The organism is Pseudoflavonifractor sp. HNCC25GI2 (assembly GCF_058136395.1).
In genome coordinates this window covers 1-57,147 of record NZ_JBYUOW010000008.1, presented here as the reverse complement: position 1 = coordinate 57,147, position 57,147 = coordinate 1, and the positions used below count along the sequence as shown (strand labels likewise).

The following is a 57,147-nucleotide window of genomic DNA, read 5'->3' as shown; positions in this document are numbered from 1 at the left end:
GCAGATCGCCCATGGCAAACCAGGAGCCCGACTTCTGGATGATGTCCAGCTTGACGGCCAGATCCACCAGCTCGCCCCACTTGGAGATGCCCTCGCCGTAGAGGATCTCAAACTCCGCCTCACGGAAGGGGGGCGCCACCTTGTTTTTCACAATCTTGGCCCGGGTGCGGTTACCCACCACCTCGCCGCCGACCTTGATGGCCTCAATGCGGCGCACGTCAATGCGCACGGAGGCGTAGAACTTCAGGGCCCGGCCGCCGGTGGTCACCTCGGGGTTGCCGTACATGACGCCCACCTTTTCACGCAGCTGGTTGATGAAGATAACGATACAGTTGGTCTTGGCGATGGAGCCGGCCAGCTTGCGCAGGGCCTGGCTCATCAGCCGGGCCAGCAGGCCCACGTGGCTGTCGCCCATGTCGCCCTCGATCTCCGCCCGGGGCGTCAGCGCGGCCACCGAGTCCACAACCACCACGTCGATGGCGCCGGAGCGCACCAGAGCCTCGCAGATTTCCAGACCCTGCTCACCGGTGTCCGGCTGGGAGATGAGCATGGAGTCGATGTCCACGCCCAGGGCCCGGGCGTAGCTGGGATCCAGAGCGTGCTCGGCGTCAATGAAGGCCACCTCGCCCCCCCGCTTCTGGGCCTCAGCCACAATGTGCAGGGCCAGCGTGGTCTTACCAGAAGACTCAGGGCCGTAGATTTCAATGATACGTCCCTTGGGCACGCCGCCGATACCCAGTGCAATGTCCAGGGACAGGGAGCCGGTGGGGATGGACTCCACCACAATACCGGTGTTCTCTCCCAGGCGCATGATGGATCCCTTGCCGTAGGCCCGCTCAATCTGAGCCATACAGGTCTCCAGTGCTTTCTTCTTATCGGACGCGGGGGCCGCGGCCTCCACAGCAGGCTTCTTGGTTGCCATGTAAACTTCATCCTTTCCTGCCGGGCGCGCCCGGCCTTGCTCTCTATGCTCTGGATTGTAGCAGAAATAAAGTCCGTTAATACGGACTTTTAATTGTTCAGCACGCCCTCCACCACACGCCAGATTCCCTGGGTGTCCTGGGCCGTCTGGATGTTCTCGTAGCCGTTCTGGGCCAGAATATCCTCCACCTGGGGAGCCTGGCCAATGCCCACCTCAAAGAGCAGGGAGCCGCCCAGGCGCAGGGCGGGCTTCCACTTGGCGGCGATGGCCCGGTAGAAGTCCAGGCCGTCCTCGCCGCCGTCCAGGGCCATATGGGGCTCGTAGTCCCGCACCGAGCCGTCCAGACCGGCGATGTCCCCGGAGGGTATGTAGGGGGGATTGCTCACAATGACGTCAAAGTCCCACAGTGAGGATGCGGGGGGCTCCATGGCGTCCACGGACAGGCAGGTCACCCGGGCGTTCAGGGCATTGCGCCGCACATTCTGCTTGCAGATGCGCAGGGCGCCCTCGGACAGCTCGCCCAGCACCACCCGGCAGGCGGGCACATTGGCGGCGATGGCCAGTCCCACGCAGCCGCTTCCGGCGCACAGGTCCAGCACCCGGGCGCCCTCTCCGGCCTCCCGGGTCCGCTGGATGCCCCGCTCCGCCAGCAGCTCCGTATCGCTTCTGGGGATGAGCACGTCCCGCGAAATGTCCAGGGGCAGGCCATAAAACTCCCACTCCCCGATGATGTAGGCCACCGGCTCTCCGTCCAGACGGCGCTGCACCAGCTCGTCCACCCGCTTTTCCAGCTGGGCCGACACGTACAGGGACATATCCCGGTACAGCTGCTCCCGGCTCTTGTCCGCCGCGTAGCACACCAGTTCCCGAGCCTCCAGCTGTGCGGCCTCTACCCCCGCCTTCCGCAGCCTGGCCCGGGTGTCCAGATACAGATTGTTGTAGGTAGTTGCCATATTCTCACCCTCAGCTTGTCAGATTTCTCGGGCCGGCCCTCTCACCACGCGTCCTCGCCCTTCTTTTCGGGCAGCACCAGTTCCAGAGCCTTGATGCCCACTTCAATCATGGAGTCATCCGGCTCAAAGGTGGTAAAGTTCTGCAGCCACAGGCCGGGCGCCACCAGAATTTTGGTGATGGGGCCGTCATGCCGCCCCGCCCAGCGGTTAAATTCATAGCTTACGCCCACAATGATGGGCAGCATGGCCAGATGGGCCAGAAAACGCAAAAACACATTGCTCACCGGCCAGATGGCAAAGACCACCGTGGACACCAGGATGGAGATGGCAATGACCATGAACAAAAAGCTGGTGCCGCAGCGGGGATGGTGGCGAGGCTGCTTGCGGACATTTTCAACCGTGAGGGGCAGGCCCGCCTCGTAGCAGAAAATGGTCTTGTGCTCCGCCCCGTGGTAGGAGAAGACCCGCTTCATTTCCCCCAGCTGGGAGCACAGGGCCAGATAGCCCACAAAAATACAGAGTTTCAAAATACTTTCGGCCAGATTTCGGGCCAGCATGGAGGAGGTGACCAGCGTCACCGCGGTCCCCAGCAGAGTGGGCAGCAGGAAGAAGAGGCCGATGGACATGGCTATGCCCAGCACCACCGCGATGGTGGTGATCACCGAGGCCGCCTTGTCGCTGCCCAGCCGCTTCTCCAGCCACTGGTCAAATTTGGAGGGCTCCTCCGTCTCCTCGTCCTCCGGGAAAAACTCCGCGGAAAACATCAGGGCCGTTACCCCGTTATACATGGCGTCACAGAAGTTGACTACTCCCCGAATGAGGGGCCAGCCCAGGATGGGATAGCGGTCCTTGATAAATTTCAGTTCCTTCTCCTGAATCTCCAGTTCCCCATCGGGCTTACGCACCACCACGGCCTGCTTTTTGGGGCCGCGCATCATAATGCCTTCAATCAGGGCCTGGCCGCCGCACATGGTTTTAAAGCCCTTGGGGCAGCCCTGGGCGGAGGAGCAGGTCTGAGTTTGTTCTTGTCGTTGCGTCGTCAAAGCTTGGTTCTCCTTTGTCTTGGGACAAATCCATGGCTATTCTACCAGAAGGCCGGAAAAATAGCAAGGGCAATCGAACTTATGTTTTAATCGGAATACGGATGGTCACCAGGCAGCCGCCCCCTTCGGCGTTGCCGATGTCCAGGGTACCCTCGTGGCGGGTGGTAATCTCTTCGCACACGGCAAGGCCGATGCCGGAGCCCCGGGCCTTGGAGCTGCCCTTATAGAATTTGTTCTTGATAAAGGGTAGCTCCTCCTCGGGAATACCGGGGCCGTAGTCCCGGATCTGGATGACCGCGTCCAGAATATCCTGGTGGATGGACACGTCGATGCGCCCGCCGGAGCCGCCGTGCTTGGCGGCGTTGTCCAGCAGGTTGCAGAACACCTGCCGCAGCCGCTCCGGGTCGCCGGAGATGGGCAGGCTCTCCTCCGGGCAGTCCTGGTAGGTGAGCTCGATGCCCTCCCGGCGGAAGAACTCCCGGTAGGTATACACCGCGTCCTCCAGCTCCGCCTTCAGATCCAACGGCTCCACCGCCAGGGTAAAGCGCCCCTCGGAGATGCGGGAGAACTCCAGCAGCTCCTCCACCATGTTGGTCAGACGCCGGGCCTCGGAGACGATGATGTCCATGCCCTTGCGCACATCCTGGGGATTTTGCAGCTCGCCGCTCTGGAGGGTCTCCGCCCAGCCGTTGATGGCGGTGAGGGGGGTACGCAGCTCGTGGGAGACGGAGGAGATAAACTCCGACTGTGTCTTCTCCGACTGCTTGATTTTCAGAGACATGTCATTGATGGTGTCCGTGAGCTCTCCAATCTCATCATCGTACTTCTTTTCAATCTGCACCCCGTAGCTGCCGTCGGCAATGAGGCGGGCGGTCTCCGTGATGCTGGCCAGAGGCTCCACAATGGACCGGACAAAGTAGAGGTTGGAGAAATAGACCATGGCAAAGATGATCAGCGCAATGGTAACAATGACTCCCATGGAGAAGGCAAACTGGCGGTCGATGGCGCTGAGGGAGGTAACATACCGGATGACCCCCACCGTCACGCCCTGGTAAACCACCGGGCTGGAGGCCGCCACAATCCGCTCTCCGGTGGTGGGGTCCTTGCCCCGCCAGGCCCGGGTAATCTGGTTTTCCAGGGCATCCTTGATGTCCTGGGTGCCCGGCGTGCTGCCGGCGGTCAGGGCGTTGGCCGAGTAGACCACTGCGCCCGTTTCATCCAGAAACTGCAGCTCCAGCTGGCTTTTCTCTTCGTAGTTGTTTACCGTCTGCTGGGCTGCCGCGCTGTACTCCGCCTGGGTATAGTTCTTGAAGCTGGAGGCGGTGGAGCTGGCCTTCCGGGAGAGGTCGTCCTCCGTGCTGGTGTAGTAGTAATTCCAAAGGGTGGTGGCAAATGCACCCACTGCCAGAATCAGGATCAGCAGTACGACGCCCACGCTGTTGAGCAGCCAGCGCTTGCGGATACCCCGGATTTTCATTTTATCGCCGCGTTCCAACCGCTTGGACATGTGCCGGTCCTCCTTTCATGGGATAGGCAGGTTCTCTGTTATCCCCGCCACTTGTAGCCATAGCCCCACACGGTGTTGATATACACCGGCTTCTGGGCGTTGGATTCCCATGGGCCGCAGGCCCATGGGGACCCTTCTTATTTCAATCCTCGGCGGAAGTGAATTCCGCCTCTGGAAATCCCCGCCCCTCCGGGTCGGGAATTTACGGCCTGCCGGCCGCCCCCGCCGTGCGGGGGTTGGACAACGCCTGGGCAGGTCGATTCATCCCCGCCACTTATAGCCGTAGCCCCACACCGTGTTGATATACACCGGCTTCTGGGCGTTGTCCTCAATCTTGATCCGCAGGCGGCGGATATTTACGTCCACAATCTTCAGCTCGCCGAAGTAGTCCTTCCCCCACACCGCGTCCAGGATCTCCTCCCGGGCCAGTGCCTTTCCGGGGTTCTCCATAAAGAGCTTGACGATGGAGTACTCCACCTGGGTCAGCTTCACACGCTGGCCGTTTTTCTCCAGGGTGCGGTTGCGCACATTGAGGAGGAAGGGCGGATCGTTGATCTCGTCAGCGGAGTTGGCGTCCAGGTCCCCTCCGGTACGGCGGAACAGGGCATCCACCCGGGCCGTCAGCTCCGCGGGAGAGAAGGGCTTTGTCACATAGTCATCCGCACCGGTCATCAGGCCGGTGACCTTGTCCATCTCCTGGGTGCGGGCGGTGAGCATGATGATGCCGATTTTATTGTCCATGGCCCGGATACGGCGGCACACCTCAAAGCCATCAATGCCCGGAAGCATGATGTCCAGCAGGGCCACCTTCACGTCCGGGTTCTCCTTCAGGGCCACCAGGGCGTCCTCGCCGGTGGCTGCTTCAATGGTCTGATAGCCCGCCCGCTTGAGATTGATGACCACAAAGCTGCGGATGTTCTCCTCATCCTCCAGCACCAGAATCTTTTTCATCGGCTCATTCCTCCTTTGCCCAGCCGCAAGGCCCGTTCTTTATTCGTTATACCAGCTGGCCTGGATGGTGTTGAAGTGCTCCATCAGGCTGGTCTGGTCCAGGCCGCAGTCCCAATCGCAGTCGTAGAAGGCGGCGGCGTAAATCACATTTTCTTCCTCCCGCAGGATAAACCGCCCCTCATAGGCGGCCCGTGCCGTGCGGTTGTTTCCGGTGAGCTTATAGATACTCAGGAAGGGCACCGGGTCCTCCCCCACGCCCTGCCACAGGGAGAAGATGACCTCCCGCTGTCCGCTGAGGGCGTCGTTGCGGGAAATGGTAATCATATCCTTCCAGCTGTCGGGGATGATGAGATACCAGGAGTCAGCCACATTGTGATAGGTGGTCAGGACCTGGTTGCAGTTGCCCTTCTCGTTGTACTGGCTCCAGTCGATGAGCCAGAAGTTGGAGGTCACCGCCTCGCTGATGGAGGGCAGGCGCCGGGGAGACGGCAGCTCCAGCACGTAGTCCCCGTTGATGTCCGTGAGGCTGACCTCGGTATAGCCCCGCAGCACATTGCGGCTGACGCCGGTATCCTCCTCCAGGGCCAGGTTCACCAGCTTCTCCTGCTGATAGGCCAGCACATCAATGTTCCGGCTTCCGTCGGACATGGCGCAGGTGACATACAGGGCCGGCCGGTAGTACTCTCCGGACAGGTAGTTGGCCTGGACCCGCACCAGGGAAACCACTCCGGCGGACAGCCCCGCGCTGCTCAGGCTGACAAAGGCGCCGTCCCGCCAGCCGTACACCTCCACCTGGCTGCCCACACCCGCCGAGTCGATGCGGGTAACGGCAATTTCCATGCGGGTGTCCTGGTCAATGTCCATCAGCTCATAGCCGCTGGACCCATCTGAGGCACCGCTGCAGCTGGTAAGCAGCAGCTCCGTGGCCAACAGGTTGGAATAGTCCTTTGTCTGCACCGTGGCGGCAGGGGCCGACTCCTCCTCCGTTTGGATGGGCACCCCCAGCTCGTCCAGGGTGTAGGCGCCCAGCTGATAGACGCCAGCGGAGATCTGCCAGCTGACCACCAGCTCCTTCTCCCCCTCGCCGTTTAAGTCCACATAGTCCACCGAGTAGATGGCGGCGCCGTCGCCCTCCACCACACCGGTGACTCTGTATTCTTCCCCAAACTGGCGGAAAATGTAAATTTTGATGGCCTTTTCAATGCCCGGCACCCGGACAAAGGTGAGGGCGCTCTCCCGCTCCCCGTCACCGTCCAGATCCTGCAGCTGAATGGAGGCGGTGTTCTCGCCCCCCACAATCACCGCCAGCTCACAGCTTGTCCCGTACTTCATCTCCAGGTCGGAGCGCACCGTACGGATGGCGCTGTTGAGCTGCTCATAGCCCGGGGACTTCTCCGGCAGCTTGTAGAGGTCGTCCGGGGGACGAAACAGACAGCCGGTCAGCAGCAGCATCGCCGCCGCGGGCAGCAGCAGCTTTTTCCACTTTCTTCTCATGCCGTCCACTTCCTTTCCGTCCCAGGCACTGCCGGGCCCATCCCATAGAAATCCTGTTTATCATCATACCACAATTCCCGCAAAAAGCCAGATGCTTTTTGCAAAAAACCTTGACAGGCAGCTTCACCCGTGCTATGGTTAATTACACAAGTAATGAACCAACAAACATTCGGCCATATTCGGAGGTGATTGTGTGCATGGAACGCTGAATGATCAGTCCCTGATTTATCTGCAGATTGCCCGCATGCTGGAGGACGATATTCTCCGAGGGGTCTACCGGGAGGAGGAACAGGTTCCCTCCACCAACGAGCTGGCCCGGGGCTACAACATCAACCCGGCCACCGCCGCCAAGGGCATCAACCTGCTGGTGGCCGACGGCATTCTGTATAAGAAGAGAGGAATCGGTATGTTTGTCTCCCCGGGCGCGGAGGAAGCCGTGCGAAACAAGCGGAAGGCCGCCTTTTACGACGGCTTTGTCAAGCCCCTGGTAAAGGAGGGGGCCTCCCTGGCCCTGAGCGGGGAGGAGCTGATGGCCATGGTGAGCCGGGCCATTGAGGAAGGAGATGCAAAATGAGCGCTGAGGCATTGAAGGCCCAGGGGCTGTGCAAGTCCTACGGAGCCAATCAGGTATTATTCAATCTGGACCTGGACATTGAGCCGGGCAAAATTTACGGCCTTATCGGCCGCAACGGGGCGGGCAAGACCACCCTGCTGGGCATTCTCACCGGGCAGAACACCAAGGACAGCGGCACGGTGACCTACGGGGATCAGCCCGTGTGGGAAAATCAGGCGGTATTGGACCAGCTCTGCTTCTCCCGGGAGCTGCAGCCCACCCTGTTCTCCGGCCCCAACAATCTGAAAATCAGTCACTACCTCCGTTCGGCAGCCATCTACTACCCCGGCTGGGACAAGGAATACGCCCAGAAGCTGCTGGAGGAGTTCGGTCTCAACCCCAAGAAGAAAATTTCCCAGCTCTCCAAGGGCCAGATGTCCATGGTGACCATCCTCATCGCCCTGGCCAGCCGCGCACCGGTGACCATTCTGGATGAGCCGGCGGCGGGACTGGACGTGGTGATGCGGGAGCGGTTTTACCAGCTGCTGCTGGAGGACTTCGCCCGGACCGGGCGCACCTTCATCGTCTCCACCCACATCATTGAGGAGGCGTCCTCCGTCTTTGAGAATGTCATCATCCTGGACCACGGCCGTATTCTGGAAAACTGCCCCACCGAGGAGCTCGTTGACCAGTTCCGGTACATCTCCGGCCGGGATGACGTGGTGGACCAGGTGTGCCAGGGGCTGGAGGTGCTGTCCACTCACCAGATGGGCCGGCACAAGACGGTGGCCGTCCGGGGCGGGGGCGTGAAGCTTCAGAACGCCCTCCAGTCTGACGTGGACGTCTCCCCCATGAACCTGCAGAACGTGTTCGTGGCCCTGTGCGGGCACGGAGACGGACAGTGAGGAGGGCGCCGCTATGGTGAAATCCTTCCGTTTTCTCCTCCAGTTCGCCTGGATTAATCTGGGGGCACTGCTGATTTTCGCCCTCGTAGTTACGGTGGGCTCCCTGCTCACCGGTGTATCCGGCGGAGCAGACAACCTGTTTTCCACCTACTTTTCCGCCTTCCCTCTGATGGTGCTGATGATCCTCTATATTTACGCCTTTGCCCTGTGCACCAGCAACCTCAACCTGGCCCTGTCCTTCGGCGCCACCCGGCGCGGGTTTTTCTGGGCCGTCCAGGGCATCCTGCTGCTGTATATCCTGGTGAGCTGGCTGCTCCAGGGAGTGCTGGCCGCCCTCCCCACCCTGCTCAACTGGGCCTTTCCGGAGCGCTTCCCCATACTTCGGATGTGCGGCTTTACCTCCTGGTTCTTCCCCCTGCTGTGTCTGGTGATTCTGTGCCTGGGCTGCCTGGCAGGCATCATTTTCGTCAAGAGTAAGGCAGCGGGCATTGTGGTCATCACCCTCTCCGGCGTGCTGGGCATCGCCGGCATGGTGGCCCTGTTCATCACCTCCAGCGCCGTCCGGGACTTCGGACCCGGCCTGTTCGTCTCCCTGCCCCTGTGGCTCACCGCCGGCGCCGTGGCCATTGTGGGGGTAAGCGAGGGTTTTTTATGGCACACCGTCCGGAATTTTATCGTGAAATGAGGTGAATCCCGTGCTGAAAAAACTCATTCGTCTCAATCTGGACGATATGTGGATTGCTCTTGGGGTGGTGGGCGGCCTGTTCCTGCTCCTCCACCTGGGCACCGCCGTTGTCCTGCACTTCTTCTTTGCCAGCGAGCACAGCAGCCTGCTCCTCTCCGGCGCGGTTCTGCCCATCACCTCCGCCATTGTCATTGTGATCCTCTCCCTGGGGCACTCCCTGCTGAACTTCACCACGGCGGTGAAGTTCAGTCAGAACCGGCGGCGGGCCCTGGGGCTCACCCTGGGGCTGGTGGGCTTTGAGGCCGCCTGCTCCATGGGCTTTGCCGCCCTCCTGACCCTGCTGGAGCGGGCGGCGGCTCCCCGGTTCTGGATGTGGCTCACCGGGGCAGACGGTCTGAGCATAGGTCGGGGCGGGCACAGCTTCCAGCTCACCGCTGGAAACAATCCCCTGCTGGTGGAGGACTTCGCTCTGGACTGGTGGTGGTTTCCCCTGCTGGCTGCAGCTGCTGTTCTGCTGGGGGTTGTCATGGGGGCGCTCATCCTCCGCTTCGGCCAGAGGGGAAGCTCGATCCTGTTGGTGATCTGGATGGCCATCTGCTTTTCTCCCCAGCTGCTCCCCTGGGACGCGTCCTGGTTCACCTTCCCCTGGCAGTACATGGCGGCTGTGGGCGGAGTTGTCGGCCTGGCCTGCCTTGGCTGGTCGGTGCGGTACCTGCTTCGCGCTCCCATCAAAAATTAAGCCATTCAGGAGGAATCCGTTATGAGCGAGAACAAGCGGTTTGAAAAGATTTATTCCCAGGGTGTGGCCAACGTCAACGAGATTTGGGTGGATCTGGAGACTGGGGTTAACTACCTCTACCACGCCTCGGGCTACTCCGGCGGTCTTACCGTACTGCTGGACCGGGATGGCCGGCCGGTGATCTCCCCGGTAGTCCATCAGGATTAAACGAAAAAAGAAGCGCCCCGCCTTTTGGAAGGCGGGGCGCTTTTCCGTTTCTGTTGTCAGTCTCCCAGCAGGTGCTGGTAGGCGGACCTGGCCGTCTCATTGAAGCAGACGAAGATGACCTCCGGCCCCTCCGGGTGCTCCTTCTGGAACTGCTCCACCGTACGGACCGCGATTTCCGCGGCCTGCTCCGGGGGATAGCGGTACACTCCGGTGCTGATGGCGGGAAAGGCCACCGTCCGGCAGCCCAGCTCCAGGGCCAGCGCCAGGGAGTTGCGGTAGCAGTCGGCCAGCAGTTGGGGCTCTCCCCGGCCGCCGCCGTGCCACACCGGTCCCACGGTGTGGATGACGTACCGGGCGGGCAGGCGGTAGCCCTTGGTGGCCTTGGCCTGTCCTGTGGGACAGCCGTTCAGGGTGCGGCACTCGGCCAGCAGCTCCGGCCCGGCGGCCCGGTGGATGGCTCCGTCCACGCCTCCGCCCCCCAGCAGAGAGGAGTTGGCGGCGTTGACGATGGCGTCCACCTTCAGCCTGGTAATATCTCCTACATAAAGTCTGCACTTCATATCCGGCGCTCCTCCCTGCCGCCTGGCGGCACTCAGTTGGTCCGCTGGGTCACTTCCATATAGCTGCCGGACACATAGCCGGTGGCAGCTTGTCCGCTCTTGTTGGAGTACAGCACATGGCACCAGCCGTCCGTTACCTCCAGCACCACCACCTGGGCACCGTTGGTCAGGCCGCCGATGACATCATAGCTGGTTCCGGGCCCGGAGCGGACGTTCAGGCCCGCCTCGGCGTTCACCACCTTGCCCACCTTGGCAGCGGGGGCACAGGAGACGGTGCAGCTGGCGCTCAGGCCGTTCCAGGATGCGGTGATGGTCACGTTGGCCGTGCCCTCCCCCGCGTACAGGTTGGTTACGGTACCCTGGTTGTTCACCGCGGCCACGGCGGGGTCGCTGCTGCTCCAGGTAATGGTGGCTCCTTCCACCGCCGGGTCCAGCGTCGCCTTCAGGGCCGTGCTCTGGCCCGAGGTCAGGGAGAGCTCACTCTGATCCAGCGTCAGGGTGTTGGCCGGGGGATCCACCGGATCCGTGGGCACATCAGTGATGGGGGTGTAGGTGAGGATCTTCACCAGCATCACCGCCATCTGAGCCCGGGTCAGGGCTCCCTTGGGGTCAATGCCGTTGTCTCCGCCGGCCACGATGCCCTGGGCCACCAGAGTGGCCGTGTAGCCCTTGGCGTAATCGGCGATCTCGTCCTTATCGGGGAAGGGATCCAGCACCGACAGGCTGGCGTCGGGGCACTCCTTGCCCACGAGAGGCATGAGCTGGCGCAGGATGGTAAAGGCCTGCTCCCGGCTTACCGGCTCATGGGGAGTATAGAGTCCATTGCCCGTACCGGCGGCCAGGCCCACGCTCTGGCCCCAGGAGATGGCATTATAGTAGTAGTCGGTGGGATACACATCGGTAAAGGTGCAGGGGGAAGTCACCGCGGGCTGGCCCACTGCATTATAGAGCATCAGCATAAAGTCGGCCCGCTGAATCTGGTAGTCGGCGCCGAACTCGGTGGAGGAGATGCCGCTGGTAATACCGTGGGCGTAGCAGTACTCCACCGCGTCATAGGCCCAGTGGCCCTTGGGCACGTCGTTGTGGACGCTGTTGAAGCCCACCTGAATGGTCTGGGACAGTCCGCCCGCCGTGGCGGTGATGGTGCCGCTTCCGCCGTTGGGGGAGGCAGTAAACAGGCCGTTCTCATCCACCGTTCCCACATCGCCCGTCACCGTCCAGGTGACGCCGCTCCAGTCCCGCAGGGCGGTGCGGCCCCAATAGCTGCCAGTGACGGACAGCTGCACCGTCTCACCGGGCTTGACGGTGAGGGAGGTGAGGGCGCTGGAGCTGCCCTGTTTGGATATGGTCAGGGAGGTCAGGCTGTTCACCACGTGGATCTGGGCCGTGCCCTCCACATCCAGGCTCTGGGACTGCAGCTTCAGGGTATCCGTCCCGGACTGGCTTCCGGCGGTGTAGACGCCGTTTTCAATGGTACCAAGCCCCTGGGAGGTAATGGTCACATCGTCGGCGGTCTTGGAGAGGATATTGAGTCCGCTGTCCAGCACCACCGTCTGGGGCAGCGTCACCGAGGTGCCGGACAGAACCGTCAGGCCGTCCTCTGCCAAAGCCAGGCGGCTGGCGGTTCCGTCTCCCTTGTCATCGGTGACCAGGAGGAGATAGGTGGCGCAGCTGCGGGGCTTACCGTCGGAGGGAAGATTATGTACCGTGGGGCCGCTCTGTCCGGGCATCCACACGGAGATGGCGGTGGAGCCGCCTCCGTCCAGGTTCACGGCCCACACACAGCCCTGCTTGAGCATCTCATCGGCCAAATCCTTCTGGCTCAGGCCAACGGAGTAGCCGGACTGCCGTCCGTCCACCGCGTAGACCACCAGCGTGCCGTCCGCCTTAACGCCCAGAGCGGTACGGGGCTGGCGTCCGTCCCCGGTGTAGGTCCAGGAGGAGCTGTCGGTCATCTTCCCGTCCTTGACCATGACATCGCCCACGCCGCTGGCCCACTGGGCCTTGGACAGGGCCTCGTCGGTGCAGGAGGTGGTGAGGGTAACCTTGTCGCCCACCTGGAAGGAATCATACACAAAGCCGTAGCCGCTGTCATCATGGGCGGTGAGAATGTACTCATCCTCCCCGATGGTAATGGCCTGATCGGAACGAAGCAGCTCGGTGACCTCCAGGGTCAGGGTGGAGTTCACCGTCAGCTTCTGATCTCCGCTGCTCCCCCAGATGCCCAGGGGATCGTCGGAGTTGCCCTCCACCAGCTTCATGCGCACATACCAGCCATTTCCGGAGGTGCGGGTGGAGACCGTGGAGAAGTCCTCGTTGAGCAGATAGAGCCCGCCGGTGGAGCTGCGCCACTTATTGAGGTGCTGAGGATTCACCGTGGAGCCGGTGCGCTGGTTATTGAGGGCCATGGTCACCTTGGGGTTCTCACACAGGGCAACCTGTCCGTCGGTAATCAGGATGGCATCCTCTTGTTCCGCGCTGGACTTATACACTCCATCCTCAATGACAATGCCGATGGGCACGCCGGAGGAGGTGGAAAAGAAGTCGGTGTTGATGGCGCCCAGCACGTGGTAGCCCAAGGACTGGGCGTAGCTGACTGCCTTATTGATGGTGGCCGCGCCATAGACGGTGCCCGAGGCCTGGAGGAAAATGGGATAGGCATCGCTGTCCTGGCTGAGCTCCATGGAGAAGCTCTCCACCCGGCTGGAGTTGTTGACGGTAACCGTGTTGCGGTAGGTCAGTCCCTCCGTCAGGTCGGCGGAGGTCTGAAGCTTTTTCTCCCCGGCGTCGGCATAGACCGTGGGAAGAGCCAGGATTGCCGCCAGGGTAAAGGCGGCCGCCCGGCGCAGGAAATGTTTTGCGGTGTGTTTCATGGGTGCTCCTTTTTTCCGTATGGTAGCCAATGGGACAAAGCCGGGCCTGTCCGATGTGCCCGGCCGATTGGTTTTCATTATAACAGGTCCCCCCAGGGGATTCAACGCCAAAAAGGGAGAATCCGCGGGGCGGAAGCGCGGAAAATTTTCTCAGGGGACAAGTGTAAACAAGCTGTAAACCTCCGGCTTAAGAGGTTGAAAAAAGGGTATTCTTGGTGTAGAATAAGTCGATTGTCAACCTGCAGCAAGGAGGGAACGCCGTGGACGACGCCCGCAATCAAGCCACAAAAACCATCAGCACGGTCATGCTGATCACCCTCCTGGGGAAGATACTGGGTCTGTACCGGGACCGGCTTCTGGCGGTTCATTACAGCGTGGGAATGGAGGCCAACGCCTTCTTCACGGCCAGCCGCATCCCCAGGGTCTTTTTTGACGCGGTGTTTGCCTCGGCCATCGCCGCCTGCTTCATCCCGGTGTTCAGCGAGTACCTGGAAAAGAAGGGAAAAAAGGATGCCTTCCGCTTTGCCGGCTCCTTCATCACCATCATCTCCCTGCTCACCGCCGTGCTCACCGTGCTGGGGATGCTCTTCCCCCAGCCTCTGGTGGCCCTGTTCGCCGACTATTCCGACCCCCAGACCACCGCGCTGGCCGTCTCCCTCACCCGGGTGATGTTCCCCACGGTGTTCTTCTCCGGCGTGGCCTTCTCCCTGGTGGGCGTGCTTCAGGCCCAGGACCACTTTACCGCCCCCGCCCTCATGTCCACCCTGTCCAACCTGGTCATCATCGTCTACTTCCTCTTCGGCGACCAGAAGTTTGGGATTTACGGTCTGGCCGGGGCCTATCTGGTGGGCTGGTTCCTCCAGGGGGTCATTCAGATCCCGCCCCTGCGGCGTCTGGGCTACCGCTACCGGCCCAGCTTTGAGTTTAACTCCCCGGGAATGAAAAAGGTCTTTGCCCTGATGGCGCCGGTGATGGTGTCCACCTGGGTGCAGCCCATCACCCTGGCCATCAACTCCCGCTTTGGCTCCCAGCTTTACAACGGAGCCGGGGTGTCCGCCATGGAGTACTCCTCCAACCTCTATCTGGTCATCACGGGCACCTTCATTCTCTCCATCACCAACGTCATCTTCCCAAAGCTCTCCCGGCTCACCGCCGGCGGGCAGGAGGGCGCCTTCCGGGACACCCTGCGTCAGACGGTACACAGCAGCCTCTTCTTTGTGCTGCCTATGTCCGCCGGCCTCATGGCGGTGGCCCGCCCCCTCATCTCCTTCATTTACGGCGGCGGGGCCTTTGACGACTTCGCCGTGGACATCACCTCCACCGCCCTCATCTGGATGTCCCTGGGCATGGCGGGCTACGCGGTGCAGAACATCCTCAGCCGGGCCTACTTCGCCCGGCAGGAGGGCCGCGGACCTCTGGTGGCCGGGGCCGTATCCATCGGCGTCAACATTCTGCTGTGCGCCCTGTTGGCTGAGCCCCTGTCCGTCACCGGTCTGGCCATTGCCTCGGCGGTGTCCTCCACGGTGTACGCCCTCATGCTGCTCATCCCCATGGAGCGCCGGGGCGAAGGAGTGCTGGACGCCCCCTTTGTCCGGGATCTTGGCAAGATGCTTCTGGCCGCCGTTGCCACCGGCCTGGCCGCTGTGGGAGCACAGGCCCTGCTCACCAGCTTCCTCCCGGCAGGCAAGGTGGGCGAGCTCCTCTGCCTGGGCGGCTGCGCTCTGGTGGGCGTGGTGGTGTACGCCCTGCTCACTCTGGCTATGGGGCTGGAAGAGGCCCGGCTGGGTCTTGTCTTTGTGAAACGTCTGGGAAAGCGAGGTTAAGCTATGCAGCAAGCAAAACAGATTTTAAACGCCAGCGTGCTGTGGCGGGCCCTTATGGCCATGTGCCTGTGGTTCGGCCGCCAGTGGCAGCGCAGCGGCGTAGTTCAGTGGTTCCTCCACCCGCCCCTCTGGGAGGAGGCGTCATCCAGGAGCAGCATTTTCTTCCGTCTGTGGTCCTGGTTCCGGGGCATTTTGTGCCGGATCTACTATTTTCTTCATTTGGACCGCCTGTTTGCCGGCAGTGTCTTTTTAAAGGTATGGGTGTGGTGTGCTCTGCCCGTGGTTCTGGCCCCTGTGCTGCCCACCATGGCGGTGCTGGCTCTGGCGGCCATCGGATACGCCTCCCTGCTTCTGAACCTGGTGCATGATCCCAGCAGGCCTCTGGTCTACTCCCCCATCAACCGCTATGTCATCCTGTACGCCGCCGTCTATCTGGCCGGCACCCTCTTCTCGGTGAACCGCGCGGCCAGCCTGAAGCCCGGCCTTCTGTCCGTGGCCTTCATTCTCTTCGCCGTGGTGCTCTACAACTCGGTCACCGGCCGGCGGCAGCTGGACACCCTCATCGTCCTGGTGGTGCTGGCGGGTACGGTGGTCTCCTTCTACGGAATCCTCCAGTACATTTTCCGCTGGGGCTACCAGTCCGCCGCCTGGGTGGACAGCGACATGTTCTCCGGAATCGACTTCCGGGTCCCCTCCACCCTGGACAACCCCAACATGCTGGGCCAGTACCTTCTGCTGACCATCCCCCTGGGCGGGGCCTGTCTGCTGGGAGCCAAGACCTGGGGCAAGCGGGTGTTCTACCTGTGCTGCTGCGCCATCATGGCCCTGTGCATGATTCTCACCTTCTCCCGTGGCGCCTGGCTGGCCCTGCTCTTTGCCGGAGCTATCTTCGTCCTTTTCCTCAATCCCAGGCTCATCCTGCTGGCTCCCTTCGCCCTTATCGTGATGTACTTTGTCCTTCCGGACACGGTCATCACCCGCTTTACCAGCATCGGTGATCTCACCGACAACTCCACCTCTTACCGGGTGTATATCTGGATGGGCGTGCTGGCCATGCTCAAGGACTACTGGCTGTGCGGCATCGGCCCCGGCGACGCGGCCTTCAACATGGTCTACCCCGCGTACAGCTACAATTCCATCGACGCCCCCCACTCCCACAATCTGTTTCTCCAGATGGTGTGCGACGCGGGCATCTGCGCTCTGGTGGTCTTTTTCCTGCTGCTTTTCCACTACTTCCGGATGCTGTGCACCGCCGTCAGCCGGGAGAAGGACTGGCAGAGCCGCCTGTTCCAAATTGCCTTTGGTTCCGGCGTCTGCGGCTTTCTGGTCCAGGCCATGACGGACTATTCCTTCTATAACTACCGGGTGATGTTCCTCTTCTGGGCCTATCTGGCTCTGGGAGCCCTGGCCGCCCGGCGCAGTCAGTTACCCGAGGGGAGGCTCTTGGTATGATGCGGGTACTGAATATCATCAGTGACACCAACATCGGCGGCGCAGGCCGGGTCATTCTCAACTACCTGCGCTACGCCGACCGGACAAAGTTTGAAACTCTGGTGGCCATTCCCCGGGGCTCTCTGTTAAAGGAACCTTTGGAGAACGAACATGTGCAGGTCTATGAGGTGGACGGCATGGCCGACCGCTCCTACAACAAGGAGGATGTAAAGCTCCTCCAGGACCTCATCCGCCAGGTCAAGCCCGACCTGGTCCACACCCACGGCGCGCTCTCCGGCCGTATTGCCGCCAAGCGCTGCCACGTGCCAGTGGTATATAGCCGCCACTCCGCATTCCCGGTGCCGGCCAAGCTGAAATATCCCCCCGGCCGCTGGGTGAACAAGCTTATCAACGAGCACTACGCCGACCACATCATCGCCGTCAGCCCCGCCACCCGGGACAATCTGGTGGAAAGCGGCATTTCTCCCAAGAAGATCACCGTGGTCATGAACGGCATCGCTCCGGTGCCTGAAACCAGTCCGGAGGAGCGTGCCGCCCTGCGGGAGTCTCTGGGGCTGGAGAAAAACACCTTCGTCTTCGGCATTCTGGCCCGGATGGAGGACTATAAGGGCCACCTCTATCTGGTCCACGCGGCCAAGCTGCTGAAGGACCAGGGGCGCACCAATTTCCGGGTGCTCATGGCGGGCACCGGCTCTTTTGAGGAGGAGGTAGCCCGGGCCGTGGTGGAGATGGGCGTGGAGGATGTGGTCCAGATGCTGGGCTTCCGCTCCGATGTGGACCAGCTTCTGAACATTCTGGACGTGCAGCTCAACGCCTCCTACGGCACTGAGGCCACCAGCCTGGCCCTGCTGGAGGGCATGAGCCTGGGCCTGCCCTCCATCGTCAGCGATTACGGCGGCAACCCCTTCCTTGTGGAGCACGGCGTCAACGGTCTGGTCTTCCCCAGCCAGGACAGCCTGGCGCTCAGCAAGTGCATGACCCGGCTGATGGACCACCCCAACGAGGTCAAAGCCATGGGCCAGCGGGCCAAGGAGCGCTTCAACGCCCAGTTCACCGGTCCGGTGTTTGCCCAAAATATCGAGCGTATCTATCTGGATGTACGGAAAGGAGATCCCCATGGAACAAAATAACGGGAAATTTCGTCTGAGGCTGAATCTGTTTGACGGCATTGTGCTCATTGTGGCCCTGGCCGTGGGCGCCTTCCTGCTGTGGAACGCCTTCAAGCCCGCCCCCTCCACCGCGGGGGAGACGACCACCACAACGTCTTCAACAGTTCGCTATACCATCCGCTTCCAGCGGCTCATGGAGGGCACCGGCTCTCTCATTCAGCCCGGCGACGCCCTGGTGGACACCATCAAAAACTACAAGCTGGGCAACGTGGTCTCGGTGGAGGTTGTCCCCTCCCAATATCAGATTCTGGACCAGGAAGACCGGGAATATGTCCTGACCACCATTTCCGGCTATGAGGACGCTCTGGTCACCGTGGAGGCCCCCTGTACCAACAGCAATGACACCATTCTGCTGGACGGCGGCTACACCCTCCGGGTGGGCGCCACCGCCTACATCCGGGGCGAGGGCTACATGGGCAGCGGCCCTATCATCTCCATTGAACGGGAGGAGCAGGCATGAAAATCATTGATCGCAACGGCCGACTCTTCGGCAAAATCAGCATCATCGACCTGGTGGTCGTGGCCGTGGTCATTGTGATGGCCTTTGCCCTGTATGTGAAGACCAACCACAACGAAATCACCTCCACCTCTACCCCGGACAGCACCATCACCTATCAGATGCTGGTGCGGGGCGTGCGCACCTATGTGGCCGACGCCGTTCAGGTGGGCGACCACGTGTATGACCAGGACCGCAACAGCGGCGGCGGCTCCCTGGGCGTCATCACCGACATCGAGATTCAGCCCGGCGGAAAGCTGGGCGAGTTCGCGGACGGCACCATTGAAACCGTCCCCGTGGAGGATGGCGTGGATATGCTGCTGACCATCCAGGGCTCCGGCCTCATCAGCGACGGCCGGTATATGCTCAACCGGGTGTACGACCTGGGCGTGAACTCCTCCCGTAACTTCTGCACCATGTATGCCCAGTTCACCGGCAGCATCTACTCTATCCTGAGCTGACACAACACTGGAACAAAGGAGCCTGTGCCATGAAAATCCTGATGGCCACCATGGGACTGGACATCGGCGGAGCGGAGACCCACATTGTGGAGCTGGCCAAGGAACTGCGCCACCAGGGGCATGAGGTGGTGGTGGTGTCCAACGGAGGCGTCTACGTCCCCGAAATCACCGCCGCCGGCATCCGTCACTACAACGCCCCCATGCACCGGCGCAGCCTGGGCGATATGCTCCGCTCCCGGGCCATTCTCCGGGATGTCATCTCCCAGGAAAAGCCCGATGTGGTCCATGCCCATGCCCGTATCCCCGCTTTCCTGTGCGGCACGCTCCAGCGCCGCATGGGCTTTCCCTTCGTCACCACCGCCCACTGGGTCTTTGACACCAGCGGCATGCTGCGCTACCTCACCAACTGGGGGCAGCGCACCATCGCGGTGTCCGAGGACATCAAGTCCTACCTTATTCGAGAGTACCACCTCCCTGCCGAGCACATCTCCGTCACCATCAACGGCATTGATACGGAGAAATTCTCCCCGGACATCTCCGGGGAGCGGGTCATGGCCGAGTTCGGCCTGGACCCCAGCAAGCCCATTGTTTCCTACGTCAGCCGGATGGATGAAGACCGGGCTCTGGTGGCCCGGCAGCTCATTGAGATTGCCCCCCAGCTGGACCAGGCGGTTCCCGGCATTCAGCTGCTCATTGCGGGCGGCGGCAACGTCTTCCAGGAGCTGCTGGCCAAGGCCAAGGAGGTCAACGCCGCCCTGGGCCGCTCCTGCGTCACCATGGCCGGTCCCCGCACGGACATCAACGAGATTGTGGCCGCAGGCGACATCTTTGTGGGCGTATCCCGGGCCGCCCTGGAGGCCATGTCCGCCGCCAAGCCCGTCATTGTGGCGGGCAACGAGGGCTACCACGGCCTCTTTGGCCCGGAGAAGCTGGCGGAGGCCCAGGCGGGCAACTTCTGCTGCCGCGGCCTGCCCCTCTCCCAGCCCCAGATCCTGCTGAAGGACGTGACGGCCGCCCTGGCTCTCTCTCCTGAGGAGAAGGCACAGGCGGGTGCCTACGGCCGCCAGGTCATCTTTGACTACTACTCCGTGCGCCGCATGGCAAACGACTGTCTGGCCATGTACGAGCAGGTACGCCGGCGGAAGTATCAGGTGGTCATGAGCGGCTATTACGGCTTTGCCAACGCGGGTGACGACGCCATTCTGGAGGCCATTCAGCAGGCCATCCATGAGGCCAGCGACGACATCGGCGTCACCGTTCTCTCCAACGACCCGGAACTCACCCGGAAGCAGTACGGCATGGAGGCCATCCCTCGCTTCCGCATGTGGAAGGTGTTTTCCGCCCTGCGGCGCAGCGACGCGCTGCTTTCCGGCGGCGGAAGCCTGCTCCAGGACACCACCTCCACCCGCTCCCTCTTCTATTATCTGTCCGTCATCCGCTGCGCCCAGCTGTTGGGCAAACCGGTGATGCTGTACGCCAACGGCATTGGCCCGGTGCGCCGCCCGGGCAACCGCCGGCGGGTCAAGCGGGTAGTGGAACGGGCCACGCTGGTCACCCTGCGGGACCACAGCTCCGCCCGGGAGCTGGCTGACATGGGTGTCACCCGCTCCGATCTGCACGTCACCGCCGACCCGGTGTTCCATCTCTCCCCCGCCTCCCCGGAGCGCGGGCTGGAGCTGTGCCGGACGGCCGGTCTGCCGGAGGGCAAGCCCTTTGTGGCGGTATCGGTCCGGGAGTGGCCGGACACCGGCCGTTTCCCCAAGGAGCTGGCCACTCTGTGCGACCACCTGCGCCGCACCTACGGTCTGGAGGTGCTGTTCCTCCTGATGCAGCCCACCCGGGACCGGGCCACCGCCCAGCTGGTGCGGCAGGCCATGTCCGAGCCCTCCTACATTCTGGACGCCGCCTGCACCCCCCGGGAGCTGATGGCCGTTTTGGGACAGGCCCGGCTGTGTCTGGCCATGCGTCTGCACACTCTGATTTTTGCCGGCCGCATGGCTGTGCCCTCCATGGGTCTTGTCTATGACCCCAAAGTGGAGAGCTACCTCCAGGAGCTGGAGCTGCCTGCTGCTGGCTACGTGGACCGCTTTGACTCGGAGGAGGCTATCATCTGCGCGGATGCCCTCATGGCCGACTACGACCATGTGCTGGAGCGCCTCCGCCTGAAGTCCGCCCAGCTGGCTCAGGCGGCCCGGGAAAATGAAGCGCTGCTGCTGAACATGCTGGAGCAGCAGCGGTAAGCCAATTTACCACGTAAAGATGGTCTGAGCGGGCCGGGAGAGTAGTCTCCCGGCCCGCTCTTTTCCCCCCATTCTGTGAACTGGATCCCCCGCAGATTTTTTTGCTGTTTTTTTCAGAATGGGCTTGACTACCGGCGAAAAAATGGTATAATACATGTTGCTGTCGCGCTGAATCTATTTCTGTGCTCAGCAGACAATTTGATATGGAGTAGTATCGAAGTGGTCATAACGAGCACGACTGGAAATCGTGTGGCCGTCAAAAGCGGCCCGAGGGTTCGAATCCCTCCTACTCCGCCAAAAAGAAAGACACGCCAATGGCGTGTCTTTCTTTTTTATTCTGACATTTTGAATCCGTTCAGACAGGAAAAACTTACGACTGCTTCTCCGCCTTCAGGTACACAGAGGGGCAGGTTCGATAGGTGGCCAGGCTCACCACCACCAGGGCAATGCCGCAAGCCAGAGTGCCGGGGACTGCCGAGCCAAGACCAAAGGGCTCTCCGGCAAGCTTCCAGCCCACGCAGACCACAAAGCCCGAGACCATGGCCGCAATAATGCCAGGATTGGTGGCCTTTCTCCAGAAGAGCGCAGCAAAGGCGGGAATGCCTGCGGCAGCTGCGTAAAAGCTCCAGGCGAACATCAGGATGTTATAGGCATTTTTGATATACAGCGCAATGACCAGTGCTCCGATGGGAAGGACAATGGAAAAGGCGCGTGACAGCAAGATCTCCGTCCGCTCTTTCATTTTGGGGTAAATGGTCTTTCCAATGTCGTGGACGCAGGTCTGGACCGACACCAGAAGATAGCTGTCTGCCGTGGACATAATCACGGAAATCATACCCGCCAGAGCCAGTCCGGTCAGTCCCACGGGAAGAATCTTGATGGCAAGGGCAGGAACCACAGCGTCGGTGGAGCCGTACTGAGCCAACACATCATCCCCAACGATCTGCCGGCCGACCACGCCCATGAAATAGACCAGGACAATGGTCACACCATAGACCGCCGTGCCCAGGAACATGCCCCGTTTGGCCGCCCGCCGGTCCCGGGCCGCAAAGGCCCGCTGCCACATCTCGGCGCCCGCCATGGTGAACACCAGATAGGTAACAATGTCGCCCAGAATACTGCCGTCCACATAGGGCGTGGCCAGAGCAGGGTCCAGGTTGTCCAAGAAGTTGGAAATTCCCCCGACATTCATAAGGGCCGCCACGGGAATCAGGATATAGACAAAAATGATCAGCATGTAAAACTGCAGCACGTCTGTATAGACCACGCCGAACAGTCCGGAGGTGGCCGTATAGACCATGAAGACCACGCAGGCAATCAGCGCCCCCACCTCATAGGACAATCCGATTTCTCCGCCCAGCATTTTGATGATGGTCGCTGTGGCCGTCACCTGGGAGGCCACGGTTCCCATCATGGCAAAGGCGATGAGCACCGACAGGATCAGCTTGGAGTGCTTCCCAAAGCGCCGCTCAAATAGCTCCGGAATCGAGGTCAGGTCATAGGCCATGCCAATATCCGAAATCTTTCCGGCAAACCCGGAAAAGATAAACATTCCCAAAAGGTAGGGCACAGCGGTCAGAATGGCTTTGAATCCGTCGGAATAGGCTACGCCCGCCCGGCCCATCAGGCCGCTTCCGCCGATAATCGTTGCACAGACCGTTGCCATCAGGACCAGCGGGCCAAACGAACGTCCGGCCACATAATAGTCACCGGTATTTTTAATCCGCTTGACCGAGTAGACGCCTACCAGGACCATGAGAATCAGGTAAGCTCCAATAATGACAAGATCCCAAACACTCAACAGACTATGATTCATAAACGCCTCCATTCTACCGCAATGTACCAACACTCCCCAAAAAAGTCGGTTCCGCATACCTCCCTTCCTTCTCCAAAGGACACCGTTTGACAGTTCCTCCAAAATTCTTTTGAACTAATGTATTAAATTATACAGGAACATGCACCCTGTTGTCAAACCGTGTTTCCCCTAGGCAGACAAGCCGGTTCTGACTGCCGTATTTTCCCTACGCAGAAAAGAACCTGCGGGCATTAAAAAACAGAGGGAACCGGTCACCCGGTTCCCTCTGTTAAACTTCAGGAATTACTCCTTCTCAAACATATCCTTGCCCAGGCCGCACACGGGGCACACCCAATCCTCGGAGACCTGCTCCCAGGGGGTGCCGGGGGCAATGCCGTGATCGGGGTCACCCACAGCGGGGTCGTACACATAGCCACAGGGGCACACATACTTATCCATCGGAAAAACTCCTTTCACCGAATATGAAGTCAGTTTCGCCAACAGGGCGGAATTTTATTAGCCGAAGTAGCGCTTCAGCAGGCCCTCGAAAGCCTTGCCGTGGCGGGCCTCGTCGCGAGCCATCTCGTGCACGGTGTCGTGGATGGCGTCCAGACCCAGCTCCTTGGCCTTCTTGGCCAGCTCGAACTTGCCGGCAGTGGCGCCGTTCTCAGCGTCAACACGCATCTCAAGGTTCTTCTTGGTGGAGTCGGTAACGACCTCGCCCAGCAGCTCGGCGAACTTGGCGGCGTGCTCGGCCTCCTCATAGGCGGCCTTCTCCCAGTACAGACCGATCTCGGGGTAACCCTCACGGTGAGCCACACGGGCCATGGCCAGATACATACCGACCTCGGAGCACTCGCCCTCGAAGTTCATGCGCAGGCCCTTGATGATCTCCTCGTCCACGCCCTGGGCCACGCCCACCACGTGCTCAGCAGCCCAGGTCTTCTCGCCGACCTGCTCCTTGAACTTCTCAGCGGGGGCCTTGCAGATGGGGCAGAACTCGGGGGGAACGTCACCTTCATGGACATAGCCGCAAACAGTACAAACAAACTTCTTCATAATAAAATTTCCTCCTCACATAATTTCGCGTTATACGCAAACGGGTTCTTTGGTTGGCATCTTGGATTGCTCTTTGGTCATGCAGGCTTGGCAGGAACCATAAAAGGTCAGCTCGTGCCGCTCCACCGCCAGGCCGTATTCCTCCGCTATGCTGCGGTCCAGGGCCGGGTCCAGCTTGACCCGGTGCAGGTCCATGACCGCTCCGCAGCTGCGGCAGATAAAATGGCTGTGCGGTGTGGCAACGCCGTCAAACCGTTCTTGGCCATTGACCACGCCCACACTCTGTATGATTCCCTGCTGCTGGAACAGACTCAAATTTCGATAGACCGTTCCAAGGCTCAGGTCAGGGTGGGTTGGTTTCAGGGTCTGGTAGACCCATTCGGCGGACGGGTGGATATCCGTTGCCCGGATGGCGTTTAAAATCGCCTCCCGTTTCTTGCTGTATCTGGTTGCACGTTCCACAGGCCACCTCCCTAACAGTATTGATTCTTATTTACAACAAGATATTAGCACATTCCCGCTTCCTTGTAAAGAGGGAAATGAAAAAAATTTTTGAAATCTTTTTCCTCATAAAAAACGAGCCATCCTGTCTCACTGCACAGGATGGCTCGTCTGTTACGCTTATGTCTCGTCCGGTTCCTCCCGGTGGTGCACCAGGCGGCGGAGCACCCACTGCTCCACCCGATCGCCATATTTCATGCCCAGCACAAACACGGCCAGTCCCGCCGCGCCCAGCGCTGCCAGCCCCCACATGGGAATGTTCAGGGAGGACCCGCCCAAAGCGCTTGCCACCAAAAGGCCCCAGGGCCTGGTGAGCAGAACAATGAGGGCAAACCGCCGGAAGGAGATGTCCGTCAGTCCGGCCAGGATACACAGCACGTCATCGGGGAAATAGGGAAACAGAAAGGCCAGGGTAAGAAACACCGTAGTTTTGGACCGGATGACCTCCTGGTACTTCTCCGACAGGCGGCGGCTGACCACCCGGTCGGCAAAGTTCCGTCCCAGTGCCCGGGCCAGTCCGAACACCAGCAGGGAGCCCAGGAATACGGCCGCCCAGGTGAGCAGGAAGGCGGGCCACACCCCAAAGAGCACCCCGCCCGCCAGGGCGGTGATGTTGCTGGGAATGGGAGCCAGCACCACCGACAGCAGCTGCAGAAGGAAAAACCACAGCTGGGCATAGGGCGCCCGTCCGGCAATGTAGTCCTGGAGGGCCTGCTGGGAGGTGCAGGCGGCAAAGAAGCCGCTCTCATAGAGGCCCCAGACCCCGCCCGCCAGCAGCAGCACGGTGCCCGCCAGGCACAATCCCTTGGCTGTCTTTCCCGTGGTAATCACCTCTTTATCTCTCGTTTCCCACAGAATACCACAGGAACCTTAGAACAGGGCAAAATTTTTCTTAAAGCTTTTTAAAATTTCCTGTCTCACACTCTGCGGATGGAGGAAATGCTGCCGGCAATCTGCTGGGCCACGGCGGGGTTGTTCATGGTGTAGAGGTGGATGCCGTCCACGCCGCCGGCAATAAGGTCGGAGATCTGGTCGATGGCATAGGCAATGCCCGCCTCCCGCAGGGCGTCGGGGTGATCGCCGTAGCGGGCCAGGATGCGGGTGAGCTTGCTGGGCATGCTGGCACCGCACATGGACACCATCCGCTGGATGGATGCCTGGGACAGCACCGGCATAATGCCCGCCTCAATGGGAACATTGATGCCAGCGATGCGGCAGCGCTCCAGGAAGCGGAAGAAGTCCTCGTTGTCGAAGAACAGCTGGCTCACCAGGTGCTGGGCGCCCGCGTCCACCTTCTCCTTCAGGTGGCGGATGTCGCTGACCATGTCGGGGCTCTCCAGGTGTCCCTCGGGGTAGCAGGCGGCGGACACACCGAAGTCGCTGTGGCTGCGGATGTAGGTCACCAGGTCGCTGGCGTGGGCAAAGTCGGTCTTGGGGGGCACATCGGGGTTCACATCGCCCCGCAGAGCCAGAATGTTCTCCACACCGTCCGCCTTCAGGTCAGCCAGCAGCTGATCCACGTCGTTCTTGTCGGCGCCCACGCAGGTCAGGTGGGCCATGGCGGGAATGTGGTATTTATTTTCAATGGAGGCAATCTCCCGGGTGGTCTGGTTGACCTTGGAACCGCCGGCGCCGTAGGTGACGCTGATGAAGTCCGGGTGGATATCCTTCAGCCCGTCCAGGGTGGTGTAGATGCTGTCAATGGGCATGTCCCGCTTGGGTGGGAATACCTCGCAGGAAAATACGGTCTTTCCCTGTCCGAAAAGCTGTGCCAGTTTCATAGTTGTTCCCTCTTTCTATGCTGTTTTATCCCTCTTTCTCCGGGATCAGAGATCCAGCTCCAGCAGCACCGGGCAGTGGTCGCTGCCCTCCACGCTGCTGAGAATTTCCGCCCGGCGGATTTTGTCCCGCAGGCGGTCGGATACAATAAAGTAGTCAATGCGCCACCCGGCGTTCTTCGCCCGGGCCTGGAAGCGGTAGGACCACCAGGAGTAGACCCCGGTGACGTCCGGGTAGAGGAAGCGGAAGCTATCGGTGAAGCCGGAGGACAGCAGGACGGTCATCTTCTCCCGCTCCTGGTCGGTAAAGCCCGCGTTCATACGGTTGGTCTTGGGGTTTTTCAGGTCAATCTCCTGATGGGCCACATTCAGATCGCCGCAGTAGATGACCGGCTTATGCTTGTCCAGGGACATGAGATAGTCCCGCAGATCGTCCTCCCACTCCATGCGGTAGTCCAAACGTTTCAGGCCGTCCTGGGAGTTGGGGGTGTAGCAGCACACCAGGTAGAAGGGCTCATACTCCAGGGTAATGAGCCGTCCCTCGTGGTCGTGGGGCTCCCGGTCCATGCCGTAGGCCACGGCCAAAGGCCGGTGGGGGGTAAAGATGGCGGTGCCGGAGTAGCCCTTCTTCTCCGCGGAGTTCCAGTACTCCAGAATTTCCTCCCCCAGTGGAACGTCCGCCTGGCCCTGCTCCATCTTGGTCTCCTGCAGACAGCAGAAGTCGGGCCGCTCCTGCTGGTAAAAATCCAGAAACCCTTTCTTCATGCAGGCCCGCAGGCCGTTTACGTTCCAGGAGATGAATTTCATAGTGCCTCCTACCGCCGGACCGACCGGCGCATGTTCATTCGCTTCCATCCCGTTCCTACTATTATGAAAGAGGACCGACCCGGCGGGCCGCTCCCATCCGATGGAATAGCCTTTATTATATGATAGAACCCCGTGCTTTGCAAGTATTCCTTGGGGATCTTGCTGAACAGTGGAAAAATGCCGGGTCTGACGTTGCTTTTCCAGGGGGGATTCTGTATAATAAAAAAATCTAAACCGAATAGGAGTGTTTATTATGCGCCAGATTACGGTTCCGCAGGGCTACACCTCCCTGCTTTCCATTTATGAGACCCAGAAGGCCATCGGCCTTTTAAACCGCCTGTTTGAGGACAAGCTGGCCGGTGCCCTGCGTCTGCACCGGGTGTCCGCCCCCCTGTTTGTGGCCGCCTCTTCCGGCCTCAACGACGACCTGAACGGCGTGGAGCGCCCCGTGGCCTTCGACATCAACGGCGTGGAGGGCACCGCCCAGGTGGTCCACTCCCTGGCCAAGTGGAAGCGCCTGGCCCTGAAGCGCTACCAGTTCCAGGTGGGCGAGGGCCTCTACACCGACATGAACGCCATCCGCCGGGACGAGGACCTGGACAACCTCCACTCCGCCTATGTGGACCAGTGGGACTGGGAGAAGATCATCGCCAAGGAGGACCGGAACCTGGGTTACCTCCATGCCACCGTGCAGTCCATTGTGGGCGCTCTGGCCGACACCCAGTACTTCCTGCGCACTGTCTTCCCTCAGCTGTGCGTACTGCCCCAGCTGTCCACCCAGGTGACCTTCATCACCACCCAGGAGCTGGAGGACCTCTACCCCACCCTGTCCTCCAAGGAGCGGGAGAACGCCTTTGTGAAGGAGCACCCCGTCACCTTCCTCACCGGCATCGGCGGTAAGCTGCGCTCCGGCAAGCCCCACGACGGCCGCGCCCCCGACTACGACGACTGGAACCTCAACGGCGACCTGCTGTGCTGGGACAGCGTCAACGGCCAGGCCATCGAGTTGTCCTCCATGGGCATCCGGGTCGATCCCGAAAGCCTGGACCGTCAGCTCACGCTAGCCGGCTGCGACTACCGCCGTGAGCTGCCCTTCCACAAGATGCTGCTGGAGGGCCAGCTGCCCCTCACCATGGGCGGCGGCATCGGCCAGTCCCGCGTCTCCATGCTGCTGCTGGGCAAGGCCCATATTGGCGAGGTCCAGTCCTCCCTGTGGGATGAAGCAAACCTCCAGGCCTGCCAGAGCGCCGGCATTACTCTGCTGTAACAAGCCAAAATGGGCCTTGCCCAGCTGGCCGCTTCCAGCGGCCCGGCGCTATGCGCCGTAAATTCGACGCGTTAGCGGAGAATTTTTCCAGGGCGAATTCACTTCGCCCGTTGGAATGAAAATGGGGCCCCATTCCCGCCAGGGCGCCGGCATTACCCTGCTGTAACCAAAGCGGGCCACAACCCAATTTTTAACGGAAAGGAGGGGCAGCTTATGAATCTGTCCGTCTCTGAACTGAATCTTGACGAGGTGCTGCGGTACATGGGCTGTCCCCCCGACCGCGCCGATGCGGACCTGCGCGCCCAAGCGCAGCAGGCCTGTGAACAAATTGTGCAGGAGGCCAGGCCCCGCTGGGCCTGGCGCTGCTTTGATGTGACGGCGGAACCGGAGGGGGTACGACTGTCCTGCGGGCTGCTGCTCCCCGGCCAGGACTTAAAGCGCCATCTGGGGGGCTGCCGCCGGGCGGCGCTCTTCTGCGCCACCCTGGGTGTCCAGACAGACGCTCTCATCCGCCGGGTACAGAGCGGGGACATGCTCCGAGGCCTGGCCCTGGACTGCGCCGCCGACGCGGCGGTGGAACAGGTCTGCGACCAGATTGAGACGGAGCTCCAGAGTCAGTTCCCCGGCTGCTTCTTTCCCTTCCGGTACAGCCCGGGCTACGGCGACCTGCCCCTCACCCTTCAGAATGAGCTGCTGGATCTGCTGGACGCCCCCCGCCGGGTGGGCCTCACCGCCAGCGCCAGCCACATTCTCATCCCCCGCAAGTCGGTCACTGCCATTCTGGGTGTGGCCGATCAACCAATCGCTCAATCCGTCCGCAGCTGTCTGAGCTGTCCCGCTCACGAAAACTGCGGCTATCGAAAGTCAGGTGGACACTGTGGAATTTCGTGAATTACTGAACGCTCCCGGCCCCATCCTTCTGGACGGCGGCATGGGCACCATGCTCCAGGCCAAGGGCCTCGCCATGAACGAGGCTCCCGAGCTGGCTGCGCTGGAGCACCCGGACTGGATTCTGGACATTCACCGGGCCTATGTGGAGGCCGGTACCCAGATCCTGTGTGCCAACACCTTCGGCGCCAACCGGGAGAAGCTGGCCCGCACGGGCAAGACCCCCGATGAGGTCATCCCCCCCTCCATCGCACTGGCCAAGGAGGCCGCCGCGGGCCGGGCTCTGGTGGCCCTGGACATCGGGCCCATCGGCCAGCTGCTGGAGCCCACCGGCCTTCTGCCCTTTGAGGAGGCGGTGAACCTCTTCAAAGAGGAAGTCCGGGCCGGCGTTAAGGCGGGGGCCGACCTTGTAATGATCGAGACGGTGGCCGATCTCCAGGAGGCCCGGGCCGCCCTGCTGGCGGTGAAGGAGACCTGCGACCTCCCCGTGATGGTCACCATGACCTACGAGGAGCGGGGCCGCACCTTCCTGGGCTGCGATCCCGCCTCCGCCGCCCTCACTCTGGAGGGCATGGGGGCGGATGCCATCGGCGTCAACTGTTCCCTTGGCCCTCGTGAGATGCCCCCCCTGGTGGAGGAGCTGACCCGCTGGTCCACCCTGCCCATCGCCATCAAGCCCAACGCCGGTCTGCCTGACCCCAGCGGCTCCGGCTATGACATCAGCGCCCAGGAGTTTGCCGAGAGCATGGCCCAGCTCACCGAGCTGGGGGTGAAGCTCTACGGCGGCTGCTGCGGCACCACGCCCGAGTATATTGCCCGCCTCTCCAAGGCCCTGGAGGGCCGGACTATCCGGGAGATCCCCCGCTCCGTCCCCGCCGCGGTATGCAGCGGCACCCGCACCGTGCCTATCGACCGGGTCCGGGTCATCGGCGAGCGCATCAATCCCACCGGCAAGAAGGCCATGAAGGAGGCCCTGAAGCGGGACAACATCGACTACATGCTGGGCCAGGCCCTGGAGCAGACCGAGGCCGGGGCGGACATTCTGGACGTGAACGTGGGCCTGCCGGAAATTGACGAGGCGGACATGATGGTCCGGGTGGTCAAGGCGGTGCAGGGGGTAACCGACGCTCCCCTGCAGCTGGACTCCACCCGCCCCGAGGTGCTGGAGCCCGCCCTGCGTATTTACTGCGGCAAGGCCATTGTCAACTCGGTAAACGGCGACGAGGAGACCATGGCGGCCATTCTCCCCCTGGTGAAGAAGTACGGTGCCTCCGTGGTGGGCCTCACCCTGGACGAGAACGGCATCCCCAAGTCCACCCAGGCCCGGATGGACATTGCCCACCGGATTCTGGACCGGGCCCTGTCCTACGGTATCCGCCGGGAGGACGTGTATATTGACTGTCTCACCCTCACCGTCTCCGCCGAGCAGGAAGGGGCTGCCCAGACCCTGGAGGCTCTGCGGCGGGTCCACAGCGAGCTGGGCCTGAAGACGGTGCTGGGCGTGTCAAACATCTCCTTCGGTCTGCCCGCCCGGCCCCTGGTGAACCAGAACTTCCTCACCATGGCCATGACCTGCGGGCTGGACCTGCCCATCATCAACCCCAACGTGGACGCCATGATGGCCGCGGTGCGCAGCTACCACCTGCTCATGAACATCGACACCGACGCCCGGGACTTCATTGCCGCCTACGGCGACGTGCAGGTGTCCACCTCCATCACCGCCGCCTCCCGCCCCGCTTCCGCCGCCCCTGCTGCAGGCGGCACCCGGGATCTGGGTGAGCTGGTGAAGGCCGGACTGAAGGGCGAGGCCGGCGAGGCCGCCCGGGTTCTTCTGGAGACCCGTGAGCCCCTGGACGTGGTGGACAACGTGCTCATTCCTGCCCTGGACCAGGTGGGCGCCGACTTTGAGTCGGGCCGGGTTTTCCTGCCCCAACTCATTCAGGCCGCCGGTGCCGCCCAGGCCGCTTTCGAGGTCATCCGCGCCCGCCTCTCCGGCCAGCCCGGCCAGGAGGCCGGCAAGGGCCCCATCGTGCTGGCCACGGTGAAGGGGGATATCCACGACATCGGCAAGAACATTGTGAAGGTGCTGCTGGAAAATTACGGCTACACCGTCATTGACCTTGGCCGGGACGTGCCCCCGGAGGCGGTGGTCCAGGCCGCTCAAAAGCACCAGGCCCCCCTGGTGGGCCTGTCCGCTCTGATGACCACCACTCTGGGCAGCATGGCAGACACCATCGCCCTGCTCCATCAGGAGAACGTCCCCTGCAAGGTGGTGGTGGGCGGCGCGGTCCTCACTCCCGACTACGCCAAGCAGATCGGCGCCGACTTCTACGCCCGGGACGCCAAGGAGAGCGTGGATGTGGCCCGGCAGGTCATCGGGTAATCAACGTCCCTGCGGGGTTTGCCGTTGCAACTCGCCGGACAGCCTGCTATAATAATGTCTAAAAAAGGGGCCGCGCTGCGGCCCCTTTCCGGGATACGCCCGGTTTTCAAAAAACGTCCGAACGGAGGATTCCATGGGACACAGTGTTAACCCCCCGTCCGGCCAGAATCCGGAAAAGCGTCCCGCTCCATCCCGCCGCGCCCCTTCGTCCAAGCTGCGCTGGCTGTGGATTGTGGTGGTGCTCCTTCTGGTGGCCGGCGGCATTCAGCTCTACCGCATCAGCCAGCAGCCCGTTACCTTTCTCTATCGGGACATGACCCTGGAGGCGCTGAAGGGCGTGGCGGTCAACCAGCTGAAGGAGGAAAACTTCTCCACCTCGCCCTCGGGCTGGGTGACCTATACCCAGGACGGCCGGGAGGCCAAAACCGGCATCGACGTCTCCTTCTACCAGCAGAACATCGACTGGCAGGCTGTGGCTGGGGACGGCATTGACTTCGCCTTTCTCCGCCTGGGCTACCGGGGCTACACCCAGGGTGCTCTGAACACTGACACCTGCTATGAGGCCAATTTCCAGGGTGCCCGGGACGCGGGTCTGGATGTGGGCGTCTACTTCTTCTCCCAGGCCCTTACCCCGGAGGAGGCCCGGGAGGAGGCCCAGTTTGTACTGGACACTCTGGACGGCAGCCCTCTGGAGTACCCGGTGGTCTTCGACTGGGAATTTATCACCCACGACAGTGAGGCCCGCACCCACGGCACGGACGGGGAGACCCTCACCCAGTGCGCCGCCGCTTTTTGCCAGGTGATCGAGGAGGGCGGCTACACCCCGGCGGTCTACTTCAACCGGGACATGGGCTACCTCTACTACGACCTGTCCCAGCTGGACCAGTACCCCTTCTGGCTGGCCGACTATGACAGCGTACCCGACTTCTACTACCGCTTCCAGCTGTGGCAGTACACCCACACCGGCACCGTAGCGGGCATTGAGGGAAATGTGGACCTGAATCTGGATTTTGGGCCCATTTACGCCCCGTCCTGACCTTGTTTTTTCCTGCGCGCGGTGGGCAGATGACATTGAACTAGGGGCGGAACTTACGTTATGGCACTGAGAAACGACTGCGACACCATCGTCAAAGAGGCCATTGCCCAGGCACGCCCGGATGCGGCGGTGGCCCGGGCTCTGGCCGGACGCACCTTTGGGCCGGGCCGGCTCATTCTGGTCTCCGTGGGCAAGGCCGCCTGGTCCATGGCCGACGCGGCCTGGAAGAGCCTGGAGCACAAGCCCGACGCCGGCATCGTCATCACCAAGTACGACCACAGCCAGGGGCCCATCGGCACCCTGGAGATCCATGAGGCCGGCCACCCCGTCCCCGACGAGAACACCTTCTCCGCTTCCGCCCGTGCCCTGGAGCTGGCAGAGGGCCTCACTGGGGAGGACACCGTGCTGTTCCTCCTCTCCGGCGGCGGCTCCGCGCTCTTTGAAAAGCCCCTCATCCCCGGCGAGGAGCTGCAGGACGTGACAAAGCAGCTGCTGGCCTGCGGGGCGGACATTGTGGAGATGAACATCCTGCGCAAGCGGCTGTCCGCCGTAAAGGGCGGGCGCTTCGCCCAGCACTGCGCCCCCGCCAAGGTCTTTACCGTGGTCCTCTCCGACATCATCGGCGATCCCCTGGACATGATCGCCTCCGGCCCCGCCTACCCCGACGGCTCCACCTGCCAGCAGGCCCAGGCCATCGTGGAAAAGTATGGCCTGAATCTCACGCCCCAGGCCGCCGCTCTCCTGGCCCATGAGACCCCCAAGTCCCTGGACAACGTGGAGACCCAGATCACCGGCAGCGTACGGGAGCTGTGCCGGGCAGCCGCGGAGGTGTGCAAGAGCCTGGGCTATGAGCCCGTGGTGCTCACCGACAGCCTCTCCTGCCAGGCCCGGGAGGCAGGCTCCTTCCTGGCCTCCATCGCCCGCTATCACCAGGACACTAACCGCTCCCTGGCCTTCCTGGCCGGCGGTGAGACCGTGGTCAAGCTCACCGGCAAGGGCAAGGGCGGCCGCAACCAGGAGATTGCCCTCTCCGCCGCCGAGGGCATTGACGGTCTAAAAGATACCGCCGTCTTCTCCTTCGGCTCCGACGGCACCGACGGCCCCACCGAAGCGGCCGGCGGCTTTGTCACGGGTGGAACAAAGGCCCGGCTCTCCGCCAAGGGCCTGTCCATCTTCGACGTGCTCCAGGACAACGACGCCTACCACGCCCTGGCCGCCTGTGACGGCCTTATCGTCACCGGCGCCACCGGCACCAACGTCAACGACGTGGCCGTGGTCCTCATTCGCCGGTAATTCCCCTCATACACAGTTCCCCGGCGCCCTCCCTGCGGGAGAGCGCCGGGGTCTTTTTATGTCAGGGACAGAATTTCATCCCCCACTCGTTGGGCGGTTTCCTCCACCCGACCGAAGTCTACATAGGGATTATAGATGGCCTCCAGGTCGTCGTGCATGGCCTTGGCCTGGGCCAGGGAGCTGACCGCCTCCTCCACCAGGGCCGCGGACACCTTCTTGGCAAAGCGCACTCGGGGCCGACCCCGGCGCAGCAGGTTTTCATCCGCCGCATCCAGACGGATTCTCCGGTAGGGCTTTTCCGGCAGCGGGAGCGCAGGGGTGGAGGTAAGGAAGGCCAGACCCTGCTCCGGCACCAGCAGGTGGGCCAGCCGCTCGGGCGCCATGGGGTCGGGGCAGGCCACCACGTCCCATCCCCCGGCGGATGCCCCTGCCAGCAGATGGATGAGCATCTCATGGGCCAGACCGTACTGGTCGGACAGCTCATACACCCGGGAACACTGGGCCAGGGCGGTGTCAAAGAGGCACATGGCCCCCTTGTGGGTCACTGCACCCAAGAAGCGCTGCTTCACCTGGCCGCCGGTGATTCCCTTCTTCCGCCGCAGCTCCCGGGAGAGGATACCCCTGGCCCGCTTGGCCAGCTTCTCCGACAGCTCCTGGGTGAGCAAGGTGGCCCGGATGTCCTCAAAGATCTCCGCCGACGCCCCCAGACAGCGGTAGGCCCGCTGGTAGCAGCCCTTATAGCCCGTCATACAGGCCATCAGCGCCTCCCGCCGCTCCCACAGCGCCTGGGTGTCATAGCACTCCCCCAGGTTGATGTAGCGCTCCACCGCGCCGGGATACTTGGGCTCCACCACGTGGGGGGCAGTGCCGTCCACAATGGCTACCCCCAGCTCAGGCAGCAGCAGGGCGTCCAGAGAGGCCGGGTCCCCGGAGCAGAGAATGTACTCCGTCTCAAAGCCCTTCTCCTCCATCCGCGTCCCTACCCGGCGCATCAGGGTGGACTTTCCGCAGCCCGGCCCGCCCTTGAGGATGTAAATGGCCCGGGCCTGCTCCGGCGGGAGAAGCTGGGGATAGAGAGAATAAAATCCAGTGGGGGAGTTGGCCCCCAAAAAGTATTCAATATGGGGTAAAGCAGTCATAAGCGACCCTCCGTATCAGCAAATCTGTACTCCAGACTATGCCGACCGTCCCCCCTGGTGTTCCTTGCTCCAAGGCCTCCTTTTCCCGCTGTCAATCCCGGCCGGACGCAAAAAGCGGAGGCCGGCGATTGCCGGCCTCCGCGCGTTCTCCTCTGCGTTCGGTTCAGTCCTTTGCTTCCTTGGCCAGAGCCACCAGGGCGCTGGCTCCGATGCGGTCCGCGCCCGCCTCCAGCATGGCCTGGGCCTGCTCAAAGGTACGGATGCCCCCCGCTGCCTTCACCCGGATGTCGGGGCTGACCTTCTCCCGGAACAGGCGCACATCCTCCACCGTGGCGCCCCCCGTGGAGAAGCCGGTGGAGGTCTTGATGAAGTCCGCGCCGGACATGGAGACAATGCGGCACATGGCCACCTTCTCCTCCTCATTGAGCTGGCAGGCCTCCACAATAACCTTCAGGATCCGGCCCTTGCAGGAGGCCTTCACCGCCTTGATCTCCGCCAGAACGCCCTCCCAGTCGCCGGCCTTGGCCAGGCCCAGGTTGATGACCATATCAATCTCATCGGCACCGTTGCGGATGGCGTCCTCTGTCTCAAACACCTTGACCTCCGGGGTGGAGTAGCCGTTGGGGAAGCCCACCACCGTGCAGACCTTCAGCCGGTTGCCCACATAGGCCGCCGCCTGCTTCACGTAGCGAGGGGGAATACAGACCGAAGCGGTGGAAAACTCCATGCCCTCGTCACACACAGCCTTCACCTGTTCCCAGGTGGCGGTCGGGGTCAGGATGGTGTGGTCTACTTTGCTTAAAATGTTCGTTCTGTCCATAAAAACGCCTCCTCGCAGGAGAATCTCCTGCAAATACATGCTTTGTTTGATCCATTTTACTCCAGTCTATCCGCTGTTGTCCAGTCCTAAACCGAAAAAGTCCGCCCCACCCGGTTGGGGTGGGGCGGACGCTTGCTTGCTCTTCTATTACAGGTTCTGCTTCAGCTGCTCCATACGGTCGGTGCGCTCCCAGGGCAGATCCAGCTCGGGGCGGCCGAAGTGGCCGTAGGCCGCCAGCTGGCGGTAGATGGGCCGGCGCAGGTCCAGATCCCGGATGATGGCGGCGGGACGCAGGTCGAAGGTTTTCTCCACGGCCTCCTCCAGCTTGCCGTCAGACACCGTACCGGTGCCGAAGGTGTCCACACGGACGGAGACGGGCCGGGCCACACCGATGGCGTAGGCCAGCTGCACCTGGCACCGCTTGGCCAGGCCGGCAGCCACCACGTTCTTGGCCACCCAGCGGGCAGCGTAAGCAGCGGAGCGGTCCACCTTGGTGGGGTCCTTGCCGGAGAAAGCGCCGCCGCCGTGGGGGGCGGATCCTCCGTAGGTGTCCACGATGATCTTCCGTCCGGTGAGGCCGGAGTCTCCCTGGGGGCCGCCCACCACAAACCGGCCGGTGGGGTTCACATAGATTTTGGTCTCCTCGTCCAGCAGCTGGGCGGGCAGAATGGGCTTGATAACCAGCTCAATCATGTCCTTGCGGATCTGCTCCAGAGACACCTCGGGGCCGTGCTGGGTGGATACCACCACCGCGTCAATGCGCTTGGGGGTGTCGTCCTCGTTGTACTCCACCGTCACCTGGGTCTTGCCGTCGGGACGGAGGTAGTCCACCTTGCCCTCCTTGCGCACCCGGGTCAGCTGCATGGCCAGCTTGTGGGCCAGGGAAATGGGCAGAGGCATAAACTCCTCGGTCTCGTCACAGGCGTAGCCGAACATCATGCCCTGGTCGCCGGCACCGTTGTCCAGACCGTCGTCCTGCTCGCCCTCCTTGGCCTCCAGGCACTTGTCCACGCCCATCGCAATGTCGGGAGACTGCTCGTCGATGGAGGTGATGACGGCGCAGGTGTCACAGTCGAAGCCAAATTTGGCCCGGTCATAGCCAATCTCCCGCACCACCTGGCGGGCAATCTTGGGGATGTCCACGTAGCAGTGGGTGGTGATCTCGCCCATCACGTGGACCAGACCGGTGGTCACCGTGGTCTCGCAGGCCACACGGGCGCCGGGATCCTTCTCCAGAATGGCGTCCAGCACTGCGTCGGAGATCTGGTCGCAGATTTTATCGGGATGACCTTCGGTCACCGATTCGGAGGTAAACAGTTTCTTTGCCATGGTTCTCGTTTCCTTTCTGTTCTCGGGAGGATGAAAAAACGCTCCGCCGGTCGGCGGAGCGTTATGTTTGTATGCACCCTCATCTTGCGATACACTACCGCCGGATTTGGCACCTTGCCCGAAGGCAGGTTGCCGTGGCGTCATAGGGCCGGTCCCTCAGCCACTCTTGATAAGGCTATGTAATTGTACGGAAAGATTATAGCAGGTTTTCCCGCGTTGTCAACCGTTTTTCCTCCGAAGGGACAAAATCCCTTACTCCTCACACAGGTGATGCTCCCGGGTCAGAGCGGGGTTGACGCCCATCTTCTTGCCGTCCTTGTAGATGTAGAAGCCGGCGCCGCTCTTGCGGCCCAGGAAGCCGGCGGTGACCATCTTACGCAGCAGCAGGGAGGGGTGATACTTGGGGCCATACTCCTTGTCCATGACGATCATCACGTTGAGCAGGATGTCCAGACCCACCATGTCGGCCAGCTCCAGGGGGCCCATGGGGTGGTTGCAGCCCAGCTTCATGCCGTTGTCCACGTCCTCCACGGAGCCGATGAAGGAGCCCACAATGACGCAGGCCTCGTTGAGCATGGGCAGCAGAGCGCGGTTCACGATAAAGCCCGGCTTATCGTCGGAGAGGATGAGAGTCTTGCCCAGACGCTCGCCCACTTCCTTGATGTCATCCAGCACTTCCTGCTCGGTCAGCAGGCCGAAGATAACCTCACAAAGGCGCATCTTGGGCACGGGAGAGAAGAAGTGCATGCCCACCACCCGGGAGGGACGCTTGGTGGCGGCGCCCAGGGCGGTGAGGGAGATGGAGGAGGTGTTGGAGGCGAAGATGGTCTCGGGAGGACAAATCTCCTCCAGAGCGCTGAACACCGCCTGCTTGGCCTCCAGGTTCTCATAAATTGCCTCAATAACCAGGTCGGCGTTCCGGGCGCTCTCCATGGTGGTGTCCAGGGCCAGCCGGGTCAGAGCCTTGTCCCGGTCTTCCTCGGTCATCCGGCCCTTTTCCACCTCCCGGTTCAGGGAATGCTGAATTCCCTTGAGGGCGCGGTCCAGAGCTTCCTGCCGCTGGTCGTTCAAAGTGACGCCATATCCGTTGGTGATGGCGGTCTGGGCAATGCCGCTGCCCATCAGGCCGGCGCCTACCACAAAAATCTTCTGGATAGCCATGCAATGATCCCCTTTTCATTCTTTTTGTCCGCTTCCCCGCCCTTCCAGCTGCGGGGAAACATTTCCTTTATGCGCCGCTATCTTATCACAGCAAGCGCCGCATGTCTCCGCATAAATGGGCCTAAAATCCTCTTATCTTGACCTTTCCCCGGAATCCGGCAAAATACTTTCTCTTAGTAGCGGTTTAATGCCACGCTGCCATCGTCGGTTCCCTTCTCGATGGAGCGCACCTGGGCGTAGTAGCCATAGTCCGGGCTGACCTGAACAAAAAAGCGCTCTCCCACCTTCTTTCCCATGAGTGCGCCCCCCATGGGCGACTCCTTGCTGATGAGGCCGTGGAGCACATCCTGGCGCACGGTGGTGACGATCTGCCAGGTCTCCTCCTCGTCGTCCTCCTCCAGATACACCGTCACCTTGTCGTAGAGGCCCACGGTGTTGGCATCCGAGTTGTCCTGGATGACCACGGCGGTCTTGATCATATTCTCCAGGAAACGGATGCGCTTCTCGTTCTTGTTCTTTTCCTGTTTGGCCGCCTTGTACTCAAAATTCTCACTCAGATCGCCGAAGGAGCGGGCCACCTTGACCTCCTCCAAAAGCTGGGGCCGCAGGGTTACCCGGCGGTAGTTCAGCTCCTCCTTCATCTTCTGAATGTCTATTTCGGTTAACTCATTATGCACGTCGTCGCAAACTCCATTCTGCTCCATCCGCCTGACGGCGGATATCCGCTCTATTCCGTTGCTCCTCCTCTCCAAACGGAACCCGCTTCGCTGGGCTTCCGTTTGGGGCCGGCGCTGCCGGCTTTTACTCATTCTGCATTCTTAATTCTGCATTATTTATGCTTCCCAGCCTGCCAGATATTCCTTCTGCTCGGGGGTGAGGGTATCGATGGCCAGGCCCATGGCGGCCAGCTTCACCCGGCCAATCTGGTCGTCGATCTCCCCGGGCACCTCGTAGACCTTCTTCTCCAGGCTGTCCCGGTGCTTGGCCAGCCACTCCAGGGACAGGGCCTGCACCGCGAAGGACATGTCCATAATCTCCGCCGGGTGGCCGTTGCCCGCAGCCAGGTTGACCAGCCGTCCCTCGGCCAGCACATTGAGGGTGCGGCCGTCCTGGAGGCGGAAGCCCTCGATGTTCTCCCGGCGGGGGAAGCGCTCCACCGACATGGCAGCCAGCGCAGCCACATCCACCTCGCAGTCAAAGTGGCCGGAGTTGCAGAGGATGGCGTTGTCCTTCATCACTTCGAAGTGCCGCCCCACGATGACGTCCTTGCAGCCGGTAGCGGTGACAAAGATATCGCCGTACTTGGCCGCCTCGTCCATGGGCATAACCTGGAAGTTCTCCATGGTGGCCTCCAGCGCCTTGAAGGGGTCCACCTCGGTGACGATGACCTGGGCGCCCATGCCCTTGGCCCGCATGGCAATGCCCTTGCCGCACCAGCCGTAGCCCGCCACGACCACCGTCTTGCCCGCCACCATCAGGTTGGTGGTGTGCATGATGGCATCCCAGGAGGACTGGCCGGTGCCGTACTTGTTGTCGTAGTAGTGCTTGGCCTTGGCGTCGTTCACCGCCATCATGGGGCAGGGCAGGATGCCCGCCTTCTCCCGGGCGTGGAGGCGGTGGATGCCGGTGGTGGTCTCCTCACAGCCGCCGATGAGCCGGTCGGCGTACTGGGCACACTTCCCGCCCAGCAGCTGGATAAGGTCTCCACCGTCATCCACAATGAGGTGGGGTCGGCACTTCAGGGTCTCCACCAGCAGGTCCTCATATCCCTGCATGTCCACGCCGTGGACGCCGTAGGTATCCACGCCCAGGTCGGCCATGGCGGCGGCCACGTCATCCTGGGTGGACAGGGGATTACAGCCGGTGAGATGGACGTCGGCACCGCCCTCCCGCAGCACCAGACCCAGATTGGCGGTCTTGGCCTCCAGGTGGACGGAGACGGCGATGGTCAGCCCGGCAAAGGGCTTCTCCCGGCGGAAACGCTCCTCAATGCCGCTGAGGGCGGGCATGAAGTCCCGCACCCACTGGATTTTCTGACGGCCCGAGGGAGCCAGGGACATATCTTTCACAATGCTCATTGAGAAATTCTCCTTTCAGCGGACCGGTGGTCCGTAACAAAATTATTGTATCACAGCCGCTCTCTGGAAGAAAGTGTACGCTTAAAATGTTTACAGTTTTGTCATGGACTTTTTTCCAAAAAGCGGGTACAATGAACGGTACTGTACCAATCACTTCCCAAGGAGGTCTGTCCATGAAGGCTATTTCCAGACGCCTGGACCGCTTTTGCTACAATCACCCCAATTTCGGCGTTCCCAACCTGATGCTCTACATCTCTGTGGGCACGGTTGTCGTCTATGTGGCCAACCTGTTGACCAACAACGCTGTGATCTCCTGGCTGTCCTTCATGCCCGGCATGATTTTCCAGCATTTCCAGGTCTGGCGTATTTTTACCTTCGTACTGGTTCCTCTGGACCAGTCTCCCCTCTGGTTCATTCTGACCACCTATCTCTATTACTCCCTGGGCACAACACTGGAGCAGCGCTGGGGTGCAACAAAATTCACCGTCTTTTACGGCCTGGGCGTGCTGCTCAACGTGATCTATGGAGTTATCATCTACTTCGTCATGGGACAGCCCGTCTATCTGGAACTGGCCAACATGCACTATATCAACATGTCCCTGTTCCTCTCCTTCGCCACCCTGTACCCCGATGTCCGGTTCCTGGTCTACTTTATCATTCCGGTCAAGGGCAAGTGGCTGGCCTGGCTTGACGTAGCTTACATGGTCTATCACATGTTCTTCTACTTCTCCGCCGGCCTGTGGTTCTGGGGCCTGCTGCCCGTGGTGGCCACCCTCAACTACCTCATCTTCTTCTGGGAGGATCTCACCGACGCCCTCCACCGTGGCCGGGCCCGTGCGGCCCACCGGGTCAATCCCCAGACCATCAACTTCAAAAAGGCGCAGAAGGAGGTCCAGCAACGCAAGGGCTACCTCCACAAATGCGCGGTATGCGGCATCACCGATGCCGACGCTCCAGACATGGAGTTCCGCTATTGCTCCAAGTGCAACGGCTACTACTGCTACTGCATGAATCACATCAACAACCATACCCACGTGCAGTAAGCATCATCAGAACAAAAAAGAGCTGTCCTGTTCGGACAGCTCTTTTTTATGCTGTTTTGGCGCTGTGAAGCGGTTTATCCCATGGCCACGGCTTCCGCCACCCGGATTCCATCCACCGCGGCGCTGACAATGCCTCCGGCATAGCCGGCCCCCTCGCCGCAGGGGTACAGCCCCCGCAGCTGGGACTGGAAGGTCTCATCCCGCAGGATACGCACCGGCGAGGAGGAGCGAGTCTCCACCCCGGTGAGCACGCCGTCCGGGCAGGCAAAGCCCCGCAGCTTCCGGTCCATCAGCGGGATGGCCTGGCGCAGCGTCCCGGTGACGTAGTCGGGCAGACATCCCTCCATCCGGGTCCAGGTGACCCCGGGCCGGTAGGTGGGAAGGATGCCTCCCGCTCCCTCCGAGGGCCGGTTCATCAGAAAGTCCTCCACCCGCTGGGCAGGAGCGGCATAGCTTTCGCCGCCCAGGCGGAAGGCGGCCCGCTCCCATTGCTCCTGAAAGCGCACGCCTGCCAGCACGTCGCCGGGAAAATCCTCCGGGCCCACGCCCACCAGCAGGCCGCCGTTGATGTTCGCTCCGTCCCGGGCCCGCAGGCTCATGCCGTTGGTCACCACTCCGCCGCGCTGGGAGGCGGCAGCCACCACCTGTCCCCCAGGACAGACGCAGAAGGTGAAGGCGGAGCGGCCGTTGGGCAGATGACAGGCCAGCTTGTAGTCCGAGGGAGGCAGCTGCTCCCAGGCGGGCCCGTACTGGCTCAGGCTCACGTCCCGCTGCCGGTGCTCAATGCGCACACCGATGGCAAAGTTTTTCTTCTCCATGGGCACCCCGGCCTGGGCCAGCATTGCAAAGGTATCCCGGGCAGAGTGGCCGGGGGCCAGCACCAGGGCGTCGCAGGGCAGGGTATAGCACCCCTGGGGACCCTCCACCTGCACCTCAGTCAGCGCGCCGCCGCTGACGGTGAGCCCCGCCAATTTGTGGCCAAAGCGCACATCGCAGCCCAGCTTCTGCAGCTCCAGGCGCATATTTTTTACCACCTGGCGCAAAACATCGGTTCCTACGTGGGGTTTATGGGAATACTTAACATCGTCGGGGGCCCCCGCGGCCACCAGGGTGTCCATCACGGCCGCGATGCGGCTGTCATGGGTGCCGGTGGTCAGCTTTCCGTCGGAGAAGGTGCCCGCGCCTCCCTCACCGAACTGGACGTTGCTCTCCGGGTCCAGGGCTCCTCCCGACCAGAAGTGCTCCACCGCTGTGGTGCGGGCGTCCACATCCTGGCCCCGCTCCAGCACCACGCAGGGCAGTCCTGCCCGGGCCAGATACAGCGCGGCAAAGAGGCCCGCCGGGCCCATGCCCACCACCACCGGCGGCAGGGCGGAGCGGCGCCCCACCTTGGGGAACACATAGCTCTGGTGCTGGACCAGGGAGACCCCCCGCCCCGGCGCGTTTTTCACCAGCCGCTCCTCCCCGGGCATGGACACCTCCACCGTATAGGTGTAGTGCACATTTCCCTGGTTCCGGGCGTCAATGGACTGACGCACAATGGTCAGCTCACCCAGCGCTCCCGGCCGAACCCCCAGGGCCCGGGCCGCGCGCTTTCGAAGAAGCTCCCCGTCTCCGTCCACCGGAAGGGGGAGATTTCCAATCCGAATCATAACATCACCGCTTTTCAGTTTAGCATATCCCCCCGAAAAACGGAAGGGTTCCCCTAGATTTCCCGCGGATACGAAAACTTTTTTAGCTTTCGTAACAAATGTTTAAAAATAACTTGATTCGAGGGTTTTCGACACCGTATCCTCTTCTTTGGAGGGTTTTCCTCCCGTACCAGCGGTACGGCTGCGGCGCCAACCGTCAGACAAGAACATAAGGAGGCAGTACAACTATGGCAAGAAAAACAATCGAACGCAATATTTCCTTCGACGACGCCCGAGGCCTGTACTACGTCAGCATGGACTTGGGACGCGACGAGACAGGCAAGCGGGTTAAGCAGTACCGAACCTATCCCACCCTTCAGGCGGCCCGCACCGGGCTGCGGGAATTTCTGTCCCACCGGGAGCAGGAGCTCCACTCCCCCCGCCACCAGATGACCCTCTCCCAGTGGCTGGAGTACTGGATGGATACCATTGTCCGGCCCAACCGGGCAGAGACCACCGTCTACGCCTACCAGAAGATCATCGACAACCACCTTAACCCCGCCCTGGGGGACAAGCCCCTTCTGAAGCTGACACCCCGGGACATCCAGCAGTACTATATCCAGGTCCAGCGGGACGCCGGTCTTTCCTCCAACACCATGCGGCGGCACCACGACCTGCTCTCCTCCTCCTTCCGGGCGGCGGTGCGCCAGGACATGCTGGCCTACTCCCCCATGGACCGGGTGGAACCGCCCCGCTCCAAGCTGTATGAGGCGGACTTCTACAATCCGGAGGAGCTCAAGCGGCTCTATTCCCTGCTGGAGGGCCACTGGCTGGAGCTGCCGGTGAAGCTGGCGGGCAGCCTGGGGCTGCGCCGGGAGGAGCTGTGCGGGCTGAAGTGGGAAAATGTCAACTTCCAGCGCCGGGTCATCTATATCCGGGAGGCCCGCACCGCCTTTGGCGCCACGGTGGTTCAGAAGGAGACCAAAAACCGGTCCTCCGTGCGTACCCTCTACATGCCTGAGGATATTGCCCGCCTGCTGGCCGCCGAGCTGGACCGCCAGCGGCAGTTCCCCCAGCCCAGCGGCCACGTGGTGCTGGACCACAAGGGACAGCCCTACTCCCCCAACGCTCTTTCCCTGGCCTTTACCCGCTTCGTACGCAAGAACAACCTGCCCCGGGTGACGCTTCACGGTCTGCGCCACTCCTTTGCCACCATTGCCTCCTTCCAGGGGGTGTCTCTGTTTGACATTGGAAAGGCCCTGGGACACTCCACCCCGGCCACAACCGGACGGATTTACACCCATCTCATTGACCGCACCCACGAGGAGACGTTGATGAAGGTGTCTGACGCCCTGCGGTAACGCCGCCGCGGATGGGGAAACCCCTCCCCGGACAGACCGCTCTGCCTGCCCGGTCTGACCCCGCCTTCTCCCCGCCGGAGAAGAAAAAGACCCCGGAGCAGCGGCTCCGAGGTCCCCGGGGGTCCTTTCAGCAATCTGACTTCTTTGCCGGCTGAGCCGGCTTTTTTTTGCGCTTTTTGTAGCGTTCCTCCTCACTGAAAATACAGCCGCAGTACTTCTGCATGTAAAAGCCGTGTTCCCGGGCAAACTCCTGCCCCGCCTGGAAGAGGGGCCGGAAATCCCGGTAGAGGAACTCCACCCCGTACTTCTCCCCCATGGCCCGGGCGGTGGCGGCGATGGCCTCGTGGTTCTGGTAGGGGGAAATGAGCAGAGAAGTGGTGAAGCTGTCAAAGCCGTGCTCGGCGGCATAGCGGGCGGTCTCCTCCATCCGCACCCGGTAGCAGTAGGCGCACCGGCCGTCGATGTTGTCGGCCACATTCGTAATAAAGGAGCGCAGGTCGTAGGTACCGCCGATGATGAGCTTCATGCCAATTTCCTTGGAGTACTCCTCCAGGGTGTGCTTCCGGGTCTGGTACTCGGTGTAGGGGTGGATATTGGGGTTAAACCAGAAGCCGGTCACCCCTACACCCTCCCCCCGCAGCAGGTCGATGGGCCGGTTTGCGCAGGGGGCGCAGCAGATGTGCATTAACGTATTCATAGGTCCTCCTCCCGCTCCAGGGGCAGGATGTGGGTCTCCAGCCCCCGGCGCATGGCGTACAGTAAAGTCTGAGCGGTGCCCCCCCGGGGCACCCCGTTGTAGACGGCGATGATACGGGCCGAGTGGTCCACCATGTACCGGTTGCGCCGCATCATGCAGCCCCGGTCGTACCGGTGCTGAACCAGCGTCTCATAGTCGCACTGGTCCAGAATCGCCTGGTAGCGGCTTCGGTCCGCCTCCGGCCAGCCGTCCGCCTGGCTCTCGCAGGGCCGGGCTCCCTCCAGGGTCACCCCCGGGTGGCAGTCCCGCAGCGCCAGCACCGCCTGGGCGAAGTACAAATCCGTCCCCCGGGCCATGCCGCAGATAAAGTGGCGGCAACCCGCCTCATAGGCCCGCTCCAGCTCCTCCCCCAGCCGCCGCTTCAAGTCCAGGCAGCGGGGATCGCCTTCATCCGTTCCCCAAGGCAGCTTGTCCGGGCGGTGGCCCGTGAAACAGCAGGTGGTCGCCCGCTCCATCGCCCGTCCCTCCTTATCAAAATGCGTATTGTAGGCCCATTGTAATACAGAGCGGCATGGAAGTCAATTTAATTGTCGAAAATTTGTTCGATGTTTTCTCTTTTGTTTTTCCTTTGGTTGACATTGTAGACCATCCGTGTTATGATAGGTCTACAAAGTAGACCAAAGGAGGATCCGCCCATGGATGAATTAACCCTGACCAACAGCGAGTGGTATGTACTGGACTGCCTGTGGGGACATGAGCCCCGGACGGCCATGGACCTGGTGGCCGAGCTGAGAGAGACGGTGGGCTGGGCCAAGAGCACCACCCTCACCACCCTGCGGCGGATGGAGGAAAAGGGCCTTGTGAAGGCGGAGGTGGTGGGCCGCACCCGGCACTACACCCCGGCGGTGGAGCGGCGGGGTGCCGCTGCCCGGGAGACCCGCTCCTTTCTGGACAAGGTGTACCAGGGCAGCGTGGGCCTGATGGTGTCCGCCATGGCCCAGGACAAGGCCCTGAGCAAGGATGAAATTGACGAGCTCTATGAAATTCTGCGCAAAGCGGAGGAGGGGTCCAAATGACAGCGCTCTATCTCCTGCCGAACGTTTTTTTTCAGCTGCTTCTTCCTATGCTGCCCGGGCTGGAGACCCTGGGGCAGTGGGCGGTGAGCGCCTCGGCGCTGATTCTGCTGGTGCTGGGGGTGCGGCTTCTTCTGCGTGGGCGGCTGTCCTGCCGCTTTGTGTACGCTCTGTGGGCGGTGGTGCTGGTGCGGCTTCTGCTGCCCTTCCAGCTGTCCATCCCACTGCCGGTAAGTGCCGCCGGGGCAGCCCCCAACGTCCCCGCTGCCTGGGAGGAGACCCAGGTCCCCCTCTTCCCCTCCCTGCCCCAAGACATGGAGGACGTCAATTCCGACTACCAGACCTTGGAGCCGGGCTACTCCGGCCCCGGCCCTGGGTCTCAGGGGTATGTGGAGCGCTCGGAGGACGGGGAGACGGTGACCCTCTATCTGGACGCCTTCACTTGGTCGGAGATCCTTCGTCTGGTGTGGGGCATCGGAGTGCTGGCCGCCCTGCTGCTTATTCTGGTTCCCAATCTCCGCTTTGCCATCCGCCTGGAGGAACGCCGCAGGGCACTGGAGGTCCCGGACTGCCCCCTGCCCGTCTATGAAGCGGAGGGCCTGCCCTCTCCCTGCCTCTTTGGCCTGTTCCGCCCCGCCATCTACCTCACGCCTGAGGCCGCCCAGCTGCCCGAGAGACAGCAGCGGCACATCCTGGCCCACGAACTCACTCACTATTACCACAAGGACCACCTGTGGGCGGTGCTGCGGTGCCTGGCTCTGGTTCTCCACTGGTATAACCCCCTGGTGTGGCTGGCGGTGCTCTGCTCCAAGCGGGACGGGGAGCTGGCCTGCGACGAGGGGACGGTTCTGCGGCTGGGTGAGGGGGAGCGCATTCCCTACGGCCGCACGCTGGTGGATCTGGTGGCCCGGCGGTCCCTGCGGCCCGGGGACCTCATCTCCTGCTCCACCGCCATGACGGGCGGAAACAAGACCATCCAGCAGCGCATTGCCCAGCTGGTGAAAAAGCCGGAGACCAAAAAGACCGCCCTTTTCGCGGCAGCGGCCCTGGTGGCTCTGGCGGCGGTGTTTACCTTTGCCGGCACAAAGGAAGAAGATTATTATGCCCAGTTCCGCAGTCAGATCCAGTCCGCCGTCTCCCTGGGCTACAGCCCGCCTCTCTACTCCAGTCAGGCCTATCCCTACCCCATAGCCGATACCGACCTGCTGGAGGAAGCCAAAGCCGCCCTGAACCCCGTCCGCGACCTGTTGACCCCTGTGGAGCTGGACTGGTCGGATGGCGGCATGCTGTCCTCTTCTACTCTCACCCTGACTACGGAAGATGGGTCATTCTCCTACTTCCTGTGTACCATTCCCCGTGATAAGACAACCTATGTTCTCACTCCCGCCCGGTGGGACGCGTCGGAACACACCCCCGTGGCCGTACTGGATTCGGGGGCAGCCTCCGCCCTGGAATCCTTGGCCCGGCAGCAGCAGGAGCGAAACCAGTCTATCACCCGGGTGGAGTACCCGGAGTTCAAGGCCGCCCTCACGGAATTATTCCTGGGGGATGAGGAGTGCGTGGAGCGAAATGGGACAGGGGGCTACGACATGGAGGAGTGGCTCACCAACTCCACCTCCTTCTATGAGATCTCCCACACCGCTCCCTGGTGGCTGGAAAGTGCGGAGGAGGGCTGGTACGCCCGGGCCATGGACGCGGGGAGCTGGTACAGCATCTCCATCCCCGACCACCTGGTGCCCCAGGTGCAGGCCATCTGTGAAGAGCAGGCCCTTTACCCCAGTCTGGACACCATCTACTCCGCCCTGGAACAGATCGACACCATCTACTATACAGCCATGTCTGCCATGAGCTTCCACAGCGTCATCCGGGACCCGGAAACCCTTGACCAAATTACCCAGCTGCTCCTCACCCCCCAGGGAAATATGGCCCAGGTCAGCGACCCCGGAAGGACAGCGGTGGGAGAGGAGTTCGGGGTACTCACCATTCCCTTGGACGAGGAACACCAACTGAACCTCTGGCTCCAGGAGGTGGAAGGCGGCTGCCTGCTCTCCTGCGGCCGTGCGGACGACACATGGAGCGACACCCAGCCCGTTTTGTGGACCCTCCCCGCCGGGACGGCCCAGGAAATCTACACCATCTATGAGGACTGGCTGTCCGGCCAAAACCAGTCGGACAGTGCCCCCGGCTATGACTGGCAGGGTGAGCTGGCTCTGGACGCCCTGGCCCCCGGAGACGAGGTGCTGTCCCCCTCCCCCGTCACCGTTCCCGCCGGCGGGGGCGGCTTCACCTACTACATCAACTACCAGTGGGCAGGCCTGACCCTGGAGCTGGGCCTGCGGGCCCCGGACGGGACAGAGTACCGCCAGCGGGCGGTGGGAGGCTCCCTGGCCGGCACCATCCCGGACATCCCCGCTGGGACCTATCAGCTGTTTGTCCGCAACAGCGGGGACTATGACTTCCAAACCACCGGTGATTTAAAGGGAGACGTGGACGACTACGCCACCGGCACCTTGGTCTTTCTGGTGGAGGCAAGCTCGGATGAAACCGCTTCCCCTAATCTCTGATTTTCTGCCCTACTCTGTCTCTCCTCTTATGCACGCCCCGGCCAAACGGCCGGGGCGTTTTCTCGGCCCAACTTTGTCATATTTGTCAAATCCAATGCTTACCATGGTAAAAACGCCGATTTTTAAGCTGTTAAGGTTGTGTTTTTCCTGTTCATCCGTGCGTTAAGAAGCCGTTAATTTCGTTGTTTTTCAGGGGAAAAATCACTATCATAGGGTTAATGATTGTATGATTATGCCCTCGAGGTGAACATTTTCGCTATGAGTCTTCGCGTTGGAATTGACATTGGCTCCACCACCGTCAAGGTCGTGGTGCTGGATCAGCAGAACAAGCTTCTCTTCCGCTCCTATGAGCGGCACTTCTCCAAAACCCGTGAGCGGGCCTGCGAGACCCTGAAGTCCATTCAGGATATGCTGGCGGGACAGGACATCAAAGTGACCATCACCGGCTCCGCCGGTCTGGGCGTGGCCAATGCCGCCGGCATCGACTTCGTCCAGGAGGTCTACGCCACCGCCGCCGCGGTAAACACCTACATCCCCGACACCGACGCCGTCATTGAGCTGGGCGGCGAGGATGCCAAGATCATCTTCTTCGGCGGCGCCCTGGAGGAGCGGATGAACGGCTCCTGTGCCGGCGGCACCGGCGCCTTTATCGACCAGATGGCCACCCTCATGAACGTGACGGTGAACGAGCTGGACGCCCTGTCCCTGAAGCACGAGAAGATCTACCCCATCGCCTCCCGCTGCGGCGTGTTCGCCAAGAGCGACATTCAGCCCATCCTCAACCAGGGCGGGCGGAAGGAGGACGTGGCCGCCTCCATTTTCCAGGCCGTGGTGGATCAGACCGTGGCCGGCCTCACCCAGGGCCGTGAGCTAAAGGGCAAGATCGTCTTCCTGGGCGGCCCGCTCCACTTCCTCATGGGCCTGCGTCAGCGCTTTGTGGAAACCCTGAAGCTGGACGGGGACCACGCCATCTTCCCCGAGGACGGCGACTGCTTTGCCGCCATGGGGGCAGCCCTGTGCGCCACCGACTACGAGCCCGTCCCCTTTGAAACGGTGCTGAAAAAGCTGGAGGAGAGCGTGGACACCACCACCCTGGTGGACACCATGCCCCCCCTCTTTGAAACCCAGGCCGACTACGACGCCTTCTGCCTCCGCCACAACTCCAAGCATCCCCCGGAGGTGGATATCCATACTTACACCGGCCCCGCCTGGCTGGGCCTGGACTCCGGTTCCACCACCATCAAGCTGGCCCTCATTACCGAGGACGGAGGCCTGCTTTACACCTTCTATCACTCCAACCTGGGCAACCCCGTGGCCATTGTGCTGGAGCAGCTGCGGCACATCTATGAGCTGTGCGGCGACCGCATCCAGATCAAGGGCGCAGCCGTCACCGGCTACGGCGAGGACCTCATCAAGAACGCCTTCAACTGCGACCTCGGTCTGGTGGAGACGGTGGCCCACTACAAGGCGGCCGCCCACTTCAACCCCGATGTGGACTTCATCATCGACATCGGCGGCCAGGACATGAAGTGCTTTAAAATCCGCAACCACGCGGTGGACTCCATCATGCTCAACGAGGCCTGCTCCTCCGGCTGCGGCTCCTTCATCGAGACCTTTGCCAAGGCCCTGGGCTACTCCATCGCCGACTTCGCCAAGCTGGGCCTCTTTGCCAAGCATCCGGTGAATCTGGGCTCCCGCTGCACGGTGTTTATGAACTCCTCCGTCAAGCAGGCCCAGAAGGACGGGGCCAGCGTGGAGGACATCTCCGCGGGCCTGTCCATCTCCATCGTCAAGAACGCCATCTACAAGGTCATCCGCGCCGCTTCCGCCGACGATCTGGGCCAGCACATCGTGGTCCAGGGCGGCACCTTCCACAATGACGCGGTACTCCGGGCCTTCGAGCAGGAGCTGGGCCGGGACGTGACCCGTCCCACCATCTCCGGCATTATGGGCGCCTTCGGCGCCGCCCTGGCCGCCCGGGACCTCCACCTGGAGAAGAGCGGCCTGCTCTCCGCCCAGGCGCTGGAGAAGTTCACCCACACCGCCAAGCCCGCCACCTGCGGCCTGTGCACCAACCACTGCTCCCTCACCGTCAACTCCTTTGACGGCGGACGGCGCTTTATCTCCGGCAACCGCTGCTCCCGCCCCCTGGGCGAGGCGCCCACCCGACTGCCCGACCTGATGCGCTATAAATACAAGAAGCTGCGCTCTCTCCAGGGCAAGGGCGCCGGCTCCGGCATCCGTGGACGAATCGGCATCCCCTTCGGCCTCAACATGTATGAGAACCTGCCCTTCTGGTTTGAGCTCTTTACCCGCCTCAACTTCGAGGTGGTGCTCTCCCCCGAGTCCAGCCGGAAGCTCTACCTCAAGGGCCAGCGGACCATCCCCTCGGACACGGTGTGCTACCCCGCCAAGCTTCTCCACGGCCACGTGGAGGCCCTCATTGAGGAGGGTGTGGACACTATCTTCTACCCCTGCATGCCCTACAACTTCAACGAGGGCATCAGTGACAACAACTACAACTGCCCCGTGGTGGCCTACTACCCCGAGCTCATCGCCGCCAACGTGCCGGAGCTGAAAGAGGTCCGCTACCTGAACCCCTACTTCGGCCTGCACCGCCCCAAGGACTTTGAGCGCCGGGCCAGCGAGTGGTTCTTCAACGAGTTCCAGGTCCCCAAGCGGGAGACCGCCGCCGCCGTCAAGGCAGCCTATGCGGCCTACGACGCCTACAAAGAGGATCTGCGCCAGGTGGGCGGGCGCTACATCGACCAGGCCCGCCGGGAGGGACACCCCATTCTGGTGGTGGCCGGCCGTCCCTACCACATGGATCCGGAAATCAACCACGGCATCAACGACCTCATCACCTCCTACGGCTTTGTGCTGGTGACGGAGGACGCCGTGGCCTATCTGGAGGACAAGGCGCCCCGCCACGTACTCAACCAGTGGACCTACCACGCCCGGATGTATAACGCCGCCCGGTATGTGTGCACCCAGAAGGATATGGAGGTCATTCAGCTGGTCTCCTTCGGCTGCGGCATCGACGCCATCACCGGCGACGAGATGCGCTCCATTCTGGAGAAAGGCGGCAAGCTTTACACCCAGCTGAAAATCGACGACATCAGCAACCTGGGCGCCGTGCGCATCCGCATCCGCTCTCTGATGGCCGCCATCGACGCGCGCAAATCCAACGAATCGTAAGTAAGTTTTTATTCTGGCAGAAAGGGTTTTTGATATGGCTAAGCTTGTATATGACAAAACCGGCCGGCTTCTTTTTACCAAGGAGATGAAGGAGGAGTACACCCTCCTGATGCCCCAGATGCTCCCCGTCCACTTCGGCATGATGCAGAAGCTGCTGCAGTGCGAGGGCTACAAGGTGGATATGCTCACCACCAACCACCGGGGCATCGTGGATGAGGGCCTCAAGTACGTCCACAACGACACCTGCTACCCCGCCCTGCTGGTCATCGGCCAGCTCATCGACGCGGTGAAGCACGGCGGCTATGACCCCCACAAGGTGGGTCTGCTCATCACCCAGACCGGCGGCGGCTGCCGGGCCAGCAACTACATCCACCTGCTGCGCAAGGCGCTGGAGAAGGCCGGCATGTCCTACATCCCCGTGGTGTCCGTCAACCTGTCCGGGCTGGAGAAGAACCCCGGCTTCTCCCTCACCCTTCCCTTCATCCGCAAGGCGGTCTACGCCATGATGTACGGCGACATCATCGTCAACGTGGCCAACCAGGTCCGCCCCTACGAGGTCAACGCCGGTGAGACCGACGCCATGATCGAAACCTGGTCCCACAAGCTGGTGGACGGCTTCCAGGCGGGCAAGGGCATGACCCGCAAGCAGATGCGGGCCAACTTTGACGCCATCTGCGCCGACTTCGCCGCCATCCCCGTCCAGGGCGAGCCCAAGATCCGCGTGGGTGTGGTGGGAGAAATCTATGTGAAGTTTGCTCCTCTGGGCAACAACAACCTGGAGAAGTTCCTGCTCAGCGAGGGCGTGGAGCCTGTGGTGCCCGGCCTCACCGACTTCATCATCTTCAAGATCTACAACCGGGTGGCCGATGTGGACCTCTACGGCGGCAAGTGGATTAAGAAAGCGGCCTGTAAAGCCTTCATGGCTTACATTGAGGGGTGCCAGAAGGACATGATTGAGGCCCTGGAGCACTCCGGCCGCTTCCGTGCCCCCGGCACCTTCCGGGAGCTGCACAGCCTGGTCCACGGCTATCTGGGCGACGGCAACAAGATGGGCGAGGGCTGGCTGCTCACCGCCGAGATGCTGGAGCTCATCCACTCTGGCACCAACAACATTGTCTGCACCCAGCCCTTCGGCTGCCTGCCCAACCACATTGTGGGCAAGGGCATGATCCGCAAGCTGAAGGATGACTATCCTTATAGTAATATTGTGGCCATTGATTACGATCCCGGTGCCACAAAGATTAACCAGGAGAACCGCATCAAGCTGATGCTGGCCAACGCCAAGGGCCTCACCCATCAGGAGAGCTCCGTCCGCCGGGAGCCCCAGCCCGAGGTGGCCCCCAAGCTGGCTCACGCCCACAGCTAATTCTCTTCTACATAAAAAAGGAAGCGCCTTAAAAAGGCGCTTCCTTTTTTATGCTGTTTACTTGTGGGTCAGGCGGATGTTCATATCCACCGGGCCGCTGATGCCGTCCACCTTGCCGGAATCGGTGTACTGCCAGATCTGGTAGTCGTAGTAGAACTCCGGAGTCTCACCGTACTCGGCAATCCAGAAGGGATAGTCGGCCACGCCATCCAGCTCATAAATGAGGTAGGCAATGTAGCGGTTGAAGTAAATCATGGGCTGATAGCCGGCACTCTCCACCTCCTGGCAGAAGGCATTGGCCATGGCAGTGACCATGGAGCTGCCCACGCCGTCGGTACGGGCGGTATCATAGTCGATGTTCTCCCAGTCAAAGACCACCGGGCCATTGAAGTCAAAATCCTTCAGCATGTCCAGCAGGAACTGGGCCTCCTCCCGGGCCTCCTCTACGGTGACGGCCTGAGAGAAGAAGTAGACGCCTGTCTCCAGACCCGCGTCCATGGCCCCCTGAAGGTTCTTGCGGAACTGGGAGTCCTCAAAGACCACACCGCTGCCGTAGTAACGGCCGCCCGCCCGAATCATGGCAAAGTCGATGCCATCGGCGGCCACCTTTTCCCAATCAATGTTCTCCTGGTGGTAGGACACGTCCACACCCAGGGAGGTGGTCACGCTGGAGTCGTTGTAGGTCATCCGGTCTCCGACCTTCTGGAACTTGCTGGGGTCGTAGGTGCTCACCGGCACGTTCTCCAGGGCCTGAAGGGTGTAGGAGCCCAGTTTAATGTACCCCTCGTCACTCTCCCGGTCGGCGTAGGACATAATCTGCCAGATAATGGTGCTCAGCTCCGCCCGGTTGATGGAGGAATCGGGGTGGAAGAGGCGCTGGCCGTTCTCCTCGCTGCCCACAACAATGCCCAGACGGTACAGCGCGGTCACATAGCCGTCGTCCACGTCGTCAAAGGGGCTGGCATGGGTAATGGGGGTGAGGCCCAGAGCCTTGGCCGCCAGACGGGCAATAAACAGGCGGGAGATCTCACCGTCCAGAGAGGCGGGCACCTCCTCCTTGGCCAGCCAGCCCTGGCTCACCGCATAGTTCACATAGCCTGCGGCGTAGTGCTCGCCCTGAGCCGGGAACTGGTTGCCGCTTCCGGTGGCCTTCATCACCATCAGAATGGCGTCACCGGCCTTGGTGTTGTCGTAGGGGCCAAAACGCCCGTCATCATAGCCGGCAATCACGTCGTTCAGATTCAGGGTGCACACAAAGGGATAAAACCACTGATTCTCCCCCACGTCTGAGAAGGGAGAGTGGTAGTCCTCCGGCAGCTGGGGAATACCCGCAGCCAAAACCGGCGAAACCATCACAGCGGCCGCCGTAACCGCGGCCAGCATATGTATGGAAAGACGCTTTCCAAAGCTCTTCATACTCTTAAACCTCACTTTGTATCTGGTATCCGTTTGCTTCCGGGACATTATAATCTGCTCCTCCCGGAAAGCCTTTGCCTTCTCCGGTTGTCTGTCCTTAAGCGACCCCTATTATAGCAGAAAACCACACATTCTTCAATCAAAGCATAAAAAATAACTTGTGGTAATATCTGCGCCCTCTTTCCACTCTTGCATCCCCTGCCCTCAGCTGTTATAGTAGTCTTATCTTACCGCACCGAAAACAGGAGGTTTCCCATGCATATTCCCGCCTGCGACACCACCCAGCTGGAACTGCTGCGCTTCGAACCGGCTCTGGAGGCCGCCAACCGCCCCAGCCCGGATTATGACATTACAAAATGGCTTTATGTGCCAAATTTCTACTCTGAGTATCGTTATATCCTGGGGACCCGGGGCGAAAAACCCCTGATCTGCGTGGGCATCAATCCCTCCACCGCCGCTCCGGATGCTCTGGACAACACCCTGAAGTCGGTGGAACGGGTAGCCCATTTCAATGGCTACGACAGTTTTCTCATGTTCAATGTCTATGCCCAGCGGGCCACCAATCCGGACGACATGGAGCTGACCTACAACCAGGAGCTCCATCAGGAGAACCTGAAAGCCTTTGACTACCTGCTCTCTCTGGACCGGGACGGCTGTCCCGCGGTGTGGGCTGCCTGGGGCACCATCATCGAAAAGCGCGACTACTTGCCGGCCTGTGTGCGGGATCTGATTGCCCTGGGCCAGACCCGCAACGCCCGCTGGTTCTCCGCAGGAAAGCGCTCCCGCAAGGGGCATCCCCATCACCCCCTCTATCTCCGGAAGGACAGTCCTCTGGACCCCTTCGACGTGGATCAGTACTTAACGGACGTATTCTACTAATTGATAAGGAGGCACATTATGATCGTTACCACAACTCCCTCGGTGGAAGGAAAGCGCATTGTTGACTACCGCGGCATCGTCTTCGGCGAGGTAATCTCCGGCGTCAATGTCTTCAAGGACTTCGCCGCAGGGCTGAGCAACTTCTTCGGTGGCCGCTCCAACACCTATGAGGAGGAGCTGTCCATGGCCCGGGTCACCGCTCTTGGCGAGCTGGAGGAGCGTGCGGCTGCACTGGGTGCCAACGCCGTGGTGGGCGTAGACATCGACTATGAGGTATTGGGCTCCGACAACGGCATGCTGATGGTAACGGCCAGCGGTACCGCTGTCATTGTGGAATAAGAAAACCGGGCGCGGACTGTATGGTCCGCGCCCGGTTTTTTCTCTGTTTATCGCTTGCGTTCAGTCAAATTCTCTTTCAGCTCCTGACGCAGTTTCAGCACCCGGGCCACGTGGTAGTTCACCACAGTGTCCTCCGTGGTATGGGGCGACACCTGACACACCTGCTTTACCTGTGCTCCCAGCGCCCGCAGGGCCTCCCGGTTTTCCTCGTTGAGGCAGCCCAGATGCTCCATATTCCGCAGCGTCTCCAGCTCCACCAGCAGCTCCTGGGCGGTGTCCTCGCAGCTCCGCAGCTGCTGCAGCACTCGCTTCTGACGCTTCCGCCGCAGCAGCCGCTGTTCGGAAAAGAGAACCAGCTGGCTCTCCAGGGCATCAATTTTCCCCTCCAGGGCCTCCGTTTCCGGCAGCCGTGTATCGCCGTCAAACATGTCCTCCAAAAACAGAATCAAATCCTGATCCAGCCCTATCATGGTCTGGCGTATGGTCCGGCTGTTGTCATAGGGGAAAATCAAGGTGTTCACCAGAAAGCCAATGGTCAAGCCAATTGCGGTGTCCCAAATGCGGCCGGTGGAGTAAGCAAAGGCCTCCACCTCGGGATTGAGGCAGATATTTACCAGGACCAGGCAGGGCAGCACGGGCACCAGCTTCAGATGAAAGTACTGATAGCTGGTAAGAATCACGATAATCCCGATTCCCACCGCCACCATATCCGGTACGTTGAGGACCATCATCAAGAGGGCCAGCAGTACGCCGATGGTCACTCCGCAGATCTGCGTCAGGCAGGCCAGAAGGGATGCCGTAAAGGTCGGTGCAACCGCGGAAATGGCTCCGATGGTGGCAAACACAACCTTGGACGGGCTGGCTCCGTACTGCTCCACAACAGACAACGCCAAAATGACTGCAAGGGCCGTTTTAATGGTACGCATTCCAACCGGGATCTTCCATCGCTTGATCCGTTCTTTCACCGTATCCCTCCTCTTTCGTAATCCTGATTGTATCCGAAACCATGGATTTATAAAAAAAGAAGGAACAGAAAACTGTTCCTTCTTTGTGTTGGCGTTACCTATTTTTCCGGTCCGTCTCCAGACAAGTATCTTCGGCAGAAGTGAGCTTAACTTCCGTGTTCGGAATGGGAACGGGTGGACCCTCACTCTAATCAACACCAACTATTTTAATCACCCGAGGATGACTAAAATCGATATAAAGTTTTCAA

The 57,147-nt window shown here is 61.4% G+C and carries 50 protein-coding genes, 1 tRNA gene, 1 rRNA gene and 1 riboswitch (1 of these 53 only partly in view); of the genes, 25 read left to right on the top strand and 27 right to left on the bottom strand.

Translation table 11 applies throughout. From position 1 onward, the window contains the following. The 6 genes from recA to AC3YUO_RS10400 all read right to left on the bottom strand — a co-directional run. Positions 1 to 922, bottom strand: the 5' portion of a protein-coding gene (gene recA / locus AC3YUO_RS10425; protein ID WP_489962973.1) for a recombinase RecA. 191 nt of this gene lie to the left of the window's left edge; the window shows 922 of its 1,113 coding nt (coding positions 1-922); it begins with the start codon at positions 920 to 922; its stop codon lies off the left edge, out of view. Positions 923 to 1,011: 89 nt separating this feature from the next. Beyond that, positions 1,012 to 1,875, bottom strand: coding sequence for a peptide chain release factor N(5)-glutamine methyltransferase (prmC, locus tag AC3YUO_RS10420; protein ID WP_489962972.1), 864 nt, complete (start codon positions 1,873 to 1,875; stop codon positions 1,012 to 1,014). A 41-nt stretch (positions 1,876 to 1,916) separates the two neighbouring features. Beyond that, positions 1,917 to 2,918: a DUF1385 domain-containing protein gene (locus tag AC3YUO_RS10415; RefSeq protein WP_489962971.1), complete on the bottom strand. Its 1,002-nt coding sequence runs from the start codon at positions 2,916 to 2,918 to the stop codon at positions 1,917 to 1,919. Between the two features lie 79 nt (positions 2,919 to 2,997). Then, positions 2,998 to 4,425 (bottom strand): sensor histidine kinase, encoded by a 1,428-nt coding sequence (locus AC3YUO_RS10410; protein ID WP_489962970.1) that lies wholly within the window; start codon positions 4,423 to 4,425, stop codon positions 2,998 to 3,000. A gap of 261 nt (positions 4,426 to 4,686) precedes the next feature. Then, entirely contained in the window at positions 4,687 to 5,376 is a 690-nt protein-coding gene (locus AC3YUO_RS10405; RefSeq protein ID WP_489962969.1) for a response regulator transcription factor, read from the bottom strand. A 39-nt stretch (positions 5,377 to 5,415) separates the two neighbouring features. Further along, positions 5,416 to 6,870 (bottom strand): hypothetical protein, encoded by a 1,455-nt coding sequence (locus AC3YUO_RS10400; RefSeq protein WP_489962968.1) that lies wholly within the window; start codon positions 6,868 to 6,870, stop codon positions 5,416 to 5,418. 193 nt (positions 6,871 to 7,063) lie between these two features. Between AC3YUO_RS10400 and AC3YUO_RS10395 the strand changes: the two genes are divergently transcribed. From AC3YUO_RS10395 to AC3YUO_RS10375, 5 genes are read left to right on the top strand one after another with little or no spacing between them, the layout of a single operon-like run. Beyond that, positions 7,064 to 7,444: a GntR family transcriptional regulator gene (locus tag AC3YUO_RS10395; RefSeq protein WP_489962967.1), complete on the top strand. Its 381-nt coding sequence runs from the start codon at positions 7,064 to 7,066 to the stop codon at positions 7,442 to 7,444. After that, positions 7,441 to 8,328, top strand: coding sequence for an ABC transporter ATP-binding protein (locus tag AC3YUO_RS10390; protein WP_489962966.1), 888 nt, complete (start codon positions 7,441 to 7,443; stop codon positions 8,326 to 8,328). Before AC3YUO_RS10395 ends, AC3YUO_RS10390 begins: the two co-directional genes overlap by 4 nt. A gap of 13 nt (positions 8,329 to 8,341) precedes the next feature. Continuing rightward, positions 8,342 to 9,013, top strand: coding sequence for a hypothetical protein (locus tag AC3YUO_RS10385; RefSeq protein ID WP_489962965.1), 672 nt, complete (start codon positions 8,342 to 8,344; stop codon positions 9,011 to 9,013). Positions 9,014 to 9,023: 10 nt separating this feature from the next. Next, a complete protein-coding gene (locus tag AC3YUO_RS10380) occupies positions 9,024 to 9,752 on the top strand; it encodes a hypothetical protein (RefSeq protein ID WP_489962964.1) in 729 nt (242 codons plus the stop codon). Between the two features lie 21 nt (positions 9,753 to 9,773). Continuing rightward, a complete protein-coding gene (locus tag AC3YUO_RS10375; protein ID WP_489962963.1) occupies positions 9,774 to 9,959 on the top strand; it encodes a DUF6440 family protein in 186 nt (61 codons plus the stop codon). A 56-nt stretch (positions 9,960 to 10,015) separates the two neighbouring features. Here the strand turns inward: AC3YUO_RS10375 and AC3YUO_RS10370 are convergent, their stop codons facing one another. Further along, positions 10,016 to 10,519 carry an O-acetyl-ADP-ribose deacetylase gene (locus tag AC3YUO_RS10370; RefSeq protein WP_489962962.1) on the bottom strand — a complete coding sequence of 168 codons (504 nt, stop codon included), beginning with the start codon at positions 10,517 to 10,519 and terminating at the stop codon, positions 10,016 to 10,018. A 32-nt stretch (positions 10,520 to 10,551) separates the two neighbouring features. Then, on the bottom strand, positions 10,552 to 13,392 hold the full coding sequence (locus AC3YUO_RS10365; RefSeq protein ID WP_489962961.1) for a phosphodiester glycosidase family protein: 2,841 nt from the start codon (positions 13,390 to 13,392) through the stop codon (positions 10,552 to 10,554). Positions 13,393 to 13,652: 260 nt separating this feature from the next. Here AC3YUO_RS10365 and murJ point away from each other — a divergent pair, with 260 nt between their 5' ends. From murJ to AC3YUO_RS10330, 7 genes are all read left to right on the top strand, one after another. Beyond that, the gene (murJ, locus tag AC3YUO_RS10360; protein ID WP_489962960.1) at positions 13,653 to 15,215 is read left to right on the top strand and encodes a murein biosynthesis integral membrane protein MurJ; all 1,563 of its coding nucleotides are present in this window, start codon (positions 13,653 to 13,655) and stop codon (positions 15,213 to 15,215) included. A 3-nt stretch (positions 15,216 to 15,218) separates the two neighbouring features. Next, a complete protein-coding gene (locus AC3YUO_RS10355) occupies positions 15,219 to 16,667 on the top strand; it encodes an O-antigen ligase family protein (protein WP_489962959.1) in 1,449 nt (482 codons plus the stop codon). Further along, positions 16,664 to 17,797 carry a glycosyltransferase family 4 protein gene (locus tag AC3YUO_RS10350; protein ID WP_489962958.1) on the top strand — a complete coding sequence of 378 codons (1,134 nt, stop codon included), beginning with the start codon at positions 16,664 to 16,666 and terminating at the stop codon, positions 17,795 to 17,797. Before AC3YUO_RS10355 ends, AC3YUO_RS10350 begins: the two co-directional genes overlap by 4 nt. Then, the gene (locus tag AC3YUO_RS10345; RefSeq protein WP_489962957.1) at positions 17,784 to 18,296 is read left to right on the top strand and encodes a DUF4330 domain-containing protein; all 513 of its coding nucleotides are present in this window, start codon (positions 17,784 to 17,786) and stop codon (positions 18,294 to 18,296) included. Before AC3YUO_RS10350 ends, AC3YUO_RS10345 begins: the two co-directional genes overlap by 14 nt. After that, positions 18,293 to 18,793 (top strand): DUF4330 domain-containing protein, encoded by a 501-nt coding sequence (locus AC3YUO_RS10340; RefSeq protein WP_489962956.1) that lies wholly within the window; start codon positions 18,293 to 18,295, stop codon positions 18,791 to 18,793. The genes AC3YUO_RS10345 and AC3YUO_RS10340 overlap by 4 nt, the downstream gene beginning before the upstream one ends. 29 nt (positions 18,794 to 18,822) lie before the next feature. After that, positions 18,823 to 21,033 carry a polysaccharide pyruvyl transferase CsaB gene (gene csaB / locus AC3YUO_RS10335; protein ID WP_489962955.1) on the top strand — a complete coding sequence of 737 codons (2,211 nt, stop codon included), beginning with the start codon at positions 18,823 to 18,825 and terminating at the stop codon, positions 21,031 to 21,033. 205 nt (positions 21,034 to 21,238) lie between these two features. Continuing rightward, positions 21,239 to 21,330: transfer RNA gene (locus AC3YUO_RS10330), tRNA-Ser, on the top strand. A gap of 73 nt (positions 21,331 to 21,403) precedes the next feature. On the opposite strand, the gene AC3YUO_RS10325 is transcribed toward AC3YUO_RS10330, so the two are convergent. From AC3YUO_RS10325 to AC3YUO_RS10295, 7 genes are all read right to left on the bottom strand, one after another. Continuing rightward, positions 21,404 to 22,849: a sodium:solute symporter family protein gene (locus tag AC3YUO_RS10325; RefSeq protein ID WP_489962954.1), complete on the bottom strand. Its 1,446-nt coding sequence runs from the start codon at positions 22,847 to 22,849 to the stop codon at positions 21,404 to 21,406. Positions 22,850 to 23,131: 282 nt separating this feature from the next. After that, on the bottom strand, positions 23,132 to 23,287 hold the full coding sequence (locus tag AC3YUO_RS10320) for a rubredoxin (RefSeq protein ID WP_118644116.1): 156 nt from the start codon (positions 23,285 to 23,287) through the stop codon (positions 23,132 to 23,134). A 57-nt stretch (positions 23,288 to 23,344) separates the two neighbouring features. Beyond that, positions 23,345 to 23,887, bottom strand: a complete 543-nt coding sequence (locus AC3YUO_RS10315; protein ID WP_489962953.1) for an NADH peroxidase — start codon at positions 23,885 to 23,887, stop codon at positions 23,345 to 23,347. A 30-nt stretch (positions 23,888 to 23,917) separates the two neighbouring features. Next, positions 23,918 to 24,349 (bottom strand): Fur family transcriptional regulator, encoded by a 432-nt coding sequence (locus tag AC3YUO_RS10310; RefSeq protein WP_489962952.1) that lies wholly within the window; start codon positions 24,347 to 24,349, stop codon positions 23,918 to 23,920. Between the two features lie 159 nt (positions 24,350 to 24,508). Beyond that, complete coding sequence (locus tag AC3YUO_RS10305; RefSeq protein ID WP_489962951.1) at positions 24,509 to 25,219, bottom strand: TVP38/TMEM64 family protein; 711 nt, start codon at positions 25,217 to 25,219, stop codon at positions 24,509 to 24,511. A gap of 86 nt (positions 25,220 to 25,305) precedes the next feature. Next, entirely contained in the window at positions 25,306 to 26,169 is an 864-nt protein-coding gene (gene metF, locus AC3YUO_RS10300) for a methylenetetrahydrofolate reductase [NAD(P)H] (RefSeq protein ID WP_489962950.1), read from the bottom strand. Positions 26,170 to 26,214: 45 nt separating this feature from the next. Beyond that, entirely contained in the window at positions 26,215 to 26,973 is a 759-nt protein-coding gene (locus AC3YUO_RS10295) for an exodeoxyribonuclease III (protein WP_489962949.1), read from the bottom strand. Positions 26,974 to 27,226: 253 nt separating this feature from the next. Here AC3YUO_RS10295 and asnA point away from each other — a divergent pair, with 253 nt between their 5' ends. The 5 genes from asnA (at position 27,227) to AC3YUO_RS10270 (ending at position 33,840) form a co-directional block, all read left to right on the top strand. Next, positions 27,227 to 28,240: an aspartate--ammonia ligase gene (gene asnA, locus AC3YUO_RS10290; RefSeq protein WP_489962948.1), complete on the top strand. Its 1,014-nt coding sequence runs from the start codon at positions 27,227 to 27,229 to the stop codon at positions 28,238 to 28,240. A gap of 213 nt (positions 28,241 to 28,453) precedes the next feature. Beyond that, positions 28,454 to 29,131 (top strand): vitamin B12 dependent-methionine synthase activation domain-containing protein, encoded by a 678-nt coding sequence (locus AC3YUO_RS10285; RefSeq protein WP_489962947.1) that lies wholly within the window; start codon positions 28,454 to 28,456, stop codon positions 29,129 to 29,131. Beyond that, entirely contained in the window at positions 29,118 to 31,511 is a 2,394-nt protein-coding gene (locus tag AC3YUO_RS10280) for a homocysteine S-methyltransferase family protein (RefSeq protein WP_489962946.1), read from the top strand. Before AC3YUO_RS10285 ends, AC3YUO_RS10280 begins: the two co-directional genes overlap by 14 nt. Positions 31,512 to 31,644: 133 nt before the next feature. Next, a complete protein-coding gene (locus tag AC3YUO_RS10275) occupies positions 31,645 to 32,547 on the top strand; it encodes a glycoside hydrolase family 25 protein (RefSeq protein ID WP_489962945.1) in 903 nt (300 codons plus the stop codon). A 60-nt stretch (positions 32,548 to 32,607) separates the two neighbouring features. Then, the gene (locus AC3YUO_RS10270; RefSeq protein ID WP_489962944.1) at positions 32,608 to 33,840 is read left to right on the top strand and encodes a glycerate kinase type-2 family protein; all 1,233 of its coding nucleotides are present in this window, start codon (positions 32,608 to 32,610) and stop codon (positions 33,838 to 33,840) included. 56 nt (positions 33,841 to 33,896) lie between these two features. On the opposite strand, the gene AC3YUO_RS10265 is transcribed toward AC3YUO_RS10270, so the two are convergent. From AC3YUO_RS10265 to AC3YUO_RS10240, 6 genes are all read right to left on the bottom strand, one after another. Continuing rightward, positions 33,897 to 34,979 carry a hypothetical protein gene (locus tag AC3YUO_RS10265; protein WP_489962943.1) on the bottom strand — a complete coding sequence of 361 codons (1,083 nt, stop codon included), beginning with the start codon at positions 34,977 to 34,979 and terminating at the stop codon, positions 33,897 to 33,899. A 163-nt stretch (positions 34,980 to 35,142) separates the two neighbouring features. Next, positions 35,143 to 35,799: a deoxyribose-phosphate aldolase gene (gene deoC, locus AC3YUO_RS10260; protein ID WP_489962942.1), complete on the bottom strand. Its 657-nt coding sequence runs from the start codon at positions 35,797 to 35,799 to the stop codon at positions 35,143 to 35,145. 147 nt (positions 35,800 to 35,946) lie between these two features. After that, positions 35,947 to 37,128: a methionine adenosyltransferase gene (gene metK / locus AC3YUO_RS10255; protein WP_489962941.1), complete on the bottom strand. Its 1,182-nt coding sequence runs from the start codon at positions 37,126 to 37,128 to the stop codon at positions 35,947 to 35,949. Between the two features lie 76 nt (positions 37,129 to 37,204). Then, positions 37,205 to 37,304, bottom strand: a riboswitch (SAM riboswitch). Between the two features lie 76 nt (positions 37,305 to 37,380). Then, positions 37,381 to 38,283 carry a 3-hydroxyacyl-CoA dehydrogenase family protein gene (locus tag AC3YUO_RS10250; protein ID WP_489963023.1) on the bottom strand — a complete coding sequence of 301 codons (903 nt, stop codon included), beginning with the start codon at positions 38,281 to 38,283 and terminating at the stop codon, positions 37,381 to 37,383. A gap of 179 nt (positions 38,284 to 38,462) precedes the next feature. Then, positions 38,463 to 38,966, bottom strand: a complete 504-nt coding sequence (locus tag AC3YUO_RS10245) for a GreA/GreB family elongation factor (RefSeq protein ID WP_489963022.1) — start codon at positions 38,964 to 38,966, stop codon at positions 38,463 to 38,465. A 156-nt stretch (positions 38,967 to 39,122) separates the two neighbouring features. Continuing rightward, the gene (locus AC3YUO_RS10240) at positions 39,123 to 40,367 is read right to left on the bottom strand and encodes an adenosylhomocysteinase (protein ID WP_489962940.1); all 1,245 of its coding nucleotides are present in this window, start codon (positions 40,365 to 40,367) and stop codon (positions 39,123 to 39,125) included. Between the two features lie 173 nt (positions 40,368 to 40,540). Between AC3YUO_RS10240 and AC3YUO_RS10235 the strand changes: the two genes are divergently transcribed. Continuing rightward, the gene (locus tag AC3YUO_RS10235; protein WP_489962939.1) at positions 40,541 to 41,410 is read left to right on the top strand and encodes a DUF1751 domain-containing protein; all 870 of its coding nucleotides are present in this window, start codon (positions 40,541 to 40,543) and stop codon (positions 41,408 to 41,410) included. Between the two features lie 74 nt (positions 41,411 to 41,484). Here AC3YUO_RS10235 and AC3YUO_RS10230 read toward each other — a convergent pair whose 3' ends face one another. Then, positions 41,485 to 43,062 carry an NAD(P)/FAD-dependent oxidoreductase gene (locus tag AC3YUO_RS10230; RefSeq protein WP_489962938.1) on the bottom strand — a complete coding sequence of 526 codons (1,578 nt, stop codon included), beginning with the start codon at positions 43,060 to 43,062 and terminating at the stop codon, positions 41,485 to 41,487. Between the two features lie 227 nt (positions 43,063 to 43,289). Here AC3YUO_RS10230 and AC3YUO_RS10225 point away from each other — a divergent pair, with 227 nt between their 5' ends. Then, complete coding sequence (locus tag AC3YUO_RS10225; RefSeq protein ID WP_489962937.1) at positions 43,290 to 44,402, top strand: tyrosine-type recombinase/integrase; 1,113 nt, start codon at positions 43,290 to 43,292, stop codon at positions 44,400 to 44,402. Positions 44,403 to 44,529: 127 nt separating this feature from the next. On the opposite strand, the gene AC3YUO_RS10220 is transcribed toward AC3YUO_RS10225, so the two are convergent. Both AC3YUO_RS10220 and AC3YUO_RS10215 read right to left on the bottom strand, forming a co-directional pair. Next, a complete protein-coding gene (locus AC3YUO_RS10220; protein ID WP_489962936.1) occupies positions 44,530 to 45,099 on the bottom strand; it encodes an epoxyqueuosine reductase QueH in 570 nt (189 codons plus the stop codon). Beyond that, positions 45,096 to 45,614 (bottom strand): SLOG family protein, encoded by a 519-nt coding sequence (locus AC3YUO_RS10215; RefSeq protein ID WP_489962935.1) that lies wholly within the window; start codon positions 45,612 to 45,614, stop codon positions 45,096 to 45,098. Before AC3YUO_RS10215 ends, AC3YUO_RS10220 begins: the two co-directional genes overlap by 4 nt. A 180-nt stretch (positions 45,615 to 45,794) precedes the next feature. Here AC3YUO_RS10215 and AC3YUO_RS10210 point away from each other — a divergent pair, with 180 nt between their 5' ends. From AC3YUO_RS10210 to AC3YUO_RS10195, 4 genes are all read left to right on the top strand, one after another. Continuing rightward, a complete protein-coding gene (locus AC3YUO_RS10210; RefSeq protein WP_489962934.1) occupies positions 45,795 to 46,175 on the top strand; it encodes a BlaI/MecI/CopY family transcriptional regulator in 381 nt (126 codons plus the stop codon). After that, positions 46,172 to 48,736 carry a M56 family metallopeptidase gene (locus tag AC3YUO_RS10205; protein WP_489962933.1) on the top strand — a complete coding sequence of 855 codons (2,565 nt, stop codon included), beginning with the start codon at positions 46,172 to 46,174 and terminating at the stop codon, positions 48,734 to 48,736. The genes AC3YUO_RS10210 and AC3YUO_RS10205 overlap by 4 nt, the downstream gene beginning before the upstream one ends. A gap of 258 nt (positions 48,737 to 48,994) precedes the next feature. Beyond that, on the top strand, positions 48,995 to 51,934 hold the full coding sequence (locus AC3YUO_RS10200) for an acyl-CoA dehydratase activase (protein WP_489962932.1): 2,940 nt from the start codon (positions 48,995 to 48,997) through the stop codon (positions 51,932 to 51,934). Positions 51,935 to 51,968: 34 nt separating this feature from the next. After that, positions 51,969 to 53,300 (top strand): 2-hydroxyglutaryl-CoA dehydratase, encoded by a 1,332-nt coding sequence (locus AC3YUO_RS10195; protein ID WP_489962931.1) that lies wholly within the window; start codon positions 51,969 to 51,971, stop codon positions 53,298 to 53,300. A 57-nt stretch (positions 53,301 to 53,357) separates the two neighbouring features. Here AC3YUO_RS10195 and AC3YUO_RS10190 read toward each other — a convergent pair whose 3' ends face one another. Next, a complete protein-coding gene (locus AC3YUO_RS10190) occupies positions 53,358 to 54,683 on the bottom strand; it encodes a GH25 family lysozyme (protein ID WP_489962930.1) in 1,326 nt (441 codons plus the stop codon). Positions 54,684 to 54,971: 288 nt separating this feature from the next. Here AC3YUO_RS10190 and AC3YUO_RS10185 point away from each other — a divergent pair, with 288 nt between their 5' ends. Then, positions 54,972 to 55,595, top strand: coding sequence for a DUF1643 domain-containing protein (locus tag AC3YUO_RS10185; protein ID WP_489962929.1), 624 nt, complete (start codon positions 54,972 to 54,974; stop codon positions 55,593 to 55,595). An 18-nt stretch (positions 55,596 to 55,613) separates the two neighbouring features. Next, complete coding sequence (locus AC3YUO_RS10180; protein WP_489962928.1) at positions 55,614 to 55,934, top strand: putative heavy metal-binding protein; 321 nt, start codon at positions 55,614 to 55,616, stop codon at positions 55,932 to 55,934. A gap of 47 nt (positions 55,935 to 55,981) precedes the next feature. Here AC3YUO_RS10180 and AC3YUO_RS10175 read toward each other — a convergent pair whose 3' ends face one another. After that, a complete protein-coding gene (locus tag AC3YUO_RS10175) occupies positions 55,982 to 56,860 on the bottom strand; it encodes an FUSC family protein (RefSeq protein WP_489962927.1) in 879 nt (292 codons plus the stop codon). Between the two features lie 125 nt (positions 56,861 to 56,985). Beyond that, positions 56,986 to 57,101: ribosomal RNA gene (gene rrf, locus AC3YUO_RS10170) — 5S ribosomal RNA — on the bottom strand. Between the last annotated feature and the right edge of the window lie 46 nt (positions 57,102 to 57,147).

Bases quoted from the DNA above. Each gene is read 5' to 3' on its own strand.
- prmC (WP_489962972.1), bottom strand. From the start codon at position 1,875: ATGGCAACTACCTACAACAATCTGTATCTGGACACCCGGGCCAGGCTG.
- AC3YUO_RS10410 (WP_489962970.1), bottom strand. From the start codon at position 4,425: ATGTCCAAGCGGTTGGAACGCGGCGATAAAATGAAAATCCGGGGTATC.
- AC3YUO_RS10405 (WP_489962969.1), bottom strand. From the start codon at position 5,376: ATGAAAAAGATTCTGGTGCTGGAGGATGAGGAGAACATCCGCAGCTTT.
- AC3YUO_RS10400 (WP_489962968.1), bottom strand. From the start codon at position 6,870: ATGAGAAGAAAGTGGAAAAAGCTGCTGCTGCCCGCGGCGGCGATGCTG.
- AC3YUO_RS10390 (WP_489962966.1), top strand. From the start codon at position 7,441: ATGAGCGCTGAGGCATTGAAGGCCCAGGGGCTGTGCAAGTCCTACGGA.
- AC3YUO_RS10385 (WP_489962965.1), top strand. From the start codon at position 8,342: ATGGTGAAATCCTTCCGTTTTCTCCTCCAGTTCGCCTGGATTAATCTG.
- AC3YUO_RS10375 (WP_489962963.1), top strand. From the start codon at position 9,774: ATGAGCGAGAACAAGCGGTTTGAAAAGATTTATTCCCAGGGTGTGGCC.
- AC3YUO_RS10370 (WP_489962962.1), bottom strand. From the start codon at position 10,519: ATGAAGTGCAGACTTTATGTAGGAGATATTACCAGGCTGAAGGTGGAC.
- AC3YUO_RS10365 (WP_489962961.1), bottom strand. From the start codon at position 13,392: ATGAAACACACCGCAAAACATTTCCTGCGCCGGGCGGCCGCCTTTACC.
- AC3YUO_RS10355 (WP_489962959.1), top strand. From the start codon at position 15,219: ATGCAGCAAGCAAAACAGATTTTAAACGCCAGCGTGCTGTGGCGGGCC.
- AC3YUO_RS10350 (WP_489962958.1), top strand. From the start codon at position 16,664: ATGATGCGGGTACTGAATATCATCAGTGACACCAACATCGGCGGCGCA.
- AC3YUO_RS10345 (WP_489962957.1), top strand. From the start codon at position 17,784: ATGGAACAAAATAACGGGAAATTTCGTCTGAGGCTGAATCTGTTTGAC.
- AC3YUO_RS10340 (WP_489962956.1), top strand. From the start codon at position 18,293: ATGAAAATCATTGATCGCAACGGCCGACTCTTCGGCAAAATCAGCATC.
- csaB (WP_489962955.1), top strand. From the start codon at position 18,823: ATGAAAATCCTGATGGCCACCATGGGACTGGACATCGGCGGAGCGGAG.
- AC3YUO_RS10325 (WP_489962954.1), bottom strand. From the start codon at position 22,849: ATGAATCATAGTCTGTTGAGTGTTTGGGATCTTGTCATTATTGGAGCT.
- AC3YUO_RS10320 (WP_118644116.1), bottom strand. From the start codon at position 23,287: ATGGATAAGTATGTGTGCCCCTGTGGCTATGTGTACGACCCCGCTGTG.
- AC3YUO_RS10315 (WP_489962953.1), bottom strand. From the start codon at position 23,887: ATGAAGAAGTTTGTTTGTACTGTTTGCGGCTATGTCCATGAAGGTGAC.
- metF (WP_489962950.1), bottom strand. From the start codon at position 26,169: ATGAAACTGGCACAGCTTTTCGGACAGGGAAAGACCGTATTTTCCTGC.
- AC3YUO_RS10295 (WP_489962949.1), bottom strand. From the start codon at position 26,973: ATGAAATTCATCTCCTGGAACGTAAACGGCCTGCGGGCCTGCATGAAG.
- asnA (WP_489962948.1), top strand. From the start codon at position 27,227: ATGCGCCAGATTACGGTTCCGCAGGGCTACACCTCCCTGCTTTCCATT.
- AC3YUO_RS10285 (WP_489962947.1), top strand. From the start codon at position 28,454: ATGAATCTGTCCGTCTCTGAACTGAATCTTGACGAGGTGCTGCGGTAC.
- AC3YUO_RS10275 (WP_489962945.1), top strand. From the start codon at position 31,645: ATGGGACACAGTGTTAACCCCCCGTCCGGCCAGAATCCGGAAAAGCGT.
- AC3YUO_RS10270 (WP_489962944.1), top strand. From the start codon at position 32,608: ATGGCACTGAGAAACGACTGCGACACCATCGTCAAAGAGGCCATTGCC.
- AC3YUO_RS10265 (WP_489962943.1), bottom strand. From the start codon at position 34,979: ATGACTGCTTTACCCCATATTGAATACTTTTTGGGGGCCAACTCCCCC.
- deoC (WP_489962942.1), bottom strand. From the start codon at position 35,799: ATGGACAGAACGAACATTTTAAGCAAAGTAGACCACACCATCCTGACC.
- metK (WP_489962941.1), bottom strand. From the start codon at position 37,128: ATGGCAAAGAAACTGTTTACCTCCGAATCGGTGACCGAAGGTCATCCC.
- AC3YUO_RS10240 (WP_489962940.1), bottom strand. From the start codon at position 40,367: ATGAGCATTGTGAAAGATATGTCCCTGGCTCCCTCGGGCCGTCAGAAA.
- AC3YUO_RS10235 (WP_489962939.1), top strand. From the start codon at position 40,541: ATGAAGGCTATTTCCAGACGCCTGGACCGCTTTTGCTACAATCACCCC.
- AC3YUO_RS10230 (WP_489962938.1), bottom strand. From the start codon at position 43,062: ATGATTCGGATTGGAAATCTCCCCCTTCCGGTGGACGGAGACGGGGAG.
- AC3YUO_RS10225 (WP_489962937.1), top strand. From the start codon at position 43,290: ATGGCAAGAAAAACAATCGAACGCAATATTTCCTTCGACGACGCCCGA.
- AC3YUO_RS10220 (WP_489962936.1), bottom strand. From the start codon at position 45,099: ATGAATACGTTAATGCACATCTGCTGCGCCCCCTGCGCAAACCGGCCC.
- AC3YUO_RS10215 (WP_489962935.1), bottom strand. From the start codon at position 45,614: ATGGAGCGGGCGACCACCTGCTGTTTCACGGGCCACCGCCCGGACAAG.
- AC3YUO_RS10210 (WP_489962934.1), top strand. From the start codon at position 45,795: ATGGATGAATTAACCCTGACCAACAGCGAGTGGTATGTACTGGACTGC.
- AC3YUO_RS10205 (WP_489962933.1), top strand. From the start codon at position 46,172: ATGACAGCGCTCTATCTCCTGCCGAACGTTTTTTTTCAGCTGCTTCTT.
- AC3YUO_RS10200 (WP_489962932.1), top strand. From the start codon at position 48,995: ATGAGTCTTCGCGTTGGAATTGACATTGGCTCCACCACCGTCAAGGTC.
- AC3YUO_RS10195 (WP_489962931.1), top strand. From the start codon at position 51,969: ATGGCTAAGCTTGTATATGACAAAACCGGCCGGCTTCTTTTTACCAAG.
- AC3YUO_RS10190 (WP_489962930.1), bottom strand. From the start codon at position 54,683: ATGCTGGCCGCGGTTACGGCGGCCGCTGTGATGGTTTCGCCGGTTTTG.
- AC3YUO_RS10185 (WP_489962929.1), top strand. From the start codon at position 54,972: ATGCATATTCCCGCCTGCGACACCACCCAGCTGGAACTGCTGCGCTTC.
- AC3YUO_RS10180 (WP_489962928.1), top strand. From the start codon at position 55,614: ATGATCGTTACCACAACTCCCTCGGTGGAAGGAAAGCGCATTGTTGAC.
- AC3YUO_RS10175 (WP_489962927.1), bottom strand. From the start codon at position 56,860: ATGCGTACCATTAAAACGGCCCTTGCAGTCATTTTGGCGTTGTCTGTT.